This is a genomic window from Streptomyces sp. NPDC027189, from assembly GCF_055566975.1.
The window spans coordinates 8,929-64,229 of the sequence record NZ_JBVHRI010000023.1 but is presented as its reverse complement, the minus strand read 5'-3'; the positions used below and the strand labels follow the sequence as shown (position 1 = coordinate 64,229).

The following is a 55,301-nucleotide window of genomic DNA, read 5'->3' as shown; positions in this document are numbered from 1 at the left end:
TTCAGGCGGCGGCGACGGTCCAGGCGGAGTCCAGGATGAGCAGGTCGCCGTCGTCGACCTGGTCCGTGGTCTCTGCGGGCGGAGTTGCCGCCTGCCCGGGGGGCTCGGCGCCTTCTGCAGGCGTTTCGACCGGGGCAGGCGTGTCCTCGACAGGCGCGGGCATCTCCTCGGCGGGAGCGGCCGGCGTCTCCGCGGGCGCCGGGGTTTCCTCGACCGGGGTGGTCGGCGTCTCGTCGGCCGGGGCCGGGGTCTCCTCGACGGGAGCGGTCGGCGTCTCCTCCACCGGGTCGGTGGCCGGAGGGTCCGACGGCTCCGGGGCCGCGGGAGTCGTCTCTGCGGGAGGCTCGCTCGGCGTCGTGTCCCCGGTGGACGGCTCCGTCGGGTCTGTCGGGGTGCTCGGCTCCGTCGACGGGGTGGTGGTCGTGGGAGCTGGCTGCGTCCCTTCCGTGCTCGCTGTCGGCGTGGAAGCAGTGCGGCCGTCCACCACAGGCACAACCGGGGGCTCCATGTCCGCAGTGTGCACAGGCAAGGACACCACGGGCGGCTGATCAAGACCAGCAGCGATCGCCACGATGTCGTCGCCGCCCGTGAACCACGGGGGGTTGGTTAGGACACCGAGCACTGACTGCGCGGCCAGGAGAACAGGTTCGTCGACCTGCGCGCTGTGCGGCGAGTACAGGATGGTCTCCACGTCCTGCCTGTCCAGCCCCAACGTACCTAGGGTGAGCGCGGCCAGACGAGGCGGGAGCGGCGCCGCCAAGCCCGACACGTTCGCTTTCGCCGACGAGTTGGCTTCCGTGTCTTGGATCAAGTCCGTGTACTCCGACAACCGCCCCTTGTCCGTGCCCCAGAGCACGTACCGGCCGGATCGGGAGAGATTGGGGTACAGCTCGGTCGTACCGTCCTGCCGGACCCACGTCTTCGCATAGTCCTTGTCTGCGAAGATCCTCAGCCCTATGCGCTCTGAGCCGTACGAGAAGGTGAAGATCGTGCTGTCCGGTCCGATGGCCGCCTTGCTTGCCATCACCATGCCGTCAGCGTCCGTGCACTCTGCTTCGAGATTGGCGATCGGCTCGCAGTCGATCTGGCCAGCCTCGGAGAAGTCCAGAAACTCCGAGCCTACGAACGGCTTCACCGAGGACTGCCCTGCCGAGGCGCCGGAAGGACTCGGCGACGAGCTCTTGTCCGGTGCACTCGCTGAGGTTCCTGCTGGGCTGCCGGCGGTGAGGTAGCCCAGCGCCCAACTGCCTGCGAGCGCAGGCACCAACGCCGCAGCGATTACCCACCGCCTCGCTCGGCCGCGCGGGCGTCCGGGCAGGAGGGGCTCGTCGGGCATGGGGGTGATGTCGAGTGGTGGAGCTGGCTTGACGGTTCCCAGCAGTTCACCGAAGTCCTTGAACTCCGGGTGCTCACGGACCATGCGTTCGACCTGCTCCAGTGGGAGATCAGGCAATGCAGAACGCACCTGCCGTACGGCTGAGTCGAAGCTCTGGGGCTTCAAGAACAGGAGGCGTTCACCCCCCAGGTTTACAAGGCCCAGGTCGGTGAGCTCTGCATCGTCCTCGTCCTCGGGGGTCAGGATGTGGATTCGGACGCGAGGCTGCGACTCGGTCACGACTGACCCCAGCCGCCACAGCCCCCGGATATTGCGCTGCTCAACTCTGGCGGTCCCTTTCCCTGGTGTTCAAGATCCGAGCGATACGCGCGGCCGTCTTCTCGACACGCTCAGGCGTGATGTCTTCGATGTCGGTGAGGACGAGCTGAGCACCATCGGGGAGTTCGATCTCCTCACGATGGAGCTCCGGCTCATCCAGGCCGTCACCCGATCCGGCGTCCTCCCGCACCTCCTGCGGGTTCTGGACGCGCGCGAACTCGCGAAGCATCGCTTCCTTGGCATCGCGCACCCGCGAAGGGCTGCGTTGGTAACCGGGCCGCAGCGCACCAGCGGCGGCCAACATCTCGCGGGTCTCCTCATCGTGAGGGGTGGGCCCGCCATCCAGCGCCCGCTCTAGGCGCTCGCTCTGCTCAGCGCGTCGCGACATGCGCCCTCGCCTCTCGTGTCTCTGCCCGTGTTCCGACAACCCTATTTCTGCCCGCTACCGCCGTCAGCAGTTCCTCGATCAGCTGGGGAGACGACTGCCCAGCCGGCATGACCTCGGCGAGTTTGCGTAGGGCTCGTACCGTGAGGGTACGGACCGCGCCGTCGCTCTTCCCCATGATCTCCGCGGTTTGGCCAGGGGTCAGCCCGTCGAAGAACCGCAGGATCAAGACCTCGCGTTGCTCAGGACGCAACTTCTGCATGCGGGCGGCAACGGCCTCAGCCAGTGCCCGCCGTTCAGCGTGCTCCTCCGGGCTCTGGTCAAAGCGCGGCCGGTCGAGCTCAAGATGATCGGCGTACAGCACTTCCGAGGGCCGCCGCTGGACCAAGCGCAGGTGATCAAGCGCGGTGTTCTTCGTGATCGTGCGCAACCAGGCCAGCAGACTCGTCCCCGCGCGGTACTTGCCGATGTTCTGAGCGACCTTCAGCCACACTTCCTGACACAGGTCTTCCGCGAAGTGCCCGTCCCGGATGTAGAACCGCACCCAGTGGTACACGGTGTCATTCAGTTCGTCGTACAACGCCCCAATGGCGTCAGCCCCGTCGTCCCCGCCTGCTGCGGCGCGTGCGACCAGGGCCTCCAGAGTGTCGGTCACGGCGTGTTATCCCCCCAAGCCGGTGCTGTGGTGATCAGCTACGACGCCGCACTCGGGCCCACCTTCCCAGTTCCCCCACCAACGGACGATCACGTTCCGATGCGGCGCTGAGGCAGCATAACCAATCCTTTACGGACCGCATCGAACAGGCCTGCGATACCGCGCGCCACTCACCAACCTGCCGCACAGGCAGACCCCTGGCACCACACGCCCGCCCGCACTGCTCGATCAGCGTCGATCGTCACGCGCGCGGCCACCAAACGCCGGCCTCCAGACGCCACGGTCTCGTCGCCGAGGACCGGCCCCACGGGCGCCCCGAAGCCACGCCAGGCCCCTGCAGGCGCCGTACGTCTCCACAGGTGTAACAGATTCCGGTGATCCACGTACCTACCGGTGCCGGACTGAACGCAACCGGCTCCATCCGGCCGGAACAGTCCGCCCGGGGGCACCTACGGATGAACAAGGATGACCATGGCTCGCGGCGGTTCAAATACATTGCTGAGTTTCGAGACGATTGCCGAGCGCATGGAAGTCCCAAAGCGCACGGTGCTCGACAACTACAGAACTTGGGACATCCCCGTCGTGCGCATCAGCGATCGAATTCTCCGCGTACGGGAGCGCGATTTCGAGGCATGGCTAGACGCACGCACGGAATGAAGATCTGGCGCCGGCACGTGAGTTATAGCTGCGAATACAGGGCCCTCACCGACGACACAGCCTCTGACGCGACGACTTGACCTGCCATGGCTACGCCTACGTACAGTCCAACTCCCCTGGCCAGGGAGTCACCCAAGAAACGACCAAGATCGCGAAAGGCGTCCCGTGGCACGCAAGCCCACTGTCTACAAAAGGTGCGACTGCCCTGACCAGAACAGGCCGAAGAAGGGCGGGTGCGGCCATAGCTGGTCCTACAACCGCACGACTGACGAAGGTAGCCGCACGCGCGCGACGATCCCCGAATCAGTCGGTCTGACGCAGGCTCAAGCGCAAGCGATCCTCGACGGAATGGCCCCCGGCGCAACCCCCGAGCCCGTCGAAACGAACCTCACCTTCAAGCAGTGGGCAGCCGACTGGCTGGGCCGACGACGCGCCAAGGAGATCAGCGTCGCCGGCTACGAGTCCACAGTCCGCGTCCACCTCAACCCCCGCTGGGGAAGCAAGCGCCTTCGCACCATCAGGAAGGCCCAAGTTGAGGCGTGGGTACAGGAGATGGAGGCCAACAAAGACCTCGCCAACTCCACCGCGGAGGGGCACTGGAAGGTCTTCAAGATGATCCTCAAGGACGCCCTCCAGAACGGAAAGATCGCATCCAACCCCACGTACGAGGTAGACGGGCCCTACGTCGCCGAGTCGACCTCCTACGTCTTCAGCCCGGCCGAGTGCTGGGCGATCTACGACGAGTTTCCCAAGCGGTACCGCCTCATACCCATGCTCGGGTTCGCGTGCGGACTCCGCCAAGCAGAGGCCCTGGCCGTGTGCGAGGACGTCATCGACACGGACAGCAAGCTGCTCACCGTGCGCCGGCAGATCCTCCGGACCAAGGAGACCCGCTACAGCCCCACGCTCGTCGACAGGCTCAAGACAAGCCCGCGCCTGAACACCAAAGACGTCCCGATGCCGCCGTACCTGGTGGACGCCCTGGAGGAGTTCATGGAGCGGCAGCCGCCGCGGGTCACCCAGAACGTCCTGTGGGAGCACAAGAAGACGCTCACCGAGTGCAAGCGCGGCACGGCACGCGCCCTGTTCTGGAGCGCGCGCAACAACCTCGTCTGCCGGAACCACTTCAATGACGACGCGTGGAAGCCCACGCTGCGGAAGCTGGGGATCAAGGACGAAGAGGGGAAGCTCCCCACGTTCCATGACCTGCGGCACACCTTCATCTCCACGTGCCTTCAGAACGGAATCCCGGAGCACACCGTGGCGGCGTGGGTCGGCGACTCCGTCGAGGAGCTGCGCCGGACGTACAGCCACCTCCTGCGGGACCACGCGGACACGCACGGCGCCATCGCCGCGGGCCTCACGGCGCGGCCGTCGCGGCCCGCCGAGCCTGTCGCGGCGTGACCTCAGCGCCTCTCCGGGCGCGAGCGCAGAACCCTCAGCGGGGCTGAGGCCGATGTCGGCCTCAGCCCCGCTGGCGCGTTTGCGCCCCGCGGAACCGCCGATCTATCCGGGGCAATCAGAGAGGTACAACCTGATCACGCCCCGCCGCGCGATGTTCCGACGGGAAGCTCCATCCCATCAAAGGCCCAGGACAGCGGCGTCCTGCCGCAGGTGAAGGGCCTAATCAAGCAGGCTCGCAGACCCCCGTGCCATGGCTACTTTCATGGCTACGTACGTAGCCGTGAACCCCGGTATGGACCCGTACGGAACGGGTTCTAGCCGAGGGCCTGAATGCACGAAAAAGAGCCTCTGACCAGCTAAAACGCTGATCAGAGGCCATTGGCGGCAGACGAGTCGGGCTGTACGCCGGGTTCTGTCACCCGGTCGCCTCGCGGCGGCCGGGGAGACGGCCATCCATCTAGGACCGACGTTGCCGCCGGCCTCGTGCGGTCTACCCGCGGACTCGGGCGGGCAGCCCTCGAACGTCCGCGCAGAGCCACCTTTTACAGCGGCTCCTCTTGACCTTGCTCCGGGTGGGGTTTACCTAGCCGCCTGAGTCGCCTCAGGCGCTGGTGGTCTCTTACACCACCGTTTCACCCTTACCGAGGGCCGAAGCCCCCGGCGGTTTGCTTTCTGTGGCACTGTCCCGCGGGTTACCCCGGGTGGCCGTTAGCCACCACCCTGCCCTGTGGAGCCCGGACGTTCCTCGGGAAGGTCCACAAGAACCTCCACGCGGCCGTCCGCCCGGCTCGTCTGCCGTGTCGACCATGGTACCGGGCGTGCGGCGCGCCTCGGTCCGGCGGCCGCGAGGACCGAGCCAGCCAGGATCAGGGCGAAGGCCACGGCGATCCCCGCCGTCAGGCGTTCGTCCAGGAACAGCGCGCCCGCCGCCACCGCGACCGCCGGGTTCACGTACGTGATCACCGTGGCCCTCGTCGGGCCCGCCTCCTTGATCAGTTCCAGGAAGGCCACGAAGGCGATCGCCGTGCAGATCACCCCCAGGCCGGCCAGGGCCGACAGGACCTGGGGGGAGGGGGTCGAGGCAGGCCAGGTGGCCGCCGCCGCGGGGGCGTACACCAGCGCCGCCAAGGCCAGGCACGGGGCCGTCAGGTGCAGTGACGGTACGTCCTTCAAGTGGCGCGCCGCTATCACCGGCGCCGTCGCGTAGCCGACGACCGTCAGCAGTACCTCGGCCAGTGAGCGGGCGTCACCGCCGGTCAGGTGCGGGACGGTGAGGACCGCGACGCCGGACAGGCCCAGCGCCAGGCCTGCCATCCGGCGGGCGCCGAGCCGTTCCGTGTCGCCGAAGAGGCGGGCCGCGGCCACACCGACGATCGGCACGCCTGCGATCAGCAGGCCCGCGGTGGAGCTGGAGAGGTGACGTTCGGCGTCCGTCAGGGTCCACCAGGGGACCATGATCTCGATACACGCGAAGGCCAGCATCGGGCGCCAGTGGGTACGTACGGTCCGGGTCAGGCCACCCTGGCGTATCGCGAACGGGAGCAGCAGCGCGGCGCCGACCGCGCAGCGCGTGAACACCACCATGGACGGGGACACGCCGTCCACCGCCACCTTGATCATCAGGTAGGGGATGCCCCAGACCACTCCCATCAGGGAGAACAGGAACCAGCCACGTGCAGTCATGGGGGCAGTTTCGGCCGCCTCGGCGGCAGGGGTCTTGAACGCTGTTGCGCTATGCCGCCCGTGACACGCTCGCGCGGTACGCCGCCGGGGTCACCCCCAGCACCCGCCTGAACCAGCGAGTGAGGTGTGCCTGGTCCGCGAAGCCCACGAGTGAGGCCACCTCCGCCGGTCGCAGCCCGGACTCCAGCAGCCTCCGGGCCCGGTTCACCCGGTGCTGGGCCAGCCAGGCGTACGGCGGTATCCCCATCGTCGTACGGAAGGCGCGCAGGAGTTGGTAGCGCGACAGGCCCAGGTCTGTGGCGAGGGCGGTGAGGGAGGGAGGCGCCTGGAGTTCGTCGGCCAGACGGTCGCGTACGGCGTGGGCTATGTGGGCCGCTCCCGGGACCGTGTCGCACGCCGGGCGGGCTGTGGAGTGGCGGCGGGCCAGCGCCGTGAACAGCCACGGGAGGCGGGACTCGGCCTCCAACGGGTCGGGGCAGACGCTCAGTTCGGTGTGCGCGGTGCGCAGGGCGGCGGCCAGCTCGGCGTCGTCGAGGAGGGGTTCGCGAAAGTGCGGGAGGCCGCCGAGGGTGCCCTCGGTGAGCAGGGAGGGCTCGGCGTACAGCGCCCGGTAGGCGTAGCCGTCGGAGGCAGCCGGGCCGCCGGTGTGCATCTCGCCGGGGGCCAGGACGACGATCGAGCCGAGGCCGGTGTGGATGTGGCCGCCCCGGTAGTCGATGATCTCGGAGCCGCCGACGCAGACGCCGATGGTGAACTCGTCGTGGGCGTGCGGCGCGTAGCGGAACGTGTCGAAGCGGGCGGTCAGCAGGTCCAGGGGCCGGCCGTCACGACCGAGGGTGGCCCGGGTCCATCGGGCCTCTTCGCGTACGGTCACGGTCGTTCTCCCCCGGTTCCTCCAGTGCTCTCAGTGCAACGCCCGTGTCCCCCGTTTCCATGCCGCGTCCAGATCCGCGTCGTCCGGGAACCGCCCGTGGATCTCCAGGATCACCATCCCGTGGGCGAACGCCCAGGTCGCGCGGGCGAGGTCCAGATCGCCTCCGCACACCCGCATCAGCGGTGCGGCGGCCCGGTCCTCCAGGCCCGCCGGGAGGGACGCCCGCGGCAGGGGGCGCTCGGTGGCCAGGCAGTAGAGGTGCGGGTGGGCGAGGGCGTACGCGCGGTACGCCTCGGCCAGCGCGGGGAGCGAGCCGGGCTCGCGCGCCTCGGCGGCCTCCATCGCCTCGGCGGACTCGGCGAGCATCTGCGCGATCAGCTCGACCTCCACCGCCTGCTTGTCGGGAAAGTGCTTGTAGAGGGACGGGGCCTTGATGCCGAGGTGGTCGGCGAGGGCCCGCATGGTGAGCGCGGCGGGGCCGGACTCCTCCAGGAGGGTCCGGGCGGCCGTCACGATCTCCTGGGACCGTGCGGTCAGTCGTTCAGCCACGCTGGAAGCCCTCCTTCGTCCGCAGTCCGTATCCGAAGGCGCGATCGTACGAGATGTGGGCGAGCCAGCCGCACAGGGCCGCGAACGCGGGGGCCCAGGTCACCGGTGCCGCCACGGTGTAGAGCGCCACGAGGGCGAGCGGGACCAGGGCCCGGTGCAGCGCGTTGTAGTACGGCACCGCGCGGGGCGCGAGCTGCCCCTTCGCCATCCGCGGCGCGTCGTCGAGGGCGACCAGGAAGGTCAGGTCCGGGATGACGAAGAACGCGAGGGCGAGCGTGCCCGCGAGCCAGCCGTGGTTCACGGCTTCGAGGACCGCGAAGGCCGACCAGAACAGGGCCGAGGCCAGCCAGGCGGTCCGGCGGATCACGGTGAGTGCGGAGCGCGAGGGGGTGACGGTGTGGGTGGTCATGGCTGCCTCCTTGGACTTCCCGTATGCGGCTAACGCCGTTAGCCATGACCATATGGCTAACGGCGTTAGCCGTCAAGGAGTGCGCCGCCTCGCCGCGCGAACCTGCCTCAAACCTGCCTCGCTTGACCCTGCCGCAACGTCAACGTTTCTACTGATCCCATGCGGATCGGAGAACTCGCCGCGGTCGTCGGCGTCACGCCGCGGACTGTGCGGCATTACCACCACCTGGGGCTGCTGCCCGAGCCGGAGCGGCGGCCCAATGGGTATCGGGACTACGGGCTGCGGCACGCAGTCGTCCTCGCGCGGATCCGGCGGCTCACCGAGCTGGGGCTCGGGCTCGCCGAGGTACGGGATGTCCTCGCGGACGACGCCGGGCGCGAGCTCGCCGAGGTGCTCGGGGAGCTGGACGAGGACCTGGCGCGGCAGGAGGCCGCGATCCGGGAACGGCGGGCTCGGCTGCGTGTCCTGCTGGAGCAGGAGCTGCCCGCCGAAGGTCCCGTCTCGCCCGAACTGGCCGCGCTGTTCGGCGAGATGGCCCATGACGGACCCGAGTCCCCCATGGCCGCCAAGGACCGCGAGATGCTCGCACTCATCGAGACCGCGGCGGACCCGGCGGACCGGGAGCGGCTGCTGGCCGTGCTGGGCAGCGCGTTCGAGGCGCCGGGCGCGGTGGAGCGGGCGCACGAGGCCTACGCGCTGCTGGACGCACTGGCCGACGCCGACCCGGCCGACCCGCGGGTGGACGAGGCCGCGCGGGCCCTCGCCGCCTGTCTGCCCGAAGCCTTGGTGCAGGAGACCGAGGTGGACTCCGACAACGGCTTTCTGCGCGCCTTCTTCGCCGACTTCGCACCGGCCCAGGCGGAGGCGATACGCCGGACGATGCGGATGCTCGCGGAGCGTCGCCGATGAGGATCGCGCGCGCTCTCGTACGGCATGAACTGCGCCTGCTCGTCAGCCTGTTGATGTGGTCGACGCGGCGCACGCACGGCACGCGCGACGGACGCGCCTTCGGCTACGCGCGGGGCCAGGGCGCCACGATGGCCGCGCTCGCCTTCGTGTGCGTCGTCGAGACAGCCGGCATGGCGGTGCTGCTGCGCGCGTGGCCGGTCGCGCACACGGTGGTGCTGGTCCTCGACGTGTACACGGTGCTGCTGGTCGTCGGCCTGCACGCGGCGTGTGTGACGCGCGCCCGCACGTCCTCGGCCCCACGCACCTGCGGGTCCGCAACGCCGCGCACGTGGATCTGCGGATACCCCTGACAGCCGTCGCGGCCGTCCGCCGCGAGCTGCGCACCACGCACGAGGCGGCGGAGGGCGAACTGAACCTCGCGGTCGGCTCCCAGACCGACGTCACCCTCGAACTCTCCACCCCGGTAAGCCACTTCACCTTCCTGGGCCGAGAGCGTTCGCTGCATCGGGTGCGGCTGCACGCGGACGACCCCGACGCTCTCGTGCGCGCGCTCAAGCGGGCGCGAACTGCACCTTCGCCGTTCCCGGGTCCGCCTGGGTGAGCCGCACCCGCAACCGCTCCCCCAGCGGCAGCCGGGCCGTGCCGCCCGCGATGCGGGCGAAGACCGCCGGGGACTCCAACTGCACCGTTCCGACGGTGGGTTCGTGCTCCTGTACGTCGACCACGCAGCCCTCGAAGATGTCGCCCACGCGGTCCTTGAGCAGCGCGGCCTCCACGATGTCCACGCACTCGCGCTCGACGGTGCCCGCGCGCCGGGCGCCGTCGGCCATCTGCCTGGGGAGGTCGTCGAGGGCCGCGAGGACCCACTCGGGGGCCGGCTGATCCGCGGCTGCCGCGAGGCACAGCTCCGAGACGTAGCGGTCGGCGAGGCGGCGCAGGGGGGCCGTGCAGTGCGCGTAGGGCGCGGCCACGGCGGAGTGGGACGTGACCTCCGGGAGGACGCCGTCCCGGAACACCGTGTAACCCGCGCCGCGCAGCAGCGTCGTGCACTCCTGGAGGAAGGCCGCGTGGTGCGGCCAGTGCGGGTCGAGGGAGCGGATGAGCTCCGCGTACGAGACATGGTGCGGCCAGTCGATGCGCAGGGCCTTGGCCGTACGGCGCAGCCGGCCCACCGCGCCGTCCGGGGCGGCGGGCAGCGTGCGCAGGATCCCCGTGCCGTGCGAGAGCATCAGCTCGGCCGCCGCCATCCCGGTGAGCAGGGAGAGCTGCGCGTTCCAGTGCTCGGCGGGGAGCGGGGCGCGGTAGACGAGTTCGTACGTCCCGTCCTCGTCGACGATTTCCTGCTCGGGGACGTTCAGCGAGATGCCGCCGCGCTCGACCTCCAGTCGTTCTCGGGCCTCCCCGATGTCCTTGAGGAGGGCCAGCGGCTCCTCCGCCGTCCCCTCCCCGATCTGCCTCTGCACATGCGTGTAGTCCAGCTTGGCGCGGCTGCGTACGAGGGCACGGCGTACGTCGGTCGCCTCCGTACGGCCGTCCGAGTCGAGGTCGATCGTCCACAGCACGGCCGGGCAGGTCTGGTCGGGGAGCAGGCTGGCGGTGCCTTCGGAGAGCCGGGACGGGTGCAGCGGGACCTTCTCGTCCGGGAAGTAGAGGGTCGTGACGCGGCGGTGGGCCTCGGCGTCCAGGGCACCGCCGGGTGCGACGAAGGCGGCGACGTCGGCGATGGCGTACCGGACGCGGTAGCCGCCCTTCTTGCGGCGCGCCAGGTGCATCGCCTGGTCGAGGTCGGTGGACGTCCGGGGGTCGACGGTGAAGAGGGGGATGTCCGTCGCATCGTAGGAGGGCAGGCGCGGTGGCCGCGCGGCCTCGGCGAGGACGTCGGGCGGGAAGCCCTCCGACACCCCCAGCTCGGTCCGCAGCGCGCGGAGGGCGGCTCGCAGGGGAGCCTCCGGTGCACCGGTGACACGTATGTGGCGGCGAGGCATACGGCGAGCGTAGGACGCGCTCCTTCACCCGGCACCCCGAGTTCGCCCGGCGTCTCGAGTTTGCCCGACACCGCGCGTTCGTCCGGCGTCCCGAGTTCTCCCGGCGTCCCGAGTTCTCCCGGTATCCGGAGTTCGCCCGCACTCCGAATTCACCCGGCACCCCGAACGCTTAGGCTGGCGCCGGGCCACACCACCGTTAGGAGAACCACACCGTGCTCGTGCTGCTGCCGCCCTCCGAAGGCAAGGCGCCCTCCGGCCGGGGAACCGCGCTGAAGCTGGAGTCGCTGTCCCTGCCGGGCCTCACCGAGGCGCGCCAGGCGGTCCTCGACGAGCTGGTCGAGCTGAGCGCGGCCGACGAGGAGAAGGCCCGTGAGGTGCTCGGACTGAGCGAGGGCCTGCGCGGCGAGATCGCGAAGAACGTGGACCTGCGGACGGCGGGCGCCCGCCCGGCCGGGGAGATCTACACGGGCGTCCTGTACGACTCCCTGGACCTGGCCTCCCTGGACGCGGCGGCAAAGCGGCGGGCGGCGCGCTCGCTGCTCGTGTTCTCGGGGCTGTGGGGCGCGGTCCGGGTGACCGACCGGATCCCCTCGTACCGCTGCTCGATGGGCGTCAAGCTGCCCGGGCTCGGGGCGCTGGGCGCGCACTGGCGTACGCCGATGGCCACCGCGCTGCCGGAGGCGGCCGGCGCCGGGCTCGTGCTGGATCTGCGGTCCTCGGCGTACGCGTCGGCGTGGAAGCCGAACGGCGAGCTCGCGGGGCGGACGGCGACCGTGCGGGTGCTGCACTCCCAGATGGTGAACGGGGTCGAGAAGCGTTCCGTCGTCAGCCACTTCAACAAGGCGACCAAGGGCAAGATCGTGCGCAGCCTGCTCAGCGCGGGCGCGGCGCCGAAGGGCCCGACGGAGCTGGTGGCGGCGCTGCGGGACCTCGGGTACGTGGTGGAGGCGGAGGCTCCCGGCAGGGCGGGCCGGCCGTGGGCGCTGGACGTGGTGGTGACGGAGATCCACTGACGTACTCCCTGCGGGTCGCGGGGGGCCCGGCCGGGGTTGCGGCCGGGTCCGCGAGCGCGACTCGACCACGGTCGTGGCCCGCGCCGCGAGCGCGACTCGACTAACGGCGACCAAGGTCGCGGTCCGCTCCGCGAGCGCCGCTCGATCAAGACGTGGCGCCCCGCCAGCACGGGTCACTCGAGATTCATTGCAGCATGCGCAATGACCTTTGCGCATGCTGCACATCCCGGGCAGGATGAGGCCTATGACTTCGCCGCTGCCCTCGTCCCCGTCTGCCTCCGTGCTGGATCTCGCCCCCGTGGTCCCCGTTGTCGTGGTCACGGACGCCGCCGACGCCGTACCGCTGGCGCGGGCGCTGGTCGCGGGCGGGCTGCCCGCGATCGAGGTGACACTGCGGACACCGGTCGCGCTGGACGCGATCCGGGCGATCGCGTCCCAGGTGCCGGACGCGGTGGTCGGCGCGGGCACGGTCCTGTCACCGGAGCAGGTGGCCGACTCGGTGGCGGCGGGCGCACGCTTCCTGGTCAGCCCGGGCTGGACGGACGTACTGCTCGATGCCATGAAGGCGTCCGGGGTGTCGTTCCTGCCGGGGGTGTCCACCACGTCGGAGGTCGTGGCGCTGCTGGAACGGGGCGTGCGCGAGATGAAGTTCTTCCCGGCGCAGGCGGCGGGCGGCACGGCGTATCTCAGGTCGCTGGCGGGCCCGCTGCCACAGGCGCGGTTCTGCCCTACGGGCGGCATCGGTCCGGCCTCCGCGCCGGAGTATCTCGCGCTTCCCAATGTCGGCTGTGTGGGCGGGAGTTGGATGCTGCCGCAGGACGCGGTCGCGGGGCGGGACTGGGGCCGGATCGAGGCCCTGGCGCGGGAGGCCGCGGCGCTCAGGCCACCACTCGGATGACGACCACTCAGGCCACCACCCGGATGACGACCACTCAGGCCACCACCCGGATGACGACCACTCAGGCCACCAGCCGGATGACGACGGTTCAGGCCGCCACCCTGGCGACGACGGCTCAGGCCGCCACCCGGATGACGACCTTGCCGAAGGCCGCCCCGCTCTCGTAGTGGCGGAAGGCCTCGTGGACCTCGTCGAAGCCGAAGACGCGGTCGATGACCGGGCGCGTCCCGTGCAGCGTCAGCGCCCGGTTCATCGACTCGAAGTGCGCCCGGCTGCCGACGAACACCCGGCGAATCGTCGCCAGACTCGACGCGTACGCCGCGTTGGAGATCTCGATGCCCTGCCTGCGAGGGTTGCCGGTGATCAGGAGCACGATCTGGCCGTAGAGCGCGGCGGCGCGCATCGACTGCTCGATGGTGTCGGGGCCGTTCGTCTCGACGACGAGGTCGGCACCGCGACCTCCGGTCAACTCCCTTACCGTCAACCCCCATTCGGGGTTCTCCGCGTAGTTGACGACGTGGTCCGCGCCAAGCACCTTGAGACGGCCGGCCTTTGCGGCGCTCGACGTCGTCGCGATCACCTCGGCGCCCAGCATCTTGGCGAACTGCACCACGAAGAGGGACAACGCACCGGTGCCCAGGGTGAGCACGGTCTGGCCGGGGGCGAGGGGCTCGCCGCCCGTCAGGGAGTGCCAGGCGGTGACTCCGGCGCAGGGCAGGCAGGCCGCCTCCTCCCAGGTCAGGTGGTCCGGGACGAGTACGGCGGCCTGCTGGTCCAGGACGGCGTACTCGGTGAGCATGCCGTTCAGGGTGGCGCCCGGCTGGTCGAACTGGGTCGGAGTGATCCGCCCGTCGAGCCAGTTGGGGAAGTACGTGCCCGCCACCCGGTCACCGGCCGCGAACCTGGTCACCTCCCCTCCCACCGCCACGACTTCGCCCGCTCCGTCGCTCATCGGGATCACGTCCGGCACGGCCTTCAGCGGGTAGGTCCCCTTCATGAGCAGGAGATCGCGCTTGTTGAGGGAGACGGCGCGGACGCGGACGAGGATCTCGCGGGGGCCGGGCTCCGGGCGGTCGGCTTCGCGCGGGACGATGCCGTCGACGGTGCCGAGCGTTTCGAGGTGATAGGCGCGCATGTCCGCTCCCTGAGGTCTGCTTTGTGGATGCGTCCATGCTGCTCGGACGGGGTGCGCCGCTCAATTCCCGGCAAGGTATGGCAGCCCGCCGGGACGGCGATGTCGTAGCGACGACTGTCGTCGTACAGAGAGCCATGTCGTGGAGGCGGCGATGTCGTACCCGTGACGTACAACTGATCCCTTGACTTCTCCCCTTCGTGAACGAGGGGGATTCTCACGGCTCGCGCTGTGAGGGTTTCTGTTTCACCGCCGACTGCCTGCCCGGAGTACTCCGTTGAGGTCTTACACCAGCTCCACAGACCGACACCGCCAGCCCGGCGGCCAGAAGGTTCTTCGCCGCGTTCACGTCCCGGTCATGGACCGTCCCGCAGTCACAGGTCCAGGACCGGACGCTGAGCGGCATCTCCGCCTGGAGACTGCCGCAGGCGGAGCACAACTTGGACGAGGGAAAGAAGCGGTCCACCACGATCACTTCCCGCCCGTACCAGGCGGCCTTGTACTCCAGCATGCTCCGCAACTCCGCCCACGCCGCGTCACTGATCGCGCGGGCAAGACTGCGATTCCTGACCATCTTGCGCACGGTCAGGTCCTCGATCACGAGCGTTTGGTTTTCACGCACGAGTCGAGTGGTCAGCTTGTGCAGGTGATCCCTGCGGCGATCGCCGATCCTGGCGTGGATCCTGGCGACTCGGCGCCGGGCCTTGTCCCGGTTGGTCCCGTCTCCCTTGGCTTTGCGGGACAGCGCCCGCTGAGCGTGGGCGAGACGGGCGCGGTCGCGGCGCTCATGCCGCGGGTTGGAGACCTTCTCCCCCGTGGAGAGAGTCAGCAGATGGTCCAGGCCGACATCCACACCCACCGCTGTGTCCCTCGCGGGCAGCGGCATGACGTCGGGGTCTGCACACAGCAGGGACACAAACCAGCGCCCCGCACTGTCCTGGGACACGGTCACCGTGGACGGCTGCGCGCCCTTGGGGAGCAGCCGGGACCACACGATCGCCAGCGGCTCGCTCATCTTCGCAAGCGTCAGCTTCCCCTCACGGAAGCGGAAGGCGCTGGTGGTGTACTCCGCAGACTTCCGCGACTTCTTGCGGCTCTTGAACCGCGGATACCTGGCCCGCTTGCCGAAGAAGTTCGTGAACGCCGCCTGCACATGCCGCAGCGCCTGCTGCAACGGCACCGACGACACCTCGCCCAGATAGGCGAACTCTTCGGTCTTCTTCCACGCCGTCAGCATCGCCGACGTGGCGCCGTAATTGAGGCGCTCCTGCCGCGCCCACGCCTCGCTACGGGCGGCGAGCGCCATGTTGTAGACCTTCCGCACACACCCGAACGTGCGCGACAGCTCTGCCGCCTGCGCATCAGTCGGGTAGAAGCGGTACCGATACGCCCGTTTCACATGGCCGGTCTCCACAACTCACAAGCTATCAAATCAACCCGCGCTCCCCTGCGGGCAGTTGGAGCCGAGGGACGATCCGCCCTGAAGGCGAATCGAATTTCCCTGCCCTGCTCCGCAGGAGTCCGTTTCCTCTCCGCCCTGAAGGGCGGAATATCCACGGAGGTAACCAGATGACCACCAGCATCTCCACCGAGCCCCCGCCCTTCGCCCGGGAGCTGTTGCGCTGGCGCACCGCGCGCCGGGTCAGTCAGCTGGAGCTCGCCTCGCGGGCGGGGACGACGCAGCGGTACGTCAGCTTCATCGAGCGTGGGCGTTCGGTGCCCGGCCGAGAGATCGTGATCAGGCTCGCCGAGTCGCTGGGGCTGACGCTGCGGGAGCGCAACTCACTCCTTCTGGCGGCCGGTTACGCGCCCGCGTTCGCCGAGTCGCCGCTCGACGCGGTCGCGCTGAAGCCCGTACGGGAGGCGCTGGACAGCATTCTCGAAGGGCATCTGCCCTATCCGGCCGTGGTGGCGGGGCCACGGGGTGAACTCGTCGCGGCCAACGAGGCGTTCGACGTGCTCACGGAGGGGGCCGCCCCTGAACTGCTCGAACCACCCGTCAACGTGCTGCGGCTCGCGCTGCATCCGCGCGGAATGGCGTCACGGGTGGTGAACCTGGACGCGTGGGGGCAGCACATCGTGGAGAACCTGCGGGCCCGGGCCGTACGCAGCCCGGATCCCCACCTCGACGCGCTGGCCGAGGAGTTGGCGGAGTACGTACCGGCGAGCGAGCCCGGCGCGGACTACCTCGGCTTCGCCGTACCGCTGCGACTGCGGTGCCCGGAGGGCGAGTTGAGACTGCTCACCACGCTGACGTCGTTCGCGACGGCGGTGGACGTCACGCTCGCGGAGCTCCACCTGGAGGCGTTTCTCCCGGCGGACCGGGAGACGGCGGAGATCCTGCGGGCCCGCGCCGCTCGGCGCATGTGATCAGCGCAGGTGAGACGTGTCGTTGAACAGCCGGACGCTCGCGTTGCCGTCCGCGTAGTACGCCACCGCGGAGAGCGAGGCCGCGGACAGTTCCATACGGAACAGGGACTCCGGCGGGGCGCCGAGCGCGAGGCGTACGAGGGTCTTGATCGGGGTGACGTGCGAGACGAGCAGGACGGTGCGGCCCGCGTACGAGGCGATCAGCTTGTCGCGAGTGGCGGCGATGCGACGGGCGGTCGCCGCGAAGCTCTCGCCGCCGCCGGTCGGTTCGGCCTTCGGCGAGGCCAGCCAGGCGTTCAGGTCATCGGGGTAGCGCTCCCGCACCTCGCCGAACGTCAGCCCCTCCCAGGCACCGAAGTCCGTCTCGCGCAGCCCGTCCTCGATGACCACGTCGAGGCCGAGACGGGCGGCGACGGCCCCCGCGGTCTCCCGGGTCCGGGTGAGCGGCGACGACACGATCGCCTGGATCGTGCCGCGCGCGGCCAGCGCCGCGGCGACCCGCTCGGCCTGTTCCCGGCCGACGTCCGACAGCGACGGGTCGCTGCCGCCGCTGCCCGAGAACCGCTTCTGCGGGGTCAGAGGGGTCTCGCCGTGGCGCAGGAGTACGAAGGTGGCGGGGGCGCCCATGTCGGGGGCTGCGCCCCAGCCGACCGTCGGTGCGGTGGCGGCCACGTTCTGCGCGGCTCTCACATCGTTTTCGGACTTTGCGGCTCCGCCGCCGGGTGACGGGGTGGAGCCGGAAGTCGTCAGACCGCGGGCCGGTGGGGGCTGGTCGCGCCCACGCGGCGGAGCCGCATGTGTCACAGCCCCGCGCCCCTCAAGGGGCGCTGCCGAACCCGGCGGCCTCAGGGCCGCCCGTGCCTTCGCCGCGCCCGCCGCCGCGTCCTCGGGCGGGCCCGACGGCTCGGGCGCCGCCGACCGTGCGGCCCTCGCGTCCAGTTCCGCCGTCGACGCCGACGCCGACCACTGCTCGCCCCGTCGCCCCGCGTCCATCGCCTCGTTGGCGAGCCGGTCCGCGTGCTTGTTCCGCTCGCGCGGGATCCACTCGTACGTGACCTGCTCGGGCGGGAAGATCCGCGCGGCCTCGGCGGCCAGCGGTTTCATGTCCGGGTGTTTGATCTTCCAGCGGCCGGACATCTGCTCGACGACGAGCTTGGAGTCCATGCGGACCCTGATCGAGGCGGTCGGGTCCAGTTCGTGGGCCGCGCGCAGACCCGTCACCAGCCCCCGGTACTCCGCGACGTTGTTGGTGGCGATGCCGATGTACTCGGCGCGCTCCACCAGCGTCTCCCCGGTGGCCGCGTCGATGACCACGGAGCCGTAGCCCGCGGGCCCCGGGTTGCCCCGGGAACCGCCGTCGGCCTCGACGATGAACTCCCGCACGTGCTGAGCTCCTTAGAGGCCGGACTCGGACGTGCGCACCAGGATGCGGCGGCAGTTCTCGCAGCGCAGCACGGTGTCCGGAGAGGCCGCCTTCACCTCGTTGACCTCGGTGATGTTGAGCTCCAGGCGGCAGCCCTCGCAGCGGCGCTGGTAGAGCCGGGCCGCGCCGACGCCGCCCTGCTGCTCGCGCAGCTTGTCATAGAGCTTGAGGAGGTCGGCGGGGATCGTGCCGGCGATGACCTCGCGCTCCTTGTTCGCCGTCGCGGTCTCGCCGTCGAGGGACTCGAAGGCGGCGTCCCGGCGCGCGGTCGCGTCGTCGATCTTCGACTGGACGGAGGAGACCCGCTCGGTCAGCTCGGCGACGCGCTCCTGGGCGGACTCGCGGCGCTCCATGACCTCCAGGACGACGTCCTCGAGGTCGCCCTGGCGCTTGGCGAGGGAGGTAATCTCGCGCTGCAGGTTCTCCAGGTCCTTGGGGGACGACACGGCGCCCGAGTCGAGGCGCTTCTGGTCGCGGGCGGCGCGCTGGCGCACCTGGTCGACGTCCTGCTCGGCCTTGGTCTGCTCGCGGGCGCAGTCGCTCTCCTCGGTCTGCGCGGCGACGAGCAGGTCGCGCAGCTGCGTGAGGTCCTTGTTCAGCGACTCGATCTCGGCGTGCTCGGGCAGTGACCTCCGCTTGTGCGCCAGCTGCTGGAGGCGTACGTCGAGGGCCTGGACGTCGAGGAGTCGGATCTGGTCGGCGGGCGCGGCGTTCAGTTGGGGGCTCCTGATGAATCAAAAGGTGCGCGCGCAGCGCTCCTTGGAAGGGTGGTGGCGGGCGACGGGTGGGCGGTAGAGGCCGCGTGGGCGGTCCAGGGGTCGGTGACCGTCTTCGAGACGTGGACCCTCAGGCCCCATCCATGACGGTCGGAGATCTCGTCGAGCTGGGCGGCGGCCAGCTCGCACCAGGGCCACTCGGTGGCCCAGTGCGCCGCGTCGAGCAGCGCGAGAGGACTGTGGGCGCGGGCCTCGGACGCCGGGTGGTGGCGCAGGTCCGCGGTGAGGAAGGCGTCCACGCCGGCGGCGCGCACGTCGTCGAAGAGGCTGTCGCCGGAGCCGCCGCTGACCGCGATGGTCCGTACCGGCGCCTCGGGGTCGCCCGCGACGCGGATGCCCTGCGCGGTGGCGGGCAGCCGCTCGGCGGCGCGCGCGGCGAGTTCGCGAACGGTCAGCGGGTGGTCAAGCTCGCAGACCCGGCCGAGGCCCCGGCGGCCGTCCGGGTCGGTGGGGTCCGGCACGAGGGGGCGTACGACACGAAGGTCCAGCGCGCCCGCGAGGGCGTCGGAGACTCCCGGATCGGCGCGGTCGGCGTTCGTGTGGGCGACGTGCAGCGCGATGTCGTTCTTGATCAGGGTGTGCACGACGCGGCCCTTGAAACTGGTGGCCGCCACCGTCGTCGTACCGCGCAGATAGAGCGGATGGTGGGTGACCAGCAGATCCGCACCCAGTTTCACCGCCTCGTCGACGATGTCCTGGACCGGGTCGACGGCGAACAGGACGCGCGTGACCTCCTGGTCGGGGTCACCGCAGACGGTGCCGACCGCGTCCCAGTCCTCGGCCCTCTCGGGGGGCCAGAGGGTGTCGAGGGCGGCGATGACTTCAGACAGACGGGGCACGGGGAAAGGCTACCTGCCTCACGTCCCTGTCCGACCGGTCGCGGGCCAGTCGACCAACGCCCGGCGGTGGGCGGGTCCCGGTCGCCCGGTCCCCCACCCCTCTCTCCCCACCACCGTCCAGCACATCCGCCCCCGTTCCCTCAGGCGAATCCCGACATGGCCACCCTTATGTGTGAAGCGGCCGCCCGTCGGTCCCACGTCTGTGCGTGCGAAAACTAGCTTCGTCGCCGGAGGTGACCGAACGATGACGGTCTGTGCGACGGAGCCCGTGACGGAGAACGAGGACGAGACCCAAGACGCGCGCCAAGAGGCGAACCACGACATGAACGACTGGACCACCCGTCCCGCCTGTGTGATCACCGCTGACGGCACATACGCGGCGCGCCTCGCCCTGGCCGGCGCGTCCTGGTACCCGGAACGCTGGACGCTGGACGGCCCCGAGCCGTACGCCGTACCGCTGCCCGCCCACCAGCCGGAGGAGCCCGGCACCGAGGTGCTGCCGCTGACCGACGGACGGGTGCTGATCCACCGCGTGACGGACGGACGGCACGTCTTCTCGCTCCTTTACCCGACCGGGCCCCGCACCGGCGAGCTGCCGCTCGGCGCCGTGGAGTGCCCCCACGAGGACACCCGGCTGCGGCTGCTGCCGCCCGCGCCGGGCGGGCAGCGCGCGTACGCCCTCGCCGTGGGCCGGGGCTCCACCACGGTGTGGCTGGTGGCGGGCGGCGCGTTCGGCCCCGAACGCCTGGCCGAGTTGCCGGGCCACTGCTCGGGCGGGGTGTGGCTGGACGGCACCGGCCACCTGCTCGCCCTGGACCGCTGCCAGGACGGCCGCACCAAGACGGTCGTCGTCGACCTGGCGCGCGGCGGCGAAGTGTCACCGCTCCTGCAGATCGCCGAGCACAGCAACGACCGTCTCCTCCTCGCGGACGCCGACAGCGGCCTCCTCGTCATCCGCTCGGACGCCCCGTCCCCGGGCCACGACCGCCTCGGCTGGGGCGTCCTCGGCAGCACCCTGCCCATCCGCTTCCCGGAGTGCCTGCGCCTGACCGACTGCTCGGTGACACCCTTCGCGATCCAGCCGGGCCAGGTGCTCACCCCCGAGACCTGCGCGGTGGCCCTGCGCATCGACGGCCCGGCGGGCACTTGGCTGGGCATCTGGCGCCCCGCCGAACGCCAGGTCCACCATCTCCCGGCCCCCGAGGGCTGGTTGGCGGGCACCGGTCTGTGGACCAGAGAGGGGGTGCTCCAACTGCCGTACGCGACGATGGCAGTGCCGTGCGGGGTGGCACGGGTGGAAGCGCCCACGGGGGTGGGGGCGGGGGACCCTGATCGGGGGGAGCAGGGAGGTCAGGGTCCCCCGGAGCAGGTGGAGGGGCGGATCACGGCACGCCCGGTACCCCTGCAACAGGCACCGCTGAACGGCGGAGTGCTGCAACTGAACAAGCCCGCCGAGGCACTCCCAGCCTGGCCGGCGTTCGAGGGCGAGGCCGCGAGCCACACCACGCCCACCCCGGGCGGCACTCTCCACCCCGTCCGCCGCCCCTTGGCCCGTCCGGCGTTTGAGGACGAGGCCGTCAAGGCCGACAGCGGGGGTCGGGGGGCAGCAGCTACCAGTGGCTTGACGGGCAGGGGCGGAGGGGGCGAAAGCTCACCCACCGACAGCCCCGCCATGACCGCCAGTTAGAATCCCCCGGCTGTAAAAGAAGGATCTTGCATACGGGGTGAACACTTCAATGAGCGACACCAGCACGATAGAAGCGCCGGGCACCGACTCCCACGAGGCGACGGCCCAGGCCGAAGGCCACGGCAGGCACCGTGGCCCGGTCTCCGGCCACGACGACGCGGCGACCCCGCACGGCCGCCACCGCAAGCCGTCCGACCAGGACAACGCGGCCTGACGGCACGCCGAACCCGGCACACGGCCCCGCTCGCACCATGGCGAGCGGGGCCGTTCCGTGCGGACTCCCCCGGGCCCCACGCGCGGGCGACGTCCAAGTCCCCCGTCGTCGAGGCGACTCCCCCTTGTCCAGGTGAGAGCCGACCCCCACAATCGAGACCCACGGTACGGAGCTGACATCCGCGGGGGTATCCCAGATTCCTGGGACATGACCGGCCGGTATCGTTGTCCGGCGTGGACTCCGGGCCGCTGCCGGACGCGCCGGGCCGGGTGGTGCTCCACCGTCGACGCGCGCCCGGCAGATCGCCCGGCACCTGCTGCTCGACCAGCGAGATCGCCCACCATCTCGGCGTGTCCGCATACACGGTGCAGGACCGTCTCACCGACCATCTCAAGCAGATCCTCGACAAGGTGGGGGTGCGCAGCCCCCGCGAGCTGGTCGCGGAACTGTGCTTCCGGCACTATCTGCCGCAGCTGACGCACCCGCCCCTGTCGACGGACGGACGGCTGCTGAGCCCGGAGGACCCATAGCCGACGCCCGAAAGTCCGCTAGCCGACACCCGAGACCGGCCGGTAGCCGACACCCGACAGTCGGGTAACCGACGCCCGAGACCGGAGCCGACGCCCGCAAGCTCCGAAGAGCTATTCGTGCTTGAGCCCCAGCACCTCCACCGCCGCGAACGTCTCGCCCTTCGGGCGGTCCGCGTAGTGCGGAGTGAGCAGCGCGTCCAGCTCGTCGTACGTGAAGACGTCCTGTTTGGTGTCGAACTTGACGGCCACCCGAGGGCGTTCGACGATCGCGACCATGCCGCCGTGCACGACAAGCAGCTGGCCGTTGACGTGCGCGGCAGCGGGCGAGGCCAAGTAGCCGACGAGCGGGGCGACATGCTCGGGCGCGAGCGGATCGAGTCCTTCCTCCGGTTGCCCGAATCCGGCGAACACGTCCTCCGTCATACGAGTCCGGGCACGCGGGCAGATGACGTTCGCCGTCACGCCGTACTTCGCGAGCGCCAGCGCGGACGAGGTCGTCAACCCCACGATTCCGCCTTTCGCGGCGGCGTAGTTGGGCTGTCCCGCCGAACCGGCGAGGAACGCCTCCGACGAGGTGTTCACGATCCGCCCGTACACGGGCCCGTCGGCCGCCTTGGAGCGCGCCCGCCAGTGCACGGACGCGAAATGGGTCGTATTGAAGTGGCCTTTGAGGTGCACCAGGACGACCGAGTCCCACTCGTCCTCGGTCATCGAGAAGATCATCCGGTCGCGCAGGATGCCCGCGTTGTTGACCAGGATGTCGAGCTTCCCGAATTCGGTGACCGCCAACTCGACCAGCGCGCGGGCGTGTTCGTGGTCGGCGACGTCCCCGGTGTGGGCGACGGCCCGGCCGCCCGCCGCGCGGATCTCCGCGGCGACCTCTTCGGCGGGCGTGGCCGAGGCCCCGCCGGAGCCGTCCCGCCCGGGCTGCCCGTAGTCGTTGACGACGACGGCCGCGCCGAGCCGGCCGATTTCCAGCGCCTCGGCCCGTCCGAGCCCGCGCCCCGCGCCGGTGACGATCGCGGTGAGACCTTCAAGTGGCAGTGACATCAAGGTCCTTAGCGGTTGGGGGATCAGATCTCGATGCACGTACGCAGGGCGGTGCCGGTACGCATCTGGTCGAGGGCCTCGTTGATCTCGGCGAGGGGCACCCGGTGGGTGATCAGGCCCTCCAGGTCGATACGGCCCGCGCGCCACAGGGCGACGGTCCGCTCGTACGACCGCAGGACGTCCCCGCCGCCGTACATCGAAGGCAGGATCCGCTTCTCGTCGAAGAACAGCTCGAACATGTTGAGCTGGAGGAAGTCGTCCATGGCGCCCGCGCCGACGACGACGAGCGTGCCGCCGCGGCGGGTGTGGTCGTAGGCGGTGCGGGCGGTGGCGGACTTGCCGACGACCTCGAAGACGTAGTCGAAGCCCTCGCCGCCGGTCACCGACTGCTTGGCGTCGGCGAGTTCGTCCGGGGAGACCGCCTTCGTCGCACCGAACCTGAGCGCGGCCTCGCGGCGCGAGGCGACCGGGTCGACGGCGACGATCTCGGCGGCGCCCTTGAGTCGCGCGCCCTGGATCGCGGAGATGCCGACGCCGCCGCAGCCGATGACGGCGACCGACGAACCGGCCTGCACGTCGGCGGTGTTGAGGGCGGCGCCGAGTCCGGTGGTGACGCCGCAGCCGATGAGGGCCGCGATGTCGAAGGGCACGTCGTCCGGGATGGGGACCGCGCAGCCCGCGTCGACGACGACCTCCTCGGTGAAGGTGCCGGTGCCGGCGAAGCCGAAGACATCGCCGCCGGGGCGCTTGAAGTTGGGCGTGCCCGCGTTCATGAATCCGGCCAGGCACAGTTCGGTCTGGCCGCGCTTGCAGGCGGGACAGACGCCGCAGGCCGGCAGCCAGCAGACGACGACCCGGTCGCCGGGCTTCAAGTGGCTCACTCCGTCGCCGACTTCGGTGATCTCGCCGGCGCCCTCGTGCCCGGGCACGAACGGCGCCGGCTGCGGCAGTACGCCGTTCATCGCGGACAGGTCCGAGTGGCACAGCCCGGTGGCCCGCACCCGGATCCTTACCTTGCCGGGCCCGAAGCCCACCGCCTCGACGTCGTCGAGTACTTCGAGTTTGTCCTGGCCTATCTCGTGCTGTACGGCTGCGCGCATGGTGCGGCTCCCCTCAGAAATGGGCTGGGCTCACGAGTGTTCGACGATGGTGTCGGCCAGCACCGGCGCGTCGTCCCGCTCCACGGCGCTCACCGCCACCTGGACCCCGCCCTCCTGCCGCCACATCCGGATGCGCAGGGTCTCGCCGGGGAAGACGACACCGGCGAAGCGTGTGGTGTACGAGCGGACGCGGGTCACGTCGCCGCCGAGCAGTGTGTCGACGACCGCCTTGAGCGTCATGCCGTACGTGCACAGCCCGTGCAGGATCGGCCGGTCGAACCCGGCGAGCTTGGCGAACTCGGGGTCGGCGTGCAGCGGGTTCCAGTCGCCGGAGAGCCGGTAGAGCAGGGCCTGGTCCTCGCGGATCGGGCGCTCGATGGTCCTGTCGGGCTCGCCCGTCGGCGGTTCGAGGCGCGTGGACGGCCCCCGGTCTCCTCCCCAACCCCCTTCTCCTCGTACGAAGATCTGGGCGTCGTTGGTCCAGAGCGGGCCGTCGGCGTCGGCGACTTCGGTGCGCATGACGAGGATCGCGGCCTTGCCCTTGTCGTACACGGCGGCGATGCGCCCGGTGGCGAGCGCCTTGCCCTCGACCGGGATGGGGCGGTGCAGCCGGATGGTCTGGCCGCCGTGCAGCACGCGAGCGAGGTCGACCTCGACGCCGGGCATGGAGAGGCCGCTGATCACGCCGGGTGAGCCGGCGCCCGCGACGGTGGCGAAGCTGGGCAGGACGTGCAGCCTGGATTCGAGGGTGTAGCGCAGCTCGTCGGGGTCGGTCGCGGGGACGCCCGCGCCCAGACCCAGGTGGTAGAGCTGGACGTCCTTGTGACTCCAGGTGATCTCTCCGGTCCGGGGCTCGGCGGCGACGGCCTTGGCGGCGTCAATGGGCATGGGGCTCCTGATCACTAGGGCCTGAGACCTCGGTGCGGCCGTCCGCACCGTCGGCCGCACCGAGGTCGACATTGGGCCGCGGAACCCGCCCGTTCTAGAACGCGTTCCAGTCCGGCGACCCCTTGTATAGCCCAGCGCCCGGTACTTGTGAAGACTACTGACGCCATGTCAGATCTATGGGTCGTGACATTTGTCCCGGTCGATTGCTGACATGTGCATCTGCCGGGCCCGGCGCCCTGCTCATAGCGTCGTACCCATGACACACACGACTGGGACACCGTCCGCCGTGTCCTTCACGGGGGCGGTCAAGAGCTTCGGGGACGTACGCGCCGTGGCCGGGGTGGATCTGGAGATCGCAGGTGGCGAGACGGTCGCGCTGCTGGGGCGCAACGGGGCGGGGAAGTCGACGACGATCTCGTTGCTCCTGGGCCTGAACGAGCCGGACGAGGGCTCGGTCGCGCTCTTCGGCGGGCCCCCGGAAGAGGCGGTGCGCGCCGGCAAAGTCGGCGCGATGCTGCAGGATACGCGGCCGGTGCCGCGCGTCACCGTCCAGGAGCTGGTCTCCTTCGTCGCCGGGCGCTACCCGGCGCCGCTGCCGGTGGCCGACGCGCTGGAGCTCGCGGGCATCGCGGACCTTGCCGGGCGGCGCGTCGACCGGATCTCCGGCGGGCAGGCGCAGCGGGTGCGGTTCGCGGTGGCACTGGCCGGGAACCCCGCCCTGATCGTGCTCGACGAGCCGACGGCCGCACTGGACGTGGAGGCGCGGCACGCCTTCTGGGAGTCGATGCGGGCGTATGCCCGGCGCGGCCACACGGTCCTGTTCTCCACGCACTATCTGGAGGAGGCCGACGCGCACGCCGACCGGATCGTCGTCATCGACCACGGCCGGATCGTCGCCGACGGCACCGGGGAGCAGCTGAAGCGGTCGGTGGGCGGCAATCTGGTCTCCTTCGACCTGGCAGGCCGTGGCACGGAGGGGCTGCCCCTGCTGCCCGGAGTGGTCTCCGTGGAGGTGCGCGGGGACCGGGCCCGGCTGCGGACGGACGACTCGGACGCGACGGTGATCGCGCTGGCCGAACGGGGCGCGATACGTGGCCTGGAGGTCGTCCCCGCGTCGCTGGACGAGGCGTTCATGGCGCTCACTTCGGGTGTCGTTCCGGGGGGCGTTTCGGGTGTTCCTTCGGGCGCTCTTCCTGGTGCCCTCTCGGGTGTTTCGGAGACGGTGTGATGCTGGACTATCTGCGGCTCGAAGTACGCCGGACGCTGCGCGACACCGGCTTCGTGATCGGCGGCATCGCGATGCCGGTGATGATGTACCTCCTCTTCACCAACCTCGGCGGCGGTGATGACGGCGGCTGGAAGACCGCCTCGATGGTCGGCATGGCCGCGTACGGCGCGGTGGGCTCGGCACTGAACACCGGCGGCGGGGTCGCCGAGGACAAGGTGATCGGCTGGCTGCGGCAGCTGCGCGTGACACCGATGACGCCGCGCGAAGTGGTACTGGGGCGGGCGCTGACCGGCTCGGTGACCGTACTGCCCGCGATCGCCGCGGTACTGGCGGCGGGCGGTCTGGTCAACGGCGTCCGGCTGGACGTCTGGCAGTGGGTGGCGATCGCGGTGCTGCTGTGGCTCGGCTCGATACCCTTCACGCTGCTGGGCCTCGGCAACGGCTACCGGCTGACCGCGCAGACGACGGGGGTCGCCAACATGGTGTGCAACCTGGGGCTCTCGGTGATCGGCGGCCTGTGGTTCCCGCTCGCCCTGTTCCCGGGCTGGCTGCGCTCCCTGTCGGCGTACACCCCCACGAACCGATTCGCGCAGCTCGGCGTGTCGGTCGCGGACGGCCACGCTCCGGGCCTGGGCGTGGTGGGGGTGCTGACGGCCTGGCTGCTGGCGTTCGGTTCGTACGCTGTGTTCTCGTACCGCCGGTCCGCACGGACCGTCTGAACCGGGGGGAGCGGGAGATGTCCTGGATGCGAGGGGTCACCTGCCACATGCGGGAGTGGCGGGCGGAGCGGGCGCGCTGGAAGGCCGACATGGAACGCTTCAAGGCCGAGCAGAAGGCCGCCCGCAAGAGCGGCGGGAAGATGCCGGAGAATCCGGGTCCGCCGCCCACCGGCTTCGCCCTGCTGCCGTGGCTGCTGATGGGCATGGGCGCCTTCTCCAACCTGTTCCAGGGCAAGACCCCGCAGCCCTGGATCGGCGCCATCGGCCTGTTCGCCTTCAACTCCCTCTACATCTACGTGACCTTCCGGGCCTTCGTGAAGGAGAAGCGCGAGTCCCGCTCCACGCGGGTGGCGCTCGCTCTGATGGGCCTGCTCACCTGCGGGCTGGCCATCGGGTACGGCGGCAGCTGGCTGTACTTCTTCCCGCTGCTGGGGCTCGCCACCGGGGCCGTCCTGCGGGGCCCCTGGCTCGGCCAGATCGGCCTCGGCCTGACCGCGCTCGCGGCGGTGGTCTCCTTCTTCCGGTCGGGCTGGGACGCGGTGAACGTCGCGTACGGCACCTTCCTGTCGACGATGGTGACGGCCGCGATCCTCTCCCTCTCCGAAGCCGTACGCGAACTGCGCGCCGCCCGCGAGGAGTTGGCGCGCCGCGCCGTCGAGAAGGAACGCATGCGCTTCTCCCGCGATCTGCACGACCTGCTGGGCCACACGCTCTCCGTCATCGTGGTGAAGTCGGAGGCGGCCCGCAGACTGGCCCACCGCGACCTGGACGCGGCCCTCGTCCAGGTCACGGACATCGAGTCGGTCGGCCGCCAGGCCCTCACGGAGATCCGCGAGGCGGTCACCGGCTACCGCGAGGGCAGCCTCGCCACAGAACTGGACCGCGCCCGCTCGGCGCTGTCCGCGACGGGCGTCGAGCCGGTCGTACGGCAGTCCGGCCCGCCCCTCGTCCCCCAGACCGAGGCCCTGCTGGGCTGGGTGCTCCGCGAGGCCGTCACCAACGTCGTACGCCACAGCGCCGCGACCCGCTGCGACATCACCGTCGACGGCACCCCCGACCGCGTCCGCCTGACCATCACCGACAACGGCACGGGCACCTCCACCGCAGAGCCCGTGGAGGGCATCGGCGGCACCGGCCTCAAGGGCCTCACCGAACGCCTGGCCACGGCAGGCGGCTCCCTGGAGGCGGGGCCGGCTTCGCGCGGGGGGTTCCGGGTGAGGGCGGAACTTCCGGTGGATGCGGTGGATGCGGTGGATTCGGCCGACTTGACGGAGGCGTCGGCCTAGGACCACCGCCGAGACGGGCCGGGAGTCCCAAGTCGCCGAACGACGCCTTGGCGCCCGGGATCTCGTCGAGGCATCACCGGCGTCCTCCTGGACACCACCGGCGGAGCCAATCTCACCACGGGACGCTGAGCTCCGGCGCCGGGCCGCGAAATCGGATCACCGGCGGCACCGGCCCGGTCCGCAGCCGAGCGGGACCGCCGCTCCCGCCGACGTACCGCTCCCGCAACGGCACCGGCCCCCGCGCCCTACCCTTGGCCCGTGAACGAGATGCCCCAGGACCACCGGCCCGCCAAGTCCATTCGTGTCCTGCTTGCCGAGGATCAGGGAATGATGCGGGGCGCGCTCGCTCTGCTGCTCGGGATGGAGGCGGACATCGAGGTGGTCGCGCAGGTGTCCGCGGGGGACGCGATCGTGGACGCGGCCTTGACGCATCGGCCGGATGTGGCGCTGCTGGACATCGAGTTGCCCGGGATGAGCGGGCTGGACGCCGCCGCCGAACTGCGCGAACAGGCGCCCGTATGCCGGGTGCTGATCCTCACCACCTTCGGGCGGCCCGGGTATCTGCGGCGGGCCATGGAGGCGGGCGCCGCGGGGTTCCTCGTCAAGGACGGGCCCGTGGAGGATCTGGCCGAGGCGATCCGGCGGGTGCTGACCGGGGAGACGGTCATCGACCCGGCGCTCGCCGCGGCGGCGCTGAGCGCCGGGCCCAATCCGCTCACCGCCCGCGAGTGCGACGTGCTGAAGGCCTCCGCGGACGGCGCCACCGTCGCCGACATCGCCGCCAAGCTCCACCTCTCCGAGTCGACCGTCCGCAACTACCTCTCCTCCGCCATCGGCAAGACGGGCACCCGCAACCGCATGGAGGCGATGCGGGAGGCCCGCCAGCAGGGGTGGCTGTAACCGGCGGCCGTCGGCCACCCCGCAGACTCCTCAGCCACCCCGGCGGACTCCTACTTCGGCATCGTCACCTTCGCCGACTTGTAGCTCTTGCCCTCCGCTCCCAGGCAGACGAACCAGTCGGGCTGGGAGCCGTCCACCGGGCGGATCAGATCCTCGAAGTCCGAGCCGAGGCCTGTGCCCGCGGCAGCCCTCCCGACCTTGGTCGTCGTTCCGTCGTCCCAGGCACAGGTGACCTGCTGCGCGGTCGGAGCGACCTTGCCGATCACCAGACGGTCCGATGCCCCGACCTTGTCGGAAGCATCCGACTCCAGCGGCATCGAGTAGGCCAAGATGTCCGTGCCCGACAGGGAGTCGCCCTTCTCCACCGGTCCCTGTACCACCGTCGTCGGCGGCCCGTCGCCCACGACCATGCGCACGAACACCCAGCCCTTGCCGATCAGCTCCGATGCTGTGCGCACTCCCACCGGCGCGGCCCCGTACTCGCCCATCAGGGTGCGCTGGTACTGCGCTTCCGCCTCGGTCTTCGGGGCTCCCCAGACGTCGATGCTCACCAGCCAGTCCTTGCCGTGGTCGGTGCCCCTGGCCAGGGTGGTCCCCTGAGGCTCATACACATGCCGCTCCTCGGCCGTCGGCGGCCGAGTGGCCACCGGCGCGACCTTGTGGCCGTCGCCGTCCAGCCCTCCGGCCAGCGCCAGCGTCCCCGTCGAACCGGCGATCACCAGTGCCGCGGCGGCCGCGACCACCCAGCGGCGGGACTTGCGGCGCCGGCCGCCGCGGACCACCGCCTGGTAGGGGGCTGTACCGATCTCGACCTCGTCCGCGGCCTCGGCCAGCAGCAGGGCGATGTCCCTGTGTGTCGCCATGTCGTGGTTCGTCTCCCGGTCCGCGCTCATCACTTCCGCCCTCCGTGCGTCACCATGTCGGCCAGCCCCGGTATGGCGCGGAGCTTCGCGATCCCCTTGGCCGCGTTGCTCTTCACCGCGCCCACCGAGCAGCCCATCGCCTCCGCCGCCTGGCTCTCGCTCAGGTCCTCCCAGTAGCGAAGGACCACCGCTTCGCGCTGTCGCGCGGGCAGTTGGGAGAGCGCCTTCAGCAGCGCGCTGCGGTCGTCGGCCTGGGCGATCCGGTCGCCGCTGTCGGGCAGCTCGTGCGTGAGGCCCGAGTCGTCCTTCGGCGCGAGGAACTCCTTGAGTTTTCTGCGGTGTCTGCGGGCATGCGCGTTGATCATCACGCGCCGCACATACGCCTCCGGGTCGTCGGCCGTGCCGACCCTGCGCCAGGCCGCGTACACCTGCTCCAGCGTCGACTGGACCAGGTCCTCCGCGGCGTGCTGCTCCCCCGTAAGGAGAAATGCCGTGCGCATCAACCGCGGCCAGCGGCCGATGACAAAGCTCTGGAACTCCTCGTCCCGAGCCTGCTTCCGATCCCCCATGGGCACCTCCTAGATGTCTGAAGGAGTCCACGAGGACCGGATTTCGTTGCCTCGGCCCCGGAATTCTTCGTCGCCTCGGCACACGAATTCCTCGTCGCCTCAGCTCCGGGCGATGCCGGACGTCTTTCGCGGCAGCCACACCAGCATCAGCACCGTCCCGCCCAGCAGCAGGACCCCGCTCGTCCGGAACGCCAGCGCGTACCCGGCCGTCAGGGCCTCCCCCGACGTGCTGTCCCCCGTGCGGGCCGCGGCGATCGTCGACATGACCGCCAGCCCGAGCGAGCCGCCCATCGTGCGCGAGGTGTTGACCAGCCCGGACACCAACCCGGCGTCCCTCGGTGCCGCGCCCGAGGTCGCGAGTGCGGCGAGCGGCGTCGCGGCCAGGCCCGCGCCCGCCATCATCAGGATCCCCGGGAACATGATCGCCGTCAGGTACGAGCCGTCCGCCGTCATCGTCGACTGCCAGCCGAAGCCCGCCGCGGCCACCAGCGTGCCGAGGGCCGCCACATTGCGCGCGCCGACCACCGGCATGAAGCGCGGTGCCAGCTTCGAGCCGAGGACCACCGCGAGCGAACTGGGCACCAGCGCGAGCCCGGCGTCCAGCGGCGAGTAGCCGAGCACGTTCTGCGCGTACAGCGTCATGAAGAACCACATGCAGAACATCGCGGAGCCGCAGATGAACATGGCCGCGTTCGCCGACGACACCGCCCGCAGGCGCAGCAGGTTCAGCGGCATCAGAGGGGTCTTCGTCCGTGCCTCGACGAGGAGGAAGAGTCCGACCAGGGCGAGGCCGGCGCACAGCGGCACCAACGTCACCGCCGCCGTCCACCCCTCGGCCTCCGTCTGCACGATCCCGTACGCCAGTGTCGCGAGCCCCGCCGTCACCAGCAACGCGCCCGGCAGGTCGAGGCGGCGGCCGTCTCCGGCCCGGCTCTCGATCAGCCGACGGGCGGAGCCGGCCAGCACCACCGCGCCGATGGGCACGTTGATGAGCAGCACCCACCGCCACGACAGCCCGTCGACGAGCAGTCCGCCGACGAGTCCGCCCGCCGCGCCGCCTCCGGCGCCGACCGCGGTCCACGTCGCGATGGCTCGGGCGCGTGCGGCGCCCTCCGGGACGGCCGAGGTGAGGATCGTCAGCGTCGAGGGGGCGAGTACGGCGGCACCCAGTCCCTGGACGGCCCGCGCGACCAGCAGTTGCCAGCCCTGTTGGGCCAGGCCGCCGCCGAGTGAGGCCAGCGTGAAGAGCGCGAGCCCCACCAGAAACATCCGCTTGCGGCCGTACAGATCGCCGGCCCGGCCGCCCAGCAGCATGAACCCGGCGAAGGCGATCGAGTACGCGTTCACCACCCACTGGAGTCCCGGTGCGCTCAGTGCGAGGTCGGTGCGCATGGACGGCAGCGCGACGTTGACTACGGACACGTCCAGTACGACCAGGAACTGGCCGGCGCAGGCGAGTGCGACCACTACCCACGTGGGCGGGGCGGTGCGTCCGGATATACGGGTGTCGTCTTCGGCGGCTCGGAGCATGGCTGTCATGCTCTCAACCGGATTACGGTCCTTGCATCGGCATTTCGCCGCGCCCGGTCGTCGGTCGTGAGACCTAGGACCTCCGCACGGTTCTGGGGCCTCGGGGCCGCAGCCACCGGGGAGGCCGCGGGCCCCGTCGCCGCCGGTCGGTCAGAAGTCGCCGCCGGTCGGTCAGAAGTCGCCGCCGGTCGGTCAGAAGCGGTATTCGCCCCCTTCGCCCCTACCCGTCCCGTACCTGGGGGCTGCCGCCCCCAGACCCCCGCATCGGCCTTGACGGCCTCGTCCTCAAACGCCGGACAGGCTGGATCGTGCCGGCCGCACGGAACTGGACGTACCCGCCGGGGATTGAAGGTCGCTGTGCAGAGCTGAACGTGCCCGCCGCGAGGTGAAGCTTGCCGCACGGAGATCGACGCGCCCGCCGCGCGCTGACGGTCGCCGCGTGGCTACAGGTCGCCCGCCCTCAGCAGCGTCACCACCGCTGCCCCGCCCAGTCCGATGTTGTGCGCGAGCGCCACGCGCGCGCCGGCCACCTGCCGGGCCCCAGCCTCGCCACGGAGCTGCCAGGTCAGCTCCGCCACCTGCGCGATCCCGGTCGCCCCCAGTGGATGCCCCTTGGAGATCAGGCCGCCCGACGGGTTCACGACCCAGCGTCCGCCGTATGTGGTGGCGCCGGACTCGACGAGCTTGCCGGACTCGCCTTCGGCGCACATGCCGAGCGCCTCGTACGTCAGCAGCTCGTTGACCGAGAAGCAGTCGTGGAGTTCTACGACGTCCACGTCCTCGATGCCGAGTCCGGACCGCTCGTAGACCTGGCGGGCGGCCTCCCGCGACATCGGCTGTCCGACGACGTCGATGCACGAGCCGGAGGCGAAGGACTCCTCGGTGTCGGTGGTCATCGCCTGGGCGACGATCTCGACGGCCTTGTCCGCCAACTCGTGCCGCTCGACGAACCGTTCGGACGCGACGACGGCCGCCGCCGCTCCGTCCGAGGTCGGCGAGCACTGGAGCTTGGTGAGCGGACGGTGCACGGTCCGGGCGGCGAGGATCTCGTCGACGGAGTACACGTCCTGGAACTGGGCGTAGGGGTTGTGCGCCGAGTGCCGGTGGTTCTTGGCGCCGACGGCGGCCAACTGCGCTTCCGTCGTCCCGTACTTCTCCATGTGCTCACGCGCCGCGTCGCCGAAGATCTGCGCGGTGGGCGGGGACATCTCGAAGCCGTGCCGGGCCGCCATGATTCCGTAGTGCCGGGCCACCGGGGACGTCTTGCCCCAATCACCGGCGGCTCCGCCGTCCGCCCCGCCCCCGAGCGCTCCCCGCTTCATCTTCTCGAACCCCAGCGCCAGCACGCAGTCGGCGAGGCCGCCCTCGACGAACTGCCGCGCCAGCATCAACGCACTCGATCCGGTCGCGCAGTTGTTGTTGACGTTGTAGACGGGGACGCCGGTCAGGCCCAGTTCGTAGGTGGCGCGCTGCCCGGCGGTCGAGGCCTGGAAGCAGTATCCGACGGGCACCTGCTCCACATCGGCGTACGAAATCCCGGCTTCGGCCAGGGCGTTGGTGCCCGCCTCCTTGGCCATGTCCCAGTACTGCCACTCCCGGGTCTCGGGCTTCTCGAACTTCGTCATACCGACCCCGACGACGTACGTCTTCATGAGTTCCCTCTCAGTCCCTGGGCAGGCCGAGGATGCGCTCGGCGACGACATTGAGCTGGACCTGGGTGGTGCCGCCCGCGATGGTCAGGCAGCGGGAGAGCAGGAAGCCGTGCACGGCACGCTCGCCGACACCCTCGCGCAACGCGCCCGCGGGACCGAGGAGTTCGAGCCCGAACTCGGCGACCTTCTGCTGGTGCGCGGTCTGCACCAGTTTCCGTACGGAGGCGCCCGCGCCCGGTTCCACCCCGGACACCTGCCGCAGGGTCGTACGCAGCCCGATGCAGGCGAGCGCGTGCGCCTCGGCGAGCAGGGCACCCAACCGCGCCTCGTCCACAGGAGCCGCCTGCGCGATCAGAGCCTCCAGTCCCGTGTCGAACGTCAACTGGTCGGCCATGTGCACGCGTTCGTTGCCGAGCGTGTTGCGGGCGACGCGCCAGCCGTCGTCGACCTCGCCGACGACCGAGTCGGCCGGCAGCAGCACATCGTCGAAGTAGACCTCGTTGAAGAGGGAGTCCCCGGTGATCTCCTTCAGGGGGCGGATGTCGATGCCGTCCGTGTTCTTCATGTCGACGATGAAGTAGGTGAGCCCCTTGTGCTTGGACGCCGCCGGATTCGTCCGCGCGAGGAGGATTCCGTAGTCGGCCCACTGCGCCGCACTCGTCCACACCTTCTGCCCGTTGACCCGCCATCGCCCGTCGGCGGTCCGATCGGCCCGGGTCCGCAGCGACGCGAGGTCGGACCCGGCGCCCGGCTCCGAGAAGAGCTGGCACCACAGGAGGTCCCCGCGCAGAGTGGGCAGCAGGTGGCGCTCCCGCTGCCGCTCGGTGCCGTACGCGACAAGGGACGGTACGACCCAGGTGGCGATCCCCAGATCACTGATCCGTACGTCCGCCGCCGCCAACTCCTGCTGGACGGCGAGCTGCTGGACGGGACCGGCGCCGAGTCCGTACGGCGGGGGCAGGTGCGGGGCGGCGTACCCCGTGGGCGCCAGCAGCCGTCGTACGGCCGCCGGATCGAGCCCGCGCGCGCCGTCGATCACCTCGCGGGCCTTCGCCCGGTACACGGACGCCTCCTCCGGCAGCTCCAGGCGCAACTCCCGCCGTACGCCGTCCCGTGCGAGCCGGGCGGCCCGCCGCAGGTGTACGTCCCCGGATCCCAGCAGCTGCCGCGCCACCAGCGCTCGGCGCAGATACAGATGGGCGTCATGCTCCCAGGTGAACCCGATCCCGCCGAGAATCTGGATGCAGTCCTTGGCGCAGGAATACGCGGCGTCGAGCGCGCTACCGACCGCGAGGGCCGACACCAACCCCCGCACAGCGTCTGGCCCTTGAGCCGCTCGGGCCGCGTCCCACGTGAGCGCCCGCGCCCGTTCGAGCCGTACGAGCATGTCGGCGCACAGATGCTTCACGCCCTGGAAGCGGCCGATGGGGCGGCCGAACTGTTCGCGGACCTTGGCGTATTCCGCGGCGGTGTCCAGCGCCCACGCGGCGGTGCCGCAGGCGTCCGCGGCCAGGAGGACGGCGGCGAGGTCGCGGACCAGGTCGGAGTCGACGGGGAGGACGCGGTCGGCGGCCACCCGCACCCCCTTCGCCCGGACCTCGGCGGTCGCCCGCGTCGGATCGGCGCTCTCGTGGGGCCGTACGACGAGATCGGCGGCGTCCACGGCCAGCCACACCGTCCCCCTCGCGCCTGAGGCCGTCAGGATCAGGACGTCCGCGTCGGCGCCGGACAGCACGGGCGGCGCGATCCCGTCGAGCACGTACCCACCGTCCGTCGCGACCGCGGTCAGGGTCCCCGCGTCGAATGCCACGGCCCCGATGCGCTCCCCGCACCCCAACGCCTGTACGAGAACGTCCGACCCCGCCGCCGCCACCGCCCGCTCCAGCACCACCGACGCCAGTGCGTTCGCGAGGTACGGCCCCGGCAACGCGGCCCGCGCGGCCTCCTCCACGACGACGGCGAGGTCGACGAGGTCGCCACCACCGCCGTACGGCTCCGGAAGGTGCACGGCGAGCAGTCCCTGCGCGGCGAGTCCGTCCCAGTACGAGGGTCTGCCGCCGCCCGGCGCGTCGAGCAGTTTGCGGACCTCCTCGGGTGGCACGGCGCGCGCGATCCAGCCGCGTACGGCCTCGGCCAGTTCCCGTTGCTCCGGTGTGATCCCGATGCCCATGCGCGCCTCCCCGAAGGCCCAAGGTTGCCCAAGGTGCGCGCCAGACTAGAACACGTTCCATTCTGACGGTAGGTCAGATCCCCATGGAAAGGTCAAGAATTCGTTAGTACGCCGAAGCATCGGAATAGTTGCCCGGGCACACCGGGTTCAACCTGCGTCCCGCACGGATCCCCGACCCGGTTTCATCGACCGCCCGTCCGTATCCCGCACGGATCGCCCTCCCCCTTACTTCCCGAGTACTTCTCTTCTTCCGGCCTGGAGGCCCCACCCCATGACGCACACGACGACCGACCAGCCCACGCGGAGGCCGAGCGGCGCGACCGTGCCGGTGCTCGCCTTCGCGGGCATCGTTGTCGCGGTGATGCAGACCCTGCTCGTCCCGGTCATCAAGGACCTGCCGACGCTGCTGAGCACCGAGCCCAGCAACGCCACCTGGGTCCTGACATCGACTCTGCTCTCGGGCGCCGTGGCCACGCCGATCATGGGGCGCCTCGGCGACCTCTTCGGCAAGCGGCGCATGCTGCTCACCAGCCTGGCCGTGATGGTGGTCGGCGCCCTGATCAGCGCCCTGACCAGCACCCTGCTGCCGATGATCGCGGGCCGTACGCTCCAGGGCTTCGCCATGGGCGCGATCCCGCTCGGCATCGGCCTGATGCGCGACATGCTGCCCCGCGAGAAGCTCGGCTCGGCGATGGCCCTGATGAGCTCCTCGATCGGCGTCGGCGGCGGACTCGCGCTGCCCGCCGCGGCCCTGGTCGCGCAGCACGCGAACTGGCACGCCCTCTTCTACGGCGCCGCCGGCCTCGGCGTCCTCTCGATCGTCCTCACTCTCCTCGTCGTGCCGGAGTCCCCGATGCGCGCCGAGGGCACCTTCGACGTACTGGGCGCGCTAGGCCTCTCCGTGGGCCTCGTCCTGTTCCTGCTGCCGATCACCAAGGGCAGCGACTGGGGCTGGACCTCGGCCACCACGCTCGGCCTGTTCGCCGCGTCCGCCGCCGTGCTCGTCCTGTGGGGCGTGATGGAGCTGCGTCTGAAGGCTCCGCTGGTCGATCTGCGCACCACGGCCCGCCCCGCGGTGCTCTTCACCAACCTCGCCTCGATCATGGTCGGCGTCTCCTTCTACGTCGTCTCGCTGGTCCTGCCCCAGCTGCTGCAGCTGCCGAAGGCCACGGGCTACGGCCTCGGCCAGTCGATGGTCACCGCGGGTCTGCTGGTGGCGCCGCTCGGCCTGACGATGATGTTCACCGCGCCGGTCTACGCCCGCCTCTCCGCCAAGTACGGCCCCAAGGTCACGCTGATCCTCGGCATGCTGATCATCGCGATCGGCTACGGCGCGGGCCTCGGTCTGATGAGCGCCGCCTGGCAGAGCCTTGTCATCGCGGTGGTCCTGGGCGCGGGCATCGGCCTCGCGTACTCCTCGCTGCCCGCGCTGATCGTCGGCGCGGTCCCGGCCTCGGAGACGGGCGCGGCCAACGGCCTGAACACCCTGATGCGCTCCATCGGCACGTCGGTGTCGAGCGCCGTCATCGGCATGGTGCTCGCCAACACGGCCAACCACGTCAACGGCGTCGCGATCCCCACCATGCACGGCTTCCGCGTCTCCTTCCTGATCGCGACGGGCGCGGTGGCGGTCGGCCTGCTCATGGCCCTCTTCCTGCCCGGCCGACGCCCGGCGACCAAGCCCCAGCTGCGAGCCAGCAGCGAGGAGGACGCCGCCCTGGAGCGGGCGAACGAGGTGCTCCGCGGCTTCCGCGGCCGCGTCCTGAACGCCGACGGCGACCCGGTCGCCCGCGCCAAGGTCACCCTGATCGACCGGCGCGGCCGCCAGGCCGGCGCGACGCTCTCCGGCGAGGACGGCCGCTACGCGCTGGTCGTGCCCGCCGAAGGCGCCTACGTCCTGGCCGCCAGGGCCACCGGCCACGGCCCGCTCGCCTCCTCGGCGACACACGCGGGCGACGAGCGTCCGGTCGAGGTGGACCTGGCGCTGCCGGGCGAGACGGTCCCCGCGTAACCGGTCGCCTGCTCGCTCCTTCACCTGCTCCTTGTCGCGCCCCCGCCCCCGTCGCTCACGCGGCGGGGGTGTTCGCGTACCCACCCTGCTCAGAAGAACAGGGCCGGAGTGACCTCCCGCACATGGATGATCGCGTCGAACCACTCTCCGAGCGATCCGCCGGCCATGTAGTGGTCGGCATTGGCCGCGGCATCGAAGGCGGGCCCGATCAGCCGTGTCCTGGCCGGCGCGCTCAGCCAGTTCCTCACCGGCTCCGGCGCCTCGCCCCGCAGATCCAGGAGGTAGGCGGGCAGCCCGACGCTTCCCAGGACCGCTTCGGCGAACTCCGGCGGCGGGGCGGGGACCGGGTACGGGACCTTGCCGTGCTGGAACATCTGGCCGATGGACACGAACCCCGCTCCGAAGTGCTCGCGCAGATGGCCGCCCGCGTTCCGGTGGGTCGTCGGCATGGCCGAGGGGGAGATGGTCCGCGGATCGCCCTTGGCGGTGTGCACCATGCCTCCCCAGTAGACGATCCTGTCTCCTGTCCGTGCGTGCCACTCGATCATGTCCTCGGCCATGCCCAGCTCGATCTCGGCGAGACCGTCGAGCCCGGAGGGCTTCCGCAGCGGCCGCAGGGCGGTACCGGCGAAGCGCACCTGGTCGTCCGGGTGACCGCGGTTGTACGCGCGCATCCACAGGACGGTGTCGAGGATCTCCTCGGTCCGCAGGAACGGCCGCGCCTCGGCGAGCAGCGCGCGGGGGTCGCCCTCACCGGTGCGGAGGTACTCGTCGAGTCCGAGCCTCGACGGGTCGTCCCCCTCCAGCGCGACGGAGCGGAAGCCCAGCTCCTCGACGAGCTGCCGGATGACGCCGTACGAGGCCGTGGCCAGCTCGTGGGACTGGCGGCTCGACGCGCCGAGCGCCACGACCTGGGCGTCGCCGACGAGGTCGGCCAACGGGAGGAGGTGGGTCGGGCGGGCTCGGTCTCTGATCCACTGAACGATCTCGTCGGTCATGGCGAGAAGCCTCTGACATCAACCTTGGTTGAGGTCAAGACACCAGCACGGGTGTACGAGAGGCCGTGCCACCATGTGTCCCGCAGCCCCGCACGAAGTCCCGTACACGCAGGAGGAACCCCATGCCCGCGGCACCCAAGCCCGAGATCCTCGCCGCCTTCGAGGCCGCGAAGGGGTTCATGCCGCTCGGCGAGGGGCTCGCGCTGTACGAGGCCGCCGTCGAGGCCGGGCGGCTCGGGCTGCCGCTGCTGGAGGTCGGCACCTACTGCGGGCGCTCCACGATCCTGCTCGCCGACGCCGCGCGCGAGGCCGGGGTGACGGCGATCACGGTCGACCACCACCGGGGCAGCGAGGAGCAGCAGCCGGGGTGGGAGTACCACGACCCGTCCACCGTCGACCCCGAGATCGGCCGGATGGACACGCTCCCCACCTTCCGCCGCACCCTGCACAAGGCGGGCCTGGAGGACCACGTGGTCGCGATCGTCGGCCGCTCGCCGCAGATCGCCGCGTTCTGGCGGACGCCGCTCGGTTTCGTCTTCGTCGACGGCGGCCACACCGACGAGCACGCCAACCGCGACTACGAGGGCTGGGCACCGCATGTGGCCGAAGGCGGCCTCCTCGTGATCCACGACGTCTTCCCCGACCCGGCCGACGAGTTCACCGGCCAGGCCCCGTACCGCGTCTACCTCAGGGCCCTGGAGTCCGGCGCGTTCACCGAGATCTCGGTGACCGACTCGTTGCGCGTCCTGCGGCGAACGGGAGCGGGGATCTGAGGGCACGGTTAGAGTCGCTGACGTGTCGTACGTAGGCCCTGACTTCGATCCGCCCCAGCCGCGCCGTTCCCGGCGCGGACCACTCACCGTCGCGGTCGCCGCGCTCGTACCCGGTGCGCTGGCCGGATGGCTGGTGTGGCAGGCGGTGGGCGACGACTCGGGTGGCGGGTCCGACAAGGCGGGGGCGGCGCCGTCGTCCTCCGCGCCCGACTCCCCCACGGCGTCCGCCACCGGCACGGACGACAGCAAGCCGAGTACCTCACCGACCTCGAACTCGACCTCGGCCTCGACGCCCTCCGGGTCCGCACCCGCCGCCTCCGGCCCCCTCAAGGGCAAGGTCGTCGTCATCGACCCGGGGCACAACCCGGGCAACTTCCAGCACGCCGCCGAGATCAACCGCAAGGTGAACATCGGCACGAACTGGAAGGAGTGCGACACGACGGGCACGTCGACCAACGCGGGTTACACGGAAGCCCAGTTCACGCTCGACGTCGCGCGCCGGATGCGGACGATCCTGCAACAGCAGGGCGCCACGGTGAAGTTCACACACGACGGTGACCGCTCATGGGGCCCGTGCGTGGACGAGCGGGCCGAGATCGGTGACAAGGCTCACGCCGACGCGGTCGTCTCCATCCACGCGGACGGCTCGGCGGCCGGCAACCGCGGCTTCCATGTGATCCTTCCCGCGTCCGTGCACTCGGGCGCCGCCGACACCCGCCCGATCGTCACCCCGTCCCGCGATCTGGGCGAGCGCATCGCGGGCCTGTTCGTCCGCGAAACGGGCAGCGCGCCCTCCAACTACGTCGGTGACGGCACCGGTCTCGTGGTCCGAAAGGATCTCGGCGGTCTCAATCTGTCAACGGTTCCGAAGGTGTTCATCGAGTGCGGCAACATGCGCGATAGCAAGGACGCGGCGTTGCTCACCAGCGGCGCGTGGCGGCAGAAGGCGGCGCGTGGGATCTCTGAGGGAATCGTGAGTTTCCTGCGCGGGTAGCGATCACGGGGTTACACCCGGCGCACACCCAGGTCGGACGGGCGATAGTGTCGTCCGTACGATGAGGGGCCACCCCCGCGCTTCACACCAGGGCCTGACGGCGACATGGTGACAGCGACGCCTCCACCGATGACGAGACGACTGACGAAGGACCTGAAGTGAATATCCGCTCCCTCACTCGAGGCGACGGCGTGGTGATCGGAGCAGCGGTATTGCTGTTCATCGCGTCGTTCCTCAGCACGTACGACCCGTCCGGCAGCAACTCTCTCAACGCCTGGGACAACCTGGGCCTTGTGATGAGCATGTACATCGGTGGCATCGTCGGTGCGGCTCTGATCGTTGTCGCCCGCGCGCTCCCGCAGCCGCGGAAGGTCATCGGGCTCGACCTCGGCCAGCTCGGGGTGGCCCTGACGCTCTTCGCCCTGTGGACCTCGTTCTGGACCATCATCGACCCGTTGGGCGCGTTCAGCGACACCTTCGGCACCTCGGACGTCGGCGCGGGCTCGGGTCTCATCCTCGGCCTGATCGCCGCGCTGGTCCTGGCCGCCGCCGCGATCGCCACCCCGCTGGTCCCGGCCCTGAACGCCGCCCTCGTCGGCGCCCCCAGGCCCATCGCCCCCCAGCCCTACGGCGGCCAGCCCCAGGGCGGTTACGGCTACCCCGGCGCCCAGCAGCCGGGTCAGCCCTACGGCGCCCAGCCGCAGCAGGGGCAGCCGTTCGGTGGTCCGTCGCAGCCCCAGCCGCAGCAGCCGGCCCCGCAGGCGCAGCAGCCCGCCGCCCAGGACTTCTCGCCGTTCTGGTTCGCCGTGCCGGTGCCGCGACCGCTGTTCTCGGAGGACGGTTCGCAGGCGCCGATCGCCGAACTGGCGCCGGGCACCTGGTACCTGGCCGTCGAGCAGCGCGGTGCCACCCTGGTGGCGCAGACCCAGGACGGCCGTCGTGGCGTTCTGCAGGACACCTCGGGGATCCAGCGCGGCTGACGCCCGCTTCCCGTACGTACGGCCCCTCGCCCTTCCGGGTGGGGGGCCGTTGTCGTACAGTCGCCAGCCGGACGTACAGCTGACAGTCCATCAGACATCGGCGCCTGGAGGGGACATGCGGCTCGGTCTCGCACTCGGCTACTGGGGGCGCGGCCCTTCGGCGGACCATGTGCCGCTCGCCCAGGAGGCGGAACGGCTCGGATACCACTCCGTGTGGACCGCCGAGTCCTGGGGCTCGGACGCCTTCACCCCGCTCACCTGGATCGCCGCGCGGACGTCCCGTATCCAACTCGGCACGGCCGTCGCGCAGATGGCCGCCCGATCCCCCACCACCACCGCGATGCACGCGCTCACCCTGGACCACCTCTCGGGCGGACGCATGATGCTCGGCCTCGGGCTGTCGGGCCCGCAGGTCGTCGAGGGCTGGTACGGGCGGCCGTTCCCGAAGTCGCCGCTGACCGCGACCAGGGAGTACGTGGATGTCGTACGCCAAGTCCTCAGGCGTGCGGCCCCCGTTGAACTCGACGGGCGCTTCCACTCCCACCCGTACCGGGGCGCCGACGGCACGGGCCTCGGCAAGGCGTTGAAGCCGATCACGCACCCCCTGCGCGCCGAACTGCCCGTCCTGCTGGGCGCCGAGGGCCCGAAGAACATCGCGCAGACGACCCGGATCGCGGACGGCTGGCTCCCGCTGTACTGGTCGCCGACCCGCCCCCAGGCGTACGAGGCCTCGCTCACCGACGTGCGCGAAGCCCGCGAGGGATCGAGCAAATCTCACTTCCTCGTCGCCCCCATGGCCCGCGCCCACGTCTGCGACGACCTCGCCGAAGGACTGCTGCCCGTCAAGGCGATGCTGGGCTTCTACATCGGCGGGATGGGGCACGCGGCGCGCAACTTCCACGCCGATCTGATGGCGCGCATGGGCTACGAGGAGGAGGCGCGCCACATCCAGGAGCTGTTCCTCGCCGGGCGTCGCGAGGAGGCCGTCCTCGCCGTCCCGGACGCCTTCGCCGACGAGATCTCGCTGGTCGGACCGCGCGAACGCATCGCCGAGCGGCTGGAGTTGTGGCGCAAAGGTCCGGTGACCGACCTGCTGGTCCTGTCCCCGGACCCACACACGCTACGGGTACTCGCCGAACTCAACTCATAGCCGGCCAGGGCCTGTCTTTCGGATCAGCCCTGGGCCGCGGGGCTTGGCACGCGCGTCTGCGGCGTTGTCGTCGGTGCCGACTCCCCCACTCTCGGCTTCGCTCGAGCGGGGGGACCCCCATCGCGTCGTCGCCCTCCTCCGCCTTGCAGCTGCACGCACCAAGCTCCGCTCACCGGTGCTGATCAGGCGCCGTCTCGTGGAGTCGGCCTGATCCGAAAGACTGGCCCTAACCACCGGTGAGCTGCGACGCCGACGGCACCTGGTCCTTGACCTCGGCGCCCGCGCTCTTACCGGCGTCCTTCACCTTGTTGATGACGTCGTCGAAGGAGCTCACGGCATCGTCGGTCCCGTCGCCCTTGCGCAGCTTGGAAGGCAGGCCCTTGAGCGCTTCGATCCCCGCGGTGAGCGGGGCGATGGCCTTGGAGAGCGCCGGGTCGCCCTGGGCGTTCTTCGCGGCCGCCTTGAGGCGGTTGTACGCGAACGTGCCCGCGAGCCCCGCCTTGACCAGGGCGAGATTGCGCCCCTTCGCACCCTTCTTGAAGTTGCCGGCCTTCCACGGCTTGACGATCCACTGGTAGGTGGCTCCTGCCGCGAGCCCCGCGTTCGCCACGAAGCGGGTCTTGGAGAACTTCTGCTTCTCCGCGGAGGTCGTGGGACTGGGAGTGGCGGCCGCGGCCACGGCGGTGGTGTCCTTCGTGGTGCTGTCACTGCCGCAGGCGGTGGCGCCGGTGAGCAGGGCGCAGGACAGGGTGAGCGCCACGATCAGGCGCCGTCTCGGTACGGGCACGGGGTCCTCCGGGAAGGGAACGGTTCCCCCTGGTCAGGGACAGAGTTCTCCCTGGACAGGGACATGGCTCTCCCTGGTCACGGGAGAACACGGCTCTACCGGCAGCCTCACCCCGTCCCGGCGATTGCGCCACTTGAGCGAACCCGTTCGGGTTTCACCCACGATGCACTGGCTACTCGCCGGGCATGTCCCCTCCATATCGCAACGGCTCGAATCAGGCGGGGACGGTCATCGCGATCGTCGCGGACGTGATGGCCGTCATCCTCGGCCTGTGGATCCTGATGTATCTGCTGGACGCCAACCGCGCCAACGACCTGGTGCAGTTCGTCCATGACGCGGCCACCTGGCTCGCCGGCTGGTCGCGTGACCTGTTCACCTTCGACGACGCGTGGGCGCGCGTCGTCGCGGGCTACGGCCTGGCGGCCGTCGTGTACCTGTTCGTGGGCCACGCGATCGCCAACCGTATGCACCGGCACTGAGCATCCGGAGCCCGGAAAGCCACTACGTGCAGCAGTCGGGGTCCAGGCCCCACGGAAGGCGTTCGCCGCCGAAGACCGCGCAGGTGGGCTCGTCGCCGCCCAGCGCGGCGACGGCCAGCAGGAGTGAACCGGCGGTCCAGGTGGTGAGTTCCTCGGGCCAGATGGCCTGGTCCTCGAAGACGTAGCCCGTCCAGTACAGGCCGGTCTTGGGGTCGCGCAGGTGCTGGATGGACTGGAGGATCTCCAGGGCGCGGTCGGACTCGCCCACCGCCCACAGGGCGAGGGCGAGTTCGGCCGATTCGCCGCCGGTCACCCACGGGTTGGGCACCACGCAGCGGACACCGAACCCGGGGACCACGAAACGGTCCCAGCCCTCCTCGATACGGGACTTGGCCTCGGCGCCCGTCAACGCGCCGCCGAGCACGGGGTAGTACCAGTCCATCGAGTAGCGGTCCTTGTCGAGGAACCGCTCGGGGTGGAGCCCGATCGCGTGCCGCAGCGCGCCGGCCGCCAACTCCCAGTCGGGCTGCGGCTCTTCCCGCTGCTCGGCGATGGCGAGCGCACAGCGCAACGCATGATGGATCGACGAACTCCCGGTCAGCAGCGCATCGTTCACCGCCGTGCCGTCGTCCTCGCGCTTCCAGCCGATCTGCCCGCCGGGCTGCTGGAGTCCGAGCACGAACTCCACGGCCGCGTAGACGGCAGGCCACATGCGGTCCAGGAACGTGTCGTCGCCGGTGGCCAGATAGTGGTGCCAGACGCCGACGGCGATGTACGCGCAGAAGTTCGTCTCGCGGCCGCGGTCGGTGACGTCCTCGAAGTCCCCGTCTGCGTACGCCGCGTACCAGGAGCCGTCCGCGTTCTGGTGCCTGGCCAGCCACTCGTACGCGCGCTCCGCCGCCTCGTGCTCCCCCGCCGCGTCGAGCGCCATGGCCGCCTCGGTGTGGTCCCACGGGTCGAGGTGGTGCCCACGGAACCACGGTATGGCGCCGTCCGGGCGCTGCACCCCGAGGATCCCGCGCACCGTGGCGGCAGCCTGCTCGGCGGTGAGGACCCCGGGCAGGACGAGGTGTTCTGTCCGGGGGGTGGTCACTTGGCGTCCACCAGGGGGAGGTGGGGCTTGGTCGCGTACGCCACGAAGCTCTTGCCGATCAGCGGGTTCAGCGCCTGCTCGGCGACCCGTGTGGCCAGGGGTTTCTTCATGATGTCCCAGACCAGGAGCTTGTGGTACGCCCGCACGGGCAGCGCCTTGTCGTTGTCGACGCCGAACGCGCACTTCAGCCACCAGTACGGGGAGTGGAGGGCGTGCGCGTGGTGGGTGCCGTAGGGCTTGAGGCCGGCCTCGCGGATCTTCGCCAGCAGTTCGTCCGCCTTGTAGATGCGGATGTGGCCGCCCTCGACCTCGTGGTACGCGTCGGACAGCGCCCAGCAGACCTTCTCGGGGCCGTAGCGCGGAACGGTGATCGCGATGCGGCCGCCCGGCTTCAGCACCCGGACCATCTCCGCGAGGACGCCCTTGTCGTCCGGGATGTGCTCCATGACCTCGGAGATGATCACTACGTCGAAGGACTCGTCGGGGAAGGGCAGCGCCAGCGCGTCGCCCTCCATGGCCGTCGCGGTGGCTCCGGCGGGTGCCTCACCCGCCTCCTTCATCGCCGCGAACCACTTGGCGACCTCGCGGATCTCCTCGCCGTTCTGGTCCAGCGCGACGACCTGGGCGCCGCGCCGGTAGCACTCGAACGCGTGCCGGCCGGCACCGCAGCCGAGGTCCAGGACGCGGTCGCCCGGGGCGAGCGGGAACCGGGAGAAGTCGACGGTCAGCACGTGGCCCTGCTTTCGCGGTTGGCGACAACTAGTTCTTCGGCGGCGTCCGGGGCGGGGGCTTCGGCCCCCTCGGTGGCCGCGGAGCGGTCGGGAGACGTGGGCGCGAAGCGGCGGGGGGCCGCGCCCGCGGAGCCGGCCATGGCTTCGCGGTAGTGGGCCACCGTCCCCTCGGCGGCTCGGGCCCAGGTGAAGCGCTGCAGTACCCGCTCACGGCCGGCGACGCCGAGGCGTACCCGCAGCTCCGGGTCGCCGAGCAGTCGGCTCAGCGCGGCGGCCAGCGCGCCCGAGTCGCCGGGCGGCACCGCGAGGCAGGTCTGGCCGTCGGGCCCGGCGACCTCCGGGATCGCCCCGCCGGTCGTGGCCACCAGCGGCGTGCCGGTCGCCATGGCCTCCGCAGCCGGGAGGGAGAAGCCCTCGTACAGCGACGGCACGCAGGCGACCTCCGCCGAACGCACCAGGTCGACCAGTTCCGCGTCGGAGATCCCCTTGACGAACTCGACGGCGCCTTCGAGCCCGTACCGCTCGATGGCCTGGGCGACGGGCCCGTCCTCGGCGCGCTTGCCGACGACGACGAGGTGGGCGCCGGGGTGCTCGGTTCGCACCTTCGCGAGCGCCTCGACGAGGAAGACCAGGCCCTTGAGCGGCACGTCCGCGCTGGACGTCGTCACGATGCGGCCCGGCACCTGCCGCACCGCCGGATCCGGCGAGAAAAGGTCGGTGTCCGCGCCGATGTGCACGACGTGGATACGGTCCTGCGCCACGCCCAGGTGGTCGACGATCTCCTGGCGTGACGTACCGGAGACGGTGAGCACCGACGGCAGGCGGCGCGCGACGCGCTTCTGCATGCGTGTGAAGGCGTACCAGCGGCGTACGGAAGCGCGGCGCTGCCAGCCCTCGGCGGCGTCCAGCTCCAGCTGCCGGTCGACGGTGATGGGGTGGTGGATGGTGGTGACGAGCGGCGCGCCCACGTCGCCCAACAGGCCGTAGCCGAGGGTCTGGTTGTCGTGGACGACGTCGAACTCGCCTCGGCGGGCACGCAGATGACGCCGGGCGCGCAGCGAGAAGGTCAGCGGCTCGGGAAAGCCCCCGGTCCACATCGTGCCGACCTCGAGCGCGTCGACCCAGTCCCGGAACTCCTCGCCCTTCGGGGTGCGAAAGGGGTCGGGCTGGCGGTACAGGTCGAGGCTGGGCAGCTCGGTGAGGCTCAGCTCGGGGAGGCCTTCGTCCAGCACGGGATAGGGCTGGGAGCCGATGACCTCGACCCGGTGGCCGAGGCGGGCGAGCTCGCGCGAGAGGTGCCGTACGTAGACGCCCTGGCCGCCGCAGAACGGGTTTCCCTTATAGGTGAGGAGCGCGATGCGCAGAGGTCGGTCCCCGTCGGCGGCCGCACCCTCCCCGGGGCCCGCCTCCATGGCCTCAGCGGTCACTTCCGGCCCCCTTCTCCCTGCACTTTCCCGCGAGATTACGCCGGGACGCTAATCTAGAACAAGTTTCAGACTTGATCGTTCAAGGAGCACTGAATCTACCGGCAGGTAGCGCCGCTGTGAGCGGTGGATCAGGTGATTCACGCCACGACGGAATGGCGGGGTCCGATGATTCGCACGGCAGCCGGAAGCCCTGCCATGCTGACTCGTCGCTCCCCCTCGCTGATGTCACGGAACGGACCCATGCCTGCGGAAGCCAAGGCGGACTCGAAGAACGCGCGGTCGGCGTCGCAGCCGTCCACGCCCTCCTCCACGCACTCCACCCCGCACCCGGCCACTCCCCCGCTCACCGAGCGGCAGGAGGCGCGCCGCCGCCGGATCCTGCACGCGAGCGCGCAGCTGGCCAGCCGGGGCGGCTTCGACGCCGTACAGATGCGCGAGGTCGCGGAGTCGTCGCAGGTCGCCCTGGGCACGCTGTACCGCTACTTCCCGTCGAAGGTCCATCTGCTGGTCGCCACGATGCAGGACCAGTTGGAACACATGCACGGCACGCTGCGCAAGAAGCCGCCGGCCGGGGACACCGCGGCAGAGCGGGTGGCGGAGACGCTGATGCGGGCGTTCCGCGCCCTGCAGCGCGAGCCGCATCTCGCCGACGCCATGGTCCGCGCGCTCACCTTCGCGGACCGCAGCGTCAGCCCCGAGGTCGACCAGGTCTCCCGGCAGACCACGGTGATCATCCTCGACGCCATGGGCCTCGACGACCCCACCCCCGCCCAGCTCTCCGCCGTCCGCGTCATCGAGCACACCTGGCACTCGGCCCTGATCACCTGGCTCTCGGGCCGGGCCTCGATCGCCCAGGTCAAGATCGACATCGAGACGGTGTGCCGCCTGATCGATCTGACGGACCCGGACGCACAGGGCTAGGGCCGGGGCGCGCGAGCCCACAGAAAGGGCGCGCAGGCACACAGAACGCCGGCGCGCGGGCACACAAAAAACCTACGAGACGGGTTCCCTTCGCCGGTATTACCCGGATCAGGTAATGGGGGTCGCCATCCGGTCTGACTGCTACCTTCCGGCCTCTCAGCCCGACCGTCGACGTCGGCCCCAGCGGATGCCTGAGCGTCTCGCCAAAGTCGGCTACTCCGGTTGAACTCCCTCACTCGCCCCGTAGGCACTTACCAGGATAGAACGTCTACCGGCGGATAGAACCACCCGAATGCCAACTTTTTTGGCCGAAATCATCCGGGTAACCCCGTACGAGCCTCCGACCGCGACGCGGGCACGCAACGGAAGGAAGACAAGGGGCGGAAGTGACTACTGAGGCACAAGTGAAAGGCGGAAGCCCCTACCGGAGAAGATCGACGAGGCGATCCGGCAGAAGGCAGAAAGTGGAGTACCGGGCACCCGGCAGGTGACGCCCCGCCGCGCCGAAGGCCACGGCAGGGGCGCCGACGGACCCCGGAGTTGCCGGCTCCCTAGTCCTCGGGCGGGAACACCGGCTCCCCGCTCCCCAGCAGCGTGATCATGATCGCTTCCACCGGGCAGCCCTCCGCCGCCTCAAGGACCTTCTCGTTGGCGTCGGCCTCCGGCTCGACCGGGTGGGACTGCATACCGGTGTCGAGGCGGAAGGCGTCCGGGGCATGGTGGACACACTGGGCGGAGCCGATGCACACGGAGCGGTCGACCTCCACCTGCCAGCGGTCGCCCATGCTCACGCCTCCCAGCCGGCCGGCAGATGGATCATCTTGTGCTCCAGGAACTCGCCGTACCCCTCGGGGCCGAACTCCCGCCCCAGGCCCGAGTTCTTGTAGCCGCCGAAGGGGCCGAGCATGTCGAGGCTGAAGGTGTTGACGGAGTAGGTGCCGGTACGGACCTGGCGGGCGACGTCGATGCCATGGGCCACGTCGGCCGTCCAGACGCTGCCGCTCAGCCCGTAGTCCGAGTCGTTCGCGATCTTCACGGCCTCGGCCTCGTCGCCGTACGGGAGCAGACAGATCACCGGGCCGAAGATCTCCTCCCGCGCGATCCGCATGGAGTTGTCGACGTCGCCGAAGAGGGTCGGCTCGACATACCAGCCGCGGTCGAGGCCCGGCGGACGGCCGCCGCCGGTGAGGATCTTGGCCCCTTCCTCCTGGCCGATGCGGATGTAGTCGAGGTTGCGCCGCTGCTGGCGCCTCGCGACCAGCGGGCCCACCTGGGTCGCCGGGTCGAGCGGGTCGCCGACCACCAGCGCGCCGGCCGCCGCCGCGAAGGCGTCCGCGAACTCGTCGTAGCGCGAGCGCGGCACCAGGATGCGGGTCTGGGCGACACAGGCCTGGCCGTTGTTCATCCAGGCCGCCGAGACGATGCCGGGGACGGATGTCTCGATGTCGGCGTCCGGGAGCACCACGGCCGCGGACTTGCCGCCCAGTTCCAGGGTCACGCGGGTGAGATTGCGCGACGCGACCTCCATGACGCGCTTGCCGGCCGCGACCGACCCGGTGAACGAGACCTTGTCGATGTCCGGGTGTCCGACCAGGTATTCGCTGACCTCACGGTCCGCCGGGAGGATCGAGAGCACACCCTCGGGCAGCCCGGCCTCCTTCGCGATCTCGCCCAGCAGATAGGCGTCGAGCGGTGACTCGGGCGACGGCTTCAGTACGACCGTGCAGCCGGTCAGCAGCGCGGGCGCGAGCTTGGCCGCCGCCACGAACTGCGGGACGTTCCACGGGACCACGGCCGCGACGACCCCCACCGGCTCGCGCCGGACGAGGATCTTCCCGAGAACTCCGGCGCGCGTCTCCTCGTACGTATAGGTGCGCGCGACCGTGATCGCCGCGTCCCACACCATCATCGCGCCGAGGGCCTGCGCGAGGACGCTCCAGGAGTACGGGGAGCCGTTCTCGGAGGAGATGACGCGGGCGATCTCCTCGTGGCGCACCGCGATCGCGTCCTTGATCCGGGTGACGACCTCGATCCGCTCGTCGAGGCTCATGCGCGGCCAGGGGCCCTCGTCGAACGCCTTGCGCGCGGCGGCGACGGCCCGGTCGACGTCCGCCGTCGAAGCGTGCGGCACCCGCCCGATGACCTCTTCGGTGTGGGGCGAGATCACCTCGATGACGTCCTTGCCCAGGGGGTCCGTCAACTCCCCGCCTATGAACAGCTGTCCGTGTTCCACGAGCTCCGTCATGGCTGACTGCCTCCCGAGGGACCGTTCCCTGACGCCTTCTCTGACGCTTCATCAGATACGAGAACTGATACCAGTTCCAGTCAGCGGAGTCCACGGGCCGGACATCGGCACGGAGAGAGAACGGTCGACTTGGGCACCCATTGGAATCTGTTCTAGTTATAGTGGCCGGACAGACCGGACAGTGACCGGAACACGGCGATTGGTGGGAGCCCATGACGCAGGTGACCGATCACGGCGGGGGCGTACGGTCGATCAGTGTCCCCATCCCGGACAACCCCCTGGGCCACACCCTGGTGTACGTCGTGGACACCGACCGCGGCCCCGTCCTGATCGACACGGGCTGGGACGACCCCGCCTCCTGGGACGCTCTCGCCGAGGGCCTCACCGCCTGCGGCACCTCCGTCGCCGAGATCCACGGCGTGGTCATCACCCACCACCACCCGGACCATCACGGCCTGTCGGGCCAGGTGCGCGAGGCGTCCGGGGCCTGGATCGCGATGCACGCGGCGGACGCCTCGATCGTCCGGCGGACGCGGGAGAACCGGCCCGAGCGCTGGTTCGCCTACATGGCGGCCAAACTGGCGGCCTCCGGCGCGCCCGAGGAGCACGTGGCGCCCCTGCGCAACGCCAGGACGTCGGCCCGCCCGAGCACCCTCCCCGGCTTCTCCCCCGCGCTGCCCGACCGCGAGATCGTCCCCGGCGAACTCCTCGCCCTGCCGGGCCGCCGCCTGCGCGCGATCTGGACCCCCGGCCACACGCCCGGCCATGTCTGCCTCCACCTGGAGGAGGACCATCCCGCCCGCCTCCCGGGCCACGGCCGCCTGTTCTCCGGCGACCACCTCCTGCCGAGGATCACCCCGCACATCGGCCTGTACGAGGATCCCGACGACGTCACCGTCACCGATCCGCTCGGCGACTACCTCGACTCCCTGGAGCGCGTCGGCCGCCTCGACCCCGCCGAGGTGCTCCCGGCCCACCAGCACACCTTCGCCGACGCCCCTTCCCGCGTACGGGAGTTGCTCGACCACCACGAGGAACGCCTCACCGGACTGCTGACCCTCCTCTCGACACCGCTCACCCCCTGGCAGCTCGCCGAGCGCATGGAGTGGAACCGGCCCTGGGACCAGATCCCTTACGGATCACGCAACATCGCGGTCTCGGAGGCCGAGGCCCATGTGCGGCGGCTGGTGAAGCTGGGACGGGCGGAGGCGGTGACGGGGAGCGATCCGGTGACGTACGTGGCTGTGTAATACGTTCGCCGCGGCGGGCGCGCGGCTGATAGCAACGGCGTCATGGATGACCTCGAACAACTCCTCGCCGAGCGCGCCTGTGAGCGGCTCGTTCTCGACTTCGTCCGCCGTCTGGACCTCGGTGAACCCGGCTCGGTGGCCGAGCTGTTCACCGAGGACGGCTGCTGGCAGTGGCCGGAGGGCGACCGGACGGTGCGGGGGCGCGAGGCACTGCGGGAGTACTTCGGCTCCCGTCCCGCCGACCGGCTGTCGCGCCGCGTGATGGCGAACGTCCTCGTCACCGTGGGCTCGCCGACGACGGCCACCGCCACCTCGTACTTCACGACGTACCGCGTCGACGGGCACACCGGGGGCATGGTTCCGGTCGGACCGCCCGTCCAGGTCGGGAATTACGCGGACGCGTTCCGCAAGGTCGGCGACCGCTGGCTGCTCGCCTCCCGGACACTGTTCCTGCCGTTCGGCGGGCCGACGCCCCGCCAGTGACCGGGAGCTTGTCCCGCCCGTCTCGCCCCCGGGGGCTGCGCCCCTTTCAGGGGCGCGGGGAACTGCGCGACGAGCCCCCACCGGGCCGCAGCCGAAAGGGGGGCGGGACGGGTAGGGGCGGAGGGGGCGAAAACCCGTGGCCCCGGACGGCAGACGGGCTGGAGATGGCCCGTCAGCGCCCGTGCGCCGCGTAGTCCAGCCCCTCCTCGTACGGCATGGCGAGGCCCTCTTCGTACGCCTTCTCGTACTCCGTGTCGCCGATCTCCTCGCGGACGCGGAGTTCATGCGAGCGGCGGGTGGCGATGAGGTCGGGTGAGTCCATCTGGGCGCGGCCGGTGAGTTCCCAGACGCGCTCGCCGATACCGAGGAGACGGGCCGCGCGGTGGCCGTCGCCGGCCGCGACGACACCGGCGGCGAGCACATCGAGGGCCATGGCCGCGCCGACGGTGTTGTGCAGCAGTCCGTGCCCGGCCAGGGCGGTGCGGGCGGTGCCGATCGCCGCGCGGACGTCGCCGCGGGCCAGGTCCGCCTGGGCCACGATCCCGTCGGCGAAGGCACCCGCCCACGACTCGCCGCACGCCACGCTGGCCGCGCGCACCTCCTCGGCCACCGCACGCGCCCGCTCGTGATCGCCCCGCAACAAGTGCGAGAAGGAGAGCGCCACGCGGACCTGGAGCTGGGCGGCCCCGAACCCGTCCTGCCGGATGGGCAGCCGGGGCGTGGCGGACAGCACGTCGATCGCCTCGGACAGCCGGCCGCTCAGGGCCAGTTGACCGCCGATGAGGTAGCCGGCGGCCACCACCGCCGCCGGATCGCCCTGGTCCCGCGCCGCGTCGGCGCACCTCACCGCCCAGTCGGCGGCGACCTCCAGGTCGCCCTGGAGCAGCGCCACCGCGCCGCGCGCCCACAGGGCCCGGGTGCGGTCGGGGCCCGGCGCCGGGTCGGTGGCGAGGGCCAGGTCGAGGCAGTGCTGGGCGTCGCGCAGATAGCCGCAGTGCCGCCAGAGGAAGCCGATGTCGGCCGCCATCTCCAGGGCGACGCGTCCGTCGGTTTCGGTGAGCGCGCAGTCCACGGCGGCGCGGAGGTTGGCGTGTTCGGTCAGGGTGCGCTCGCACCACGCCACCTGCCGTCCGGTGTTCCACTCGGCGCAGCCCTCGCGGGCCAGGCGGCGGTAGTGGTCGCGGTGGCGCAGCCGTACGGCCCGTTCCTCGCCGAGCGCGCGCAACCAGTCGGCGCCGAACTCCCGTACGGTGTCGAGGAGTCGGAAGCGGTCCGGGTCGGCGCGGTGGCGGCGCACGATGGACTTCGCGACGAGCCGGGCGAGCAGATCGGCGATCCGTCCGGCGGGCAGCGGGCCGCCCGCGCAGACCTCCTCGGCGGCGCGCACGCAGAAGCCGCCCGCGAACACCGAGAGGCGGGCCCACAGCAGCCGTTCCAGCGGTGCGCACAGTTCGTGGCTCCAGCCGATGGCCGTACGCAGCGTCTGGTGTCGCGGCGGCCCCTCGCCGTCGCGCGCGACGAGCAGATCGAGCCGGGACGGCAGGCGTTCGCCGAGGCAGTCGTGCAGCTGGGCCAGGGAGAGCTCGGACAGCCGGACGGCGGCGAGTTCGATGGCGAGCGGTATGCCGTCGAGGCGGCGGCAGACGGCTTCGACGGCGGCGCGGTTGGTGTCGTCGAGAGCGAAGCCGGTGGCGGCCGCCCGTTCGGCGAACAGGGCCACCGCGTCGTCGGCGACCGGCAACGGGTCCAGGTACAGCACGCGTTCGCCGGGCAAGCCGAGTTGCTCGCGGCTGGTGACGAGGATGCGCAGCCCTGGCAGGACCGGCAGCAGCGCCTCGGCGAACGCCGCGCAGTCCGCGAGGACGTGCTCGCAGGAGTCGAGGACCAGCAACAGCCGCTTACCCTCGGCCCATTCGGCGACCACCTCGGTGACCGGGCCCGTCGACTGGTCCGCGAGCCGCAGCGCCTCCACGACGGCCAGGCCCACCAGGCCCGCCGTGTGCAGCGGGGAGAGCTCCACCAGCCACACGCCGTCGGGGTACGCGTCCCTGAGCCGGCCCGCGGCCCGCAGCGCGAGCCGGGTCTTGCCGACGCCACCGACCCCGACGAGACTCACCAGCCGGTCGATCCCGATCCCGGGGTCCAACTCCTGGTCCAGCCAGTCGAGTTCGTCCAGTCGCCCGACGAAGCTCCGCGTCTCCGGGGGCAGATTGCCGGACCGTCCACCGATCGTGTTGTCAGACACGCCGACCAGTCTGACCGGGTCACGCCCCCGCGATGCCGCGCTCCGGCAACTCGGACAGAAAGGCCGCAACACCCCGTCACTTTCGTGCAGCTTTCGACGAGATGCGATCAACTCCCTGTTGGTGAGGGCGGGAAGGGCGATATTCGGAGATTGTCAGGTGATGGGCGAGAGGGACCAAGGGGGACGGATGGCCGCCAGGGGCGGAGGCGGTGGGGGCGACATGGCCACGGGTGTCGGAAGCGAGGGCGGCAAATCGGGCGAGGGTGCCGGAGGCGGCAACCCGGCCGCGGGAGCCGGCGCCGGAGGCGGCAACCCGGCCGCGGGGGCCGGCAACTCGGCCGCGGGCAGCGGCATCGAAGGCGGCAGCCCGGCTACAGGCGCCAGTGTCGGAGGCGGCAACCCGACCGCGGGCCTGGGTGTCGGAAGCGGCAGCCCGGCTACAGGCGCCAGTGCCGGAGGCGGCAACCCGACCGCGGGCCTGGGTGTCGGAAGCGGCAACTCGACTGCAGGGATCGGCATCGAAGGCGGCGCCCCGGTCGCAGGCGCAGGGGGCCGGAGTGACGACCTGAACGCGGACGTCGGCGTCAGGGGCGGCAAGCCGGCCGCCGGCGTCCGGGACGGTGACGTGACCGCGCGAGCCGGCGTCCGGGACGGTGACGTGACCGCGCGAGCCGGCGTCCGGGACGGTGACGTGACCGCGCGAGCCGGCGTCCGGGACGGTGACGTGACCGCG

At 70.9% G+C, this 55,301-nt stretch carries 50 protein-coding genes, 1 other RNA gene and 3 pseudogenes; 24 read left to right on the top strand and 30 right to left on the bottom strand.

Going from position 1 to position 55,301, the window contains the following annotated elements; translation table 11 throughout:
* Position 1: 1 nt before the first annotated feature.
* The 3 genes from ACZ4RZ_RS38020 to ACZ4RZ_RS38010 all read right to left on the bottom strand — a co-directional run bounded on the left by ACZ4RZ_RS38020 (position 2) and on the right by ACZ4RZ_RS38010 (position 2,694).
* The gene (locus ACZ4RZ_RS38020; protein ID WP_467751652.1) at positions 2-1,453 is read right to left on the bottom strand and encodes a hypothetical protein; all 1,452 of its coding nucleotides are present in this window, start codon (positions 1,451-1,453) and stop codon (positions 2-4) included.
* A gap of 202 nt (positions 1,454-1,655) precedes the next feature.
* The gene (locus ACZ4RZ_RS38015) at positions 1,656-1,958 is read right to left on the bottom strand and encodes a hypothetical protein (RefSeq protein ID WP_467751651.1); all 303 of its coding nucleotides are present in this window, start codon (positions 1,956-1,958) and stop codon (positions 1,656-1,658) included.
* A 67-nt stretch (positions 1,959-2,025) separates the two neighbouring features.
* A complete protein-coding gene (locus ACZ4RZ_RS38010; RefSeq protein WP_467751649.1) occupies positions 2,026-2,694 on the bottom strand; it encodes an RNA polymerase sigma factor in 669 nt (222 codons plus the stop codon).
* Positions 2,695-3,159: 465 nt separating this feature from the next.
* On the opposite strand from ACZ4RZ_RS38010, the gene ACZ4RZ_RS38005 reads away from it, so the two are divergent.
* Entirely contained in the window at positions 3,160-3,351 is a 192-nt protein-coding gene (locus ACZ4RZ_RS38005; protein WP_467751647.1) for a helix-turn-helix domain-containing protein, read from the top strand.
* A 348-nt stretch (positions 3,352-3,699) separates the two neighbouring features.
* A complete protein-coding gene (locus ACZ4RZ_RS38000; RefSeq protein ID WP_467751645.1) occupies positions 3,700-4,755 on the top strand; it encodes a tyrosine-type recombinase/integrase in 1,056 nt (351 codons plus the stop codon).
* A 385-nt stretch (positions 4,756-5,140) separates the two neighbouring features.
* On the opposite strand, the gene rnpB is transcribed toward ACZ4RZ_RS38000, so the two are convergent.
* From rnpB to ACZ4RZ_RS37975, 5 genes and pseudogenes are all read right to left on the bottom strand, one after another.
* Positions 5,141-5,546, bottom strand: an RNA gene (gene rnpB, locus ACZ4RZ_RS37995) — RNase P RNA component class A.
* Between the two features lie 112 nt (positions 5,547-5,658).
* Positions 5,659-6,375 (bottom strand): annotated as a pseudogene (locus ACZ4RZ_RS37990) (DMT family transporter); the annotation flags it as partial.
* A gap of 112 nt (positions 6,376-6,487) precedes the next feature.
* The gene (locus ACZ4RZ_RS37985) at positions 6,488-7,312 is read right to left on the bottom strand and encodes an AraC family ligand binding domain-containing protein (RefSeq protein ID WP_467751643.1); all 825 of its coding nucleotides are present in this window, start codon (positions 7,310-7,312) and stop codon (positions 6,488-6,490) included.
* Positions 7,313-7,342: 30 nt separating this feature from the next.
* Complete coding sequence (locus tag ACZ4RZ_RS37980) at positions 7,343-7,861, bottom strand: TetR/AcrR family transcriptional regulator (protein ID WP_467751641.1); 519 nt, start codon at positions 7,859-7,861, stop codon at positions 7,343-7,345.
* The gene (locus ACZ4RZ_RS37975; protein WP_467751639.1) at positions 7,854-8,270 is read right to left on the bottom strand and encodes a DUF4260 family protein; all 417 of its coding nucleotides are present in this window, start codon (positions 8,268-8,270) and stop codon (positions 7,854-7,856) included. The genes ACZ4RZ_RS37980 and ACZ4RZ_RS37975 overlap by 8 nt, the downstream gene beginning before the upstream one ends.
* Positions 8,271-8,429: 159 nt before the next feature.
* Here ACZ4RZ_RS37975 and ACZ4RZ_RS37970 point away from each other — a divergent pair, with 159 nt between their 5' ends.
* Together ACZ4RZ_RS37970 and ACZ4RZ_RS37965 are read left to right on the top strand one after the other, a co-directional pair.
* Positions 8,430-9,179 (top strand): MerR family transcriptional regulator, encoded by a 750-nt coding sequence (locus ACZ4RZ_RS37970; protein WP_467751637.1) that lies wholly within the window; start codon positions 8,430-8,432, stop codon positions 9,177-9,179.
* Positions 9,176-9,780: pseudogene (locus tag ACZ4RZ_RS37965) on the top strand (hypothetical protein). The gene ACZ4RZ_RS37970 and the pseudogene ACZ4RZ_RS37965 overlap by 4 nt, the downstream one beginning before the upstream one ends.
* Here the strand turns inward: ACZ4RZ_RS37965 and ACZ4RZ_RS37960 are convergent.
* Positions 9,731-11,164: an RNB domain-containing ribonuclease gene (locus ACZ4RZ_RS37960; RefSeq protein ID WP_467751635.1), complete on the bottom strand. Its 1,434-nt coding sequence runs from the start codon at positions 11,162-11,164 to the stop codon at positions 9,731-9,733. The pseudogene ACZ4RZ_RS37965 and the gene ACZ4RZ_RS37960 sit on opposite strands and share 50 nt — an antisense overlap.
* A 212-nt stretch (positions 11,165-11,376) precedes the next feature.
* On the opposite strand from ACZ4RZ_RS37960, the gene yaaA reads away from it, so the two are divergent.
* A complete protein-coding gene (gene yaaA, locus ACZ4RZ_RS37955) occupies positions 11,377-12,177 on the top strand; it encodes a peroxide stress protein YaaA (protein WP_467751633.1) in 801 nt (266 codons plus the stop codon).
* Between the two features lie 244 nt (positions 12,178-12,421).
* Positions 12,422-13,075, top strand: a complete 654-nt coding sequence (eda, locus tag ACZ4RZ_RS37950; RefSeq protein ID WP_467751632.1) for a bifunctional 4-hydroxy-2-oxoglutarate aldolase/2-dehydro-3-deoxy-phosphogluconate aldolase — start codon at positions 12,422-12,424, stop codon at positions 13,073-13,075.
* 115 nt (positions 13,076-13,190) lie between these two features.
* Here eda and ACZ4RZ_RS37945 read toward each other — a convergent pair whose 3' ends face one another.
* Together ACZ4RZ_RS37945 and ACZ4RZ_RS37940 are read right to left on the bottom strand one after the other, a co-directional pair.
* Positions 13,191-14,210: a zinc-dependent alcohol dehydrogenase family protein gene (locus ACZ4RZ_RS37945; protein WP_467751630.1), complete on the bottom strand. Its 1,020-nt coding sequence runs from the start codon at positions 14,208-14,210 to the stop codon at positions 13,191-13,193.
* Between the two features lie 214 nt (positions 14,211-14,424).
* Entirely contained in the window at positions 14,425-15,621 is a 1,197-nt protein-coding gene (locus ACZ4RZ_RS37940) for an RNA-guided endonuclease InsQ/TnpB family protein (RefSeq protein ID WP_467751628.1), read from the bottom strand.
* A 155-nt stretch (positions 15,622-15,776) separates the two neighbouring features.
* On the opposite strand from ACZ4RZ_RS37940, the gene ACZ4RZ_RS37935 reads away from it, so the two are divergent.
* A complete protein-coding gene (locus tag ACZ4RZ_RS37935; protein ID WP_467751626.1) occupies positions 15,777-16,577 on the top strand; it encodes a helix-turn-helix domain-containing protein in 801 nt (266 codons plus the stop codon).
* Here ACZ4RZ_RS37935 and ACZ4RZ_RS37930 read toward each other — a convergent pair whose 3' ends face one another.
* Genes ACZ4RZ_RS37930 through ACZ4RZ_RS37920 form a run of 3 tightly spaced genes read right to left on the bottom strand, consistent with a single transcriptional unit; the run spans position 16,578 to position 19,615 of the window.
* On the bottom strand, positions 16,578-17,960 hold the full coding sequence (locus ACZ4RZ_RS37930; RefSeq protein WP_467751624.1) for a bifunctional RNase H/acid phosphatase: 1,383 nt from the start codon (positions 17,958-17,960) through the stop codon (positions 16,578-16,580).
* A gap of 12 nt (positions 17,961-17,972) precedes the next feature.
* Positions 17,973-18,716 carry a zinc ribbon domain-containing protein gene (locus tag ACZ4RZ_RS37925; protein WP_467751779.1) on the bottom strand — a complete coding sequence of 248 codons (744 nt, stop codon included), beginning with the start codon at positions 18,714-18,716 and terminating at the stop codon, positions 17,973-17,975.
* Positions 18,713-19,615 (bottom strand): Nif3-like dinuclear metal center hexameric protein, encoded by a 903-nt coding sequence (locus ACZ4RZ_RS37920; protein WP_467751623.1) that lies wholly within the window; start codon positions 19,613-19,615, stop codon positions 18,713-18,715. The genes ACZ4RZ_RS37925 and ACZ4RZ_RS37920 overlap by 4 nt, the downstream gene beginning before the upstream one ends.
* Positions 19,616-19,883: 268 nt before the next feature.
* On the opposite strand from ACZ4RZ_RS37920, the gene ACZ4RZ_RS37915 reads away from it, so the two are divergent.
* The 3 genes from ACZ4RZ_RS37915 to ACZ4RZ_RS37905 all read left to right on the top strand — a co-directional run bounded on the left by ACZ4RZ_RS37915 (position 19,884) and on the right by ACZ4RZ_RS37905 (position 22,046).
* On the top strand, positions 19,884-21,302 hold the full coding sequence (locus ACZ4RZ_RS37915; RefSeq protein WP_467751621.1) for a hypothetical protein: 1,419 nt from the start codon (positions 19,884-19,886) through the stop codon (positions 21,300-21,302).
* Between the two features lie 49 nt (positions 21,303-21,351).
* The gene (locus tag ACZ4RZ_RS37910; protein ID WP_467751619.1) at positions 21,352-21,516 is read left to right on the top strand and encodes a hypothetical protein; all 165 of its coding nucleotides are present in this window, start codon (positions 21,352-21,354) and stop codon (positions 21,514-21,516) included.
* 233 nt (positions 21,517-21,749) lie between these two features.
* Positions 21,750-22,046: a helix-turn-helix transcriptional regulator gene (locus ACZ4RZ_RS37905; protein WP_467751618.1), complete on the top strand. Its 297-nt coding sequence runs from the start codon at positions 21,750-21,752 to the stop codon at positions 22,044-22,046.
* A 111-nt stretch (positions 22,047-22,157) separates the two neighbouring features.
* On the opposite strand, the gene ACZ4RZ_RS37900 is transcribed toward ACZ4RZ_RS37905, so the two are convergent.
* The 3 genes from ACZ4RZ_RS37900 to ACZ4RZ_RS37890 are packed head-to-tail and all read right to left on the bottom strand — an operon-like array spanning position 22,158 to position 25,084.
* On the bottom strand, positions 22,158-23,096 hold the full coding sequence (locus ACZ4RZ_RS37900; protein ID WP_467751616.1) for a 3-oxoacyl-ACP reductase: 939 nt from the start codon (positions 23,094-23,096) through the stop codon (positions 22,158-22,160).
* A gap of 23 nt (positions 23,097-23,119) precedes the next feature.
* Positions 23,120-24,196: a Zn-dependent alcohol dehydrogenase gene (locus tag ACZ4RZ_RS37895; protein ID WP_467751614.1), complete on the bottom strand. Its 1,077-nt coding sequence runs from the start codon at positions 24,194-24,196 to the stop codon at positions 23,120-23,122.
* A 30-nt stretch (positions 24,197-24,226) separates the two neighbouring features.
* Positions 24,227-25,084, bottom strand: coding sequence for a MaoC/PaaZ C-terminal domain-containing protein (locus ACZ4RZ_RS37890; RefSeq protein WP_467751612.1), 858 nt, complete (start codon positions 25,082-25,084; stop codon positions 24,227-24,229).
* Positions 25,085-25,340: 256 nt separating this feature from the next.
* Here ACZ4RZ_RS37890 and ACZ4RZ_RS37885 point away from each other — a divergent pair, with 256 nt between their 5' ends.
* The 4 genes from ACZ4RZ_RS37885 (at position 25,341) to ACZ4RZ_RS37870 (ending at position 29,217) form a co-directional block, all read left to right on the top strand.
* Positions 25,341-26,312, top strand: a complete 972-nt coding sequence (locus ACZ4RZ_RS37885; protein WP_467751610.1) for an ABC transporter ATP-binding protein — start codon at positions 25,341-25,343, stop codon at positions 26,310-26,312.
* A complete protein-coding gene (locus ACZ4RZ_RS37880) occupies positions 26,312-27,031 on the top strand; it encodes an ABC transporter permease (RefSeq protein WP_467751608.1) in 720 nt (239 codons plus the stop codon). Before ACZ4RZ_RS37885 ends, ACZ4RZ_RS37880 begins: the two co-directional genes overlap by 1 nt.
* Before the next feature lie 17 nt (positions 27,032-27,048).
* Positions 27,049-28,317, top strand: coding sequence for a histidine kinase (locus ACZ4RZ_RS37875; RefSeq protein WP_467751606.1), 1,269 nt, complete (start codon positions 27,049-27,051; stop codon positions 28,315-28,317).
* Between the two features lie 267 nt (positions 28,318-28,584).
* Complete coding sequence (locus tag ACZ4RZ_RS37870) at positions 28,585-29,217, top strand: response regulator (protein ID WP_467751778.1); 633 nt, start codon at positions 28,585-28,587, stop codon at positions 29,215-29,217.
* Positions 29,218-29,267: 50 nt separating this feature from the next.
* Here the strand turns inward: ACZ4RZ_RS37870 and ACZ4RZ_RS37865 are convergent, their stop codons facing one another.
* The 5 genes from ACZ4RZ_RS37865 to ACZ4RZ_RS37845 all read right to left on the bottom strand — a co-directional run bounded on the left by ACZ4RZ_RS37865 (position 29,268) and on the right by ACZ4RZ_RS37845 (position 36,001).
* Positions 29,268-30,110 (bottom strand): hypothetical protein, encoded by an 843-nt coding sequence (locus ACZ4RZ_RS37865; protein WP_467751604.1) that lies wholly within the window; start codon positions 30,108-30,110, stop codon positions 29,268-29,270.
* Positions 30,110-30,649 carry a SigE family RNA polymerase sigma factor gene (locus ACZ4RZ_RS37860; RefSeq protein ID WP_467751602.1) on the bottom strand — a complete coding sequence of 180 codons (540 nt, stop codon included), beginning with the start codon at positions 30,647-30,649 and terminating at the stop codon, positions 30,110-30,112. Before ACZ4RZ_RS37860 ends, ACZ4RZ_RS37865 begins: the two co-directional genes overlap by 1 nt.
* Before the next feature lie 99 nt (positions 30,650-30,748).
* The gene (locus tag ACZ4RZ_RS37855; RefSeq protein WP_467751601.1) at positions 30,749-32,188 is read right to left on the bottom strand and encodes an MFS transporter; all 1,440 of its coding nucleotides are present in this window, start codon (positions 32,186-32,188) and stop codon (positions 30,749-30,751) included.
* Between the two features lie 434 nt (positions 32,189-32,622).
* Complete coding sequence (locus ACZ4RZ_RS37850) at positions 32,623-33,831, bottom strand: lipid-transfer protein (protein WP_467751599.1); 1,209 nt, start codon at positions 33,829-33,831, stop codon at positions 32,623-32,625.
* A gap of 10 nt (positions 33,832-33,841) precedes the next feature.
* Positions 33,842-36,001 (bottom strand): acyl-CoA dehydrogenase, encoded by a 2,160-nt coding sequence (locus ACZ4RZ_RS37845; protein WP_467751597.1) that lies wholly within the window; start codon positions 35,999-36,001, stop codon positions 33,842-33,844.
* Positions 36,002-36,272: 271 nt separating this feature from the next.
* On the opposite strand from ACZ4RZ_RS37845, the gene ACZ4RZ_RS37840 reads away from it, so the two are divergent.
* Complete coding sequence (locus ACZ4RZ_RS37840) at positions 36,273-38,012, top strand: MFS transporter (RefSeq protein ID WP_467751596.1); 1,740 nt, start codon at positions 36,273-36,275, stop codon at positions 38,010-38,012.
* 89 nt (positions 38,013-38,101) lie between these two features.
* Here ACZ4RZ_RS37840 and ACZ4RZ_RS37835 read toward each other — a convergent pair whose 3' ends face one another.
* The gene (locus tag ACZ4RZ_RS37835) at positions 38,102-39,010 is read right to left on the bottom strand and encodes an erythromycin esterase family protein (RefSeq protein ID WP_467751594.1); all 909 of its coding nucleotides are present in this window, start codon (positions 39,008-39,010) and stop codon (positions 38,102-38,104) included.
* Between the two features lie 122 nt (positions 39,011-39,132).
* On the opposite strand from ACZ4RZ_RS37835, the gene ACZ4RZ_RS37830 reads away from it, so the two are divergent.
* From ACZ4RZ_RS37830 to ACZ4RZ_RS37815, 4 genes are all read left to right on the top strand, one after another.
* Complete coding sequence (locus tag ACZ4RZ_RS37830) at positions 39,133-39,783, top strand: class I SAM-dependent methyltransferase (protein WP_406168315.1); 651 nt, start codon at positions 39,133-39,135, stop codon at positions 39,781-39,783.
* 22 nt (positions 39,784-39,805) lie between these two features.
* The gene (locus ACZ4RZ_RS37825; protein ID WP_467751592.1) at positions 39,806-40,777 is read left to right on the top strand and encodes an N-acetylmuramoyl-L-alanine amidase; all 972 of its coding nucleotides are present in this window, start codon (positions 39,806-39,808) and stop codon (positions 40,775-40,777) included.
* A gap of 158 nt (positions 40,778-40,935) precedes the next feature.
* Positions 40,936-41,757 carry a hypothetical protein gene (locus ACZ4RZ_RS37820; protein ID WP_467751590.1) on the top strand — a complete coding sequence of 274 codons (822 nt, stop codon included), beginning with the start codon at positions 40,936-40,938 and terminating at the stop codon, positions 41,755-41,757.
* Between the two features lie 115 nt (positions 41,758-41,872).
* Entirely contained in the window at positions 41,873-42,907 is a 1,035-nt protein-coding gene (locus tag ACZ4RZ_RS37815; protein ID WP_467751588.1) for an LLM class F420-dependent oxidoreductase, read from the top strand.
* 226 nt (positions 42,908-43,133) lie between these two features.
* Here ACZ4RZ_RS37815 and ACZ4RZ_RS37810 read toward each other — a convergent pair whose 3' ends face one another.
* Positions 43,134-43,694, bottom strand: a complete 561-nt coding sequence (locus ACZ4RZ_RS37810) for a hypothetical protein (protein WP_467751586.1) — start codon at positions 43,692-43,694, stop codon at positions 43,134-43,136.
* Between the two features lie 185 nt (positions 43,695-43,879).
* Here ACZ4RZ_RS37810 and ACZ4RZ_RS37805 point away from each other — a divergent pair, with 185 nt between their 5' ends.
* Positions 43,880-44,173: a hypothetical protein gene (locus tag ACZ4RZ_RS37805; RefSeq protein WP_467751584.1), complete on the top strand. Its 294-nt coding sequence runs from the start codon at positions 43,880-43,882 to the stop codon at positions 44,171-44,173.
* A 22-nt stretch (positions 44,174-44,195) separates the two neighbouring features.
* Here the strand turns inward: ACZ4RZ_RS37805 and ACZ4RZ_RS37800 are convergent, their stop codons facing one another.
* Genes ACZ4RZ_RS37800 through ACZ4RZ_RS37790 form a run of 3 tightly spaced genes read right to left on the bottom strand, consistent with a single transcriptional unit; the run spans position 44,196 to position 47,424 of the window.
* A complete protein-coding gene (locus ACZ4RZ_RS37800; protein WP_467751582.1) occupies positions 44,196-45,266 on the bottom strand; it encodes a prenyltransferase in 1,071 nt (356 codons plus the stop codon).
* Positions 45,263-45,997, bottom strand: coding sequence for a class I SAM-dependent methyltransferase (locus tag ACZ4RZ_RS37795; protein WP_467751580.1), 735 nt, complete (start codon positions 45,995-45,997; stop codon positions 45,263-45,265). Before ACZ4RZ_RS37795 ends, ACZ4RZ_RS37800 begins: the two co-directional genes overlap by 4 nt.
* A complete protein-coding gene (locus ACZ4RZ_RS37790; protein ID WP_467751578.1) occupies positions 45,991-47,424 on the bottom strand; it encodes a glycosyltransferase family 4 protein in 1,434 nt (477 codons plus the stop codon). Before ACZ4RZ_RS37790 ends, ACZ4RZ_RS37795 begins: the two co-directional genes overlap by 7 nt.
* A 240-nt stretch (positions 47,425-47,664) precedes the next feature.
* Between ACZ4RZ_RS37790 and ACZ4RZ_RS37785 the strand changes: the two genes are divergently transcribed.
* Complete coding sequence (locus ACZ4RZ_RS37785) at positions 47,665-48,345, top strand: TetR family transcriptional regulator (RefSeq protein WP_467751577.1); 681 nt, start codon at positions 47,665-47,667, stop codon at positions 48,343-48,345.
* 551 nt (positions 48,346-48,896) lie between these two features.
* On the opposite strand, the gene ACZ4RZ_RS37780 is transcribed toward ACZ4RZ_RS37785, so the two are convergent.
* Both ACZ4RZ_RS37780 and ACZ4RZ_RS37775 read right to left on the bottom strand, forming a co-directional pair.
* Positions 48,897-49,130, bottom strand: coding sequence for a ferredoxin (locus tag ACZ4RZ_RS37780; protein ID WP_467751576.1), 234 nt, complete (start codon positions 49,128-49,130; stop codon positions 48,897-48,899).
* 2 nt (positions 49,131-49,132) lie between these two features.
* Positions 49,133-50,590: an aldehyde dehydrogenase gene (locus ACZ4RZ_RS37775; protein ID WP_467751575.1), complete on the bottom strand. Its 1,458-nt coding sequence runs from the start codon at positions 50,588-50,590 to the stop codon at positions 49,133-49,135.
* A 212-nt stretch (positions 50,591-50,802) separates the two neighbouring features.
* On the opposite strand from ACZ4RZ_RS37775, the gene ACZ4RZ_RS37770 reads away from it, so the two are divergent.
* Positions 50,803-51,840 (top strand): MBL fold metallo-hydrolase, encoded by a 1,038-nt coding sequence (locus ACZ4RZ_RS37770; protein WP_467751573.1) that lies wholly within the window; start codon positions 50,803-50,805, stop codon positions 51,838-51,840.
* Between the two features lie 42 nt (positions 51,841-51,882).
* The gene (locus ACZ4RZ_RS37765) at positions 51,883-52,323 is read left to right on the top strand and encodes a nuclear transport factor 2 family protein (RefSeq protein WP_467751571.1); all 441 of its coding nucleotides are present in this window, start codon (positions 51,883-51,885) and stop codon (positions 52,321-52,323) included.
* A gap of 172 nt (positions 52,324-52,495) precedes the next feature.
* Here the strand turns inward: ACZ4RZ_RS37765 and ACZ4RZ_RS37760 are convergent, their stop codons facing one another.
* Entirely contained in the window at positions 52,496-54,568 is a 2,073-nt protein-coding gene (locus tag ACZ4RZ_RS37760; RefSeq protein WP_467751569.1) for an ATP-binding protein, read from the bottom strand.
* A 187-nt stretch (positions 54,569-54,755) separates the two neighbouring features.
* Here ACZ4RZ_RS37760 and ACZ4RZ_RS37755 point away from each other — a divergent pair.
* Positions 54,756-55,301 (top strand): annotated as a pseudogene (locus ACZ4RZ_RS37755) (hypothetical protein); the annotation flags it as partial.

Bases quoted from the DNA above. Each gene is read 5' to 3' on its own strand.
- ACZ4RZ_RS37900 (WP_467751616.1), bottom strand. From the start codon at position 23,096: ATGTCACTGCCACTTGAAGGTCTCACCGCGATCGTCACCGGCGCGGGG.
- ACZ4RZ_RS37775 (WP_467751575.1), bottom strand. From the start codon at position 50,590: ATGACGGAGCTCGTGGAACACGGACAGCTGTTCATAGGCGGGGAGTTG.
- ACZ4RZ_RS37895 (WP_467751614.1), bottom strand. From the start codon at position 24,196: ATGCGCGCAGCCGTACAGCACGAGATAGGCCAGGACAAACTCGAAGTA.
- ACZ4RZ_RS37785 (WP_467751577.1), top strand. From the start codon at position 47,665: ATGCCTGCGGAAGCCAAGGCGGACTCGAAGAACGCGCGGTCGGCGTCG.
- ACZ4RZ_RS38000 (WP_467751645.1), top strand. From the start codon at position 3,700: ATGGCCCCCGGCGCAACCCCCGAGCCCGTCGAAACGAACCTCACCTTC.
- ACZ4RZ_RS38005 (WP_467751647.1), top strand. From the start codon at position 3,160: ATGACCATGGCTCGCGGCGGTTCAAATACATTGCTGAGTTTCGAGACG.
- ACZ4RZ_RS37910 (WP_467751619.1), top strand. From the start codon at position 21,352: ATGAGCGACACCAGCACGATAGAAGCGCCGGGCACCGACTCCCACGAG.
- ACZ4RZ_RS37860 (WP_467751602.1), bottom strand. From the start codon at position 30,649: ATGGGGGATCGGAAGCAGGCTCGGGACGAGGAGTTCCAGAGCTTTGTC.
- ACZ4RZ_RS37890 (WP_467751612.1), bottom strand. From the start codon at position 25,084: ATGCCCATTGACGCCGCCAAGGCCGTCGCCGCCGAGCCCCGGACCGGA.
- ACZ4RZ_RS37805 (WP_467751584.1), top strand. From the start codon at position 43,880: ATGTCCCCTCCATATCGCAACGGCTCGAATCAGGCGGGGACGGTCATC.
- ACZ4RZ_RS37865 (WP_467751604.1), bottom strand. From the start codon at position 30,110: ATGAGCGCGGACCGGGAGACGAACCACGACATGGCGACACACAGGGAC.
- ACZ4RZ_RS37855 (WP_467751601.1), bottom strand. From the start codon at position 32,188: ATGACAGCCATGCTCCGAGCCGCCGAAGACGACACCCGTATATCCGGA.
- ACZ4RZ_RS37935 (WP_467751626.1), top strand. From the start codon at position 15,777: ATGACCACCAGCATCTCCACCGAGCCCCCGCCCTTCGCCCGGGAGCTG.
- ACZ4RZ_RS38015 (WP_467751651.1), bottom strand. From the start codon at position 1,958: ATGTTGGCCGCCGCTGGTGCGCTGCGGCCCGGTTACCAACGCAGCCCT.
- ACZ4RZ_RS37875 (WP_467751606.1), top strand. From the start codon at position 27,049: ATGTCCTGGATGCGAGGGGTCACCTGCCACATGCGGGAGTGGCGGGCG.
- ACZ4RZ_RS37840 (WP_467751596.1), top strand. From the start codon at position 36,273: ATGACGCACACGACGACCGACCAGCCCACGCGGAGGCCGAGCGGCGCG.
- ACZ4RZ_RS37850 (WP_467751599.1), bottom strand. From the start codon at position 33,831: ATGAAGACGTACGTCGTCGGGGTCGGTATGACGAAGTTCGAGAAGCCC.
- ACZ4RZ_RS37870 (WP_467751778.1), top strand. From the start codon at position 28,585: ATGCCCCAGGACCACCGGCCCGCCAAGTCCATTCGTGTCCTGCTTGCC.
- ACZ4RZ_RS37780 (WP_467751576.1), bottom strand. From the start codon at position 49,130: ATGGGCGACCGCTGGCAGGTGGAGGTCGACCGCTCCGTGTGCATCGGC.
- ACZ4RZ_RS37830 (WP_406168315.1), top strand. From the start codon at position 39,133: ATGCCCGCGGCACCCAAGCCCGAGATCCTCGCCGCCTTCGAGGCCGCG.
- ACZ4RZ_RS37765 (WP_467751571.1), top strand. From the start codon at position 51,883: ATGGATGACCTCGAACAACTCCTCGCCGAGCGCGCCTGTGAGCGGCTC.
- ACZ4RZ_RS37845 (WP_467751597.1), bottom strand. From the start codon at position 36,001: ATGGGCATCGGGATCACACCGGAGCAACGGGAACTGGCCGAGGCCGTA.
- ACZ4RZ_RS37975 (WP_467751639.1), bottom strand. From the start codon at position 8,270: ATGACCACCCACACCGTCACCCCCTCGCGCTCCGCACTCACCGTGATC.
- ACZ4RZ_RS37835 (WP_467751594.1), bottom strand. From the start codon at position 39,010: ATGACCGACGAGATCGTTCAGTGGATCAGAGACCGAGCCCGCCCGACC.
- ACZ4RZ_RS37945 (WP_467751630.1), bottom strand. From the start codon at position 14,210: ATGCGCGCCTATCACCTCGAAACGCTCGGCACCGTCGACGGCATCGTC.
- ACZ4RZ_RS37770 (WP_467751573.1), top strand. From the start codon at position 50,803: ATGACGCAGGTGACCGATCACGGCGGGGGCGTACGGTCGATCAGTGTC.
- eda (WP_467751632.1), top strand. From the start codon at position 12,422: ATGACTTCGCCGCTGCCCTCGTCCCCGTCTGCCTCCGTGCTGGATCTC.
- ACZ4RZ_RS37970 (WP_467751637.1), top strand. From the start codon at position 8,430: ATGCGGATCGGAGAACTCGCCGCGGTCGTCGGCGTCACGCCGCGGACT.
- ACZ4RZ_RS37815 (WP_467751588.1), top strand. From the start codon at position 41,873: ATGCGGCTCGGTCTCGCACTCGGCTACTGGGGGCGCGGCCCTTCGGCG.
- ACZ4RZ_RS37880 (WP_467751608.1), top strand. From the start codon at position 26,312: ATGCTGGACTATCTGCGGCTCGAAGTACGCCGGACGCTGCGCGACACC.
- ACZ4RZ_RS37885 (WP_467751610.1), top strand. From the start codon at position 25,341: ATGACACACACGACTGGGACACCGTCCGCCGTGTCCTTCACGGGGGCG.
- ACZ4RZ_RS37960 (WP_467751635.1), bottom strand. From the start codon at position 11,164: ATGCCTCGCCGCCACATACGTGTCACCGGTGCACCGGAGGCTCCCCTG.